The following is a 57671-nucleotide window of genomic DNA, read 5'->3' on the forward strand; positions in this document are numbered from 1 at the left end:
ACAAATGGCAGATGCACTAGTTACTTTTGATGAGACGAACCGTTCCATTGTAGAAAACTTACTGGGAAATGTACTGGTCGCAGCAAATCTAGAAGGGGCGAGTCAAATTGCTCGTCTGTGTGGCTTTAGATATCGTGTTGTTACATTAGAAGGCGATATCGTCAATGCAGGTGGATCTTTGACAGGTGGAGCGGCAAAGCAACAATCGTCATTGTTTACAAGAAAAGCTGAGTTAGACGGCTTAACAGCGAGTCTACAAGAGTTAGATGCATCGATTTATGCAGCAGAGCAATCTGTTGCAACTGAAAAAGAAAAGCTAGCAACGATGCGTGAAACACTAGAGAGCTTAAAGCTTGAAAGTGATGAACTAAGTAAAGCAGAATTGCAGCAAGCAAGTCGTCTGCGTGAGTTAGAAGTTACTGAGAAAAGCTTAGCAGCACGAGTATCATTTGCTTCAAATGAAACGCAGGATGTGAAAACACGTGAAGAAACACTTCTTGCGCAAAAAGAAGTGGCGGCAGCACGTTTAGTGACACTGGCTACAGAACTTTCATCTATCAACAATGTGGTAGAGCAACTTGGGAAAGTAAAGCTACAAAGTGAAACTGAAAAAGATGTGTTACGTGAGCAATCCGCGGAAAAACGTTCTCAGTTGGCAGTTATGCAAGAGCAAATGACGCAAGTGCAAATTGTAACAGCTGAAATTGCGCTAAATTTAGTCAAAGCTCGGCAAAAGGTCGACAATATTTCTCAGGAAATATTGTGGCTTCGAAGTGATGAATCGACAAAAGTACTGAGCGATGAAGAGATTGAACAGCAAATCTCCTCATGGAAAGAGAAGCGAGAAGCATTAAATGCGACAATTTCTCAGAAAAAAGACGAAAAATTAACACAGCAACAACAACTCGTTACGTTAGAAGAACAGCTTAAAGAATTGCAACGTATTCATAAAGGCTTTCTAGAAGCAATACGTGCGAATGAGTTAAAACAAAGCCGTATTGAGTTTGAAATGAATAATTTCAATGAGCAGCTCGAAGAAAATTATCAGCTGACGTATGAAGATGCTTTAGAAGAAGCCTGTGCGATTGAAGATGAAGAGCTTATGCGACGTCGTGTAAAACTATTGAAAAAATCGATTGAAGAGCTTGGTCCCGTTAATATAAGTGCGATTGAAGAGTATGAACGTGTGTTAGAACGTCATTCCTTCTTATCGGAGCAACGTAGTGATTTATTAGAAGCACAAGAAACATTACACGAAGCCATTAAAGAAATGGACGAGGAAATGACACTTCGTTTTAGTGAGACGTTCTATGCTATTCGTGAGCAATTTAAAAAGGTGTTCAGGGAATTGTTTGGTGGTGGCCAAGCAGATTTAGTGTTACTTAATCCTGAGAATATGCTTGAGACAGGTATCGAAATTGTGGCACAACCTCCTGGGAAAAAACTTCAAAATTTAAGTTTGCTTTCAGGTGGTGAACGTGCGCTTACTGCGATTGCCTTATTGTTCTCAATCTTAAATATTCGCCCTGTGCCATTCTGTATTCTCGATGAAGTAGAAGCAGCACTAGACGAGGCAAATGTTGTGCGCTATAGTGAATATTTAAAGAAATTTAGCCGTGATACACAGTTTATTGTCATTACACATCGTAAAGGGACAATGGAAGGTGCTGACGTCTTATATGGTATTACGATGCAGGAGTCAGGCGTTTCGAAACTTGTGTCAGTAAAATTAGAAGATGAACCCGTACTTGCGGACCAAAGGAGCGAACAAGCATGAGTTTTTTTAAACGTCTAAAAGATAAGTTAATGGGGAATCCCGCTGAAGAAGAAAAGGTAGTAGATGTCCAACAGGAAGAGTCTGCCGAAATAGAAGTAGCTGAACATGAAGCTGAGAAATTGCAAATTGAAACAGCTATTAAATCGGAAATGCAAGAAGAACCGGTCATCGAAGAACCGCAAGAATTATTAGCTGAGCAATCAAAACATGAAGAAGTTCAAGAAATTGCTATTATTGAAGAGCAAATTATCGAAGAGCCAGTAGAAGAAAAGAAACCTTCTGCTTGGTCGATTACACAAAAATTTAAAGCAGGTCTTGAAAAAACACGTAACTCATTTACTTCAAAAGTAAATGATCTAGTGGCACGTTATCGTAAAGTCGACGAGGACTTTTTCGAGGAGTTAGAAGATTTACTACTTCAAGCGGATGTTGGCTTTGAAACAGTAATGGAGTTAATGGATAAATTACGATTTGAAGTGCAACGCCAAAACATTAAAGATACACAAGGGATTCAAGCGATTATTTCAGAAAAACTTGTAGAAATTTATGAACAAGGTGAGGAAGATTTAATCCATTTAAACATCCAGCCACAAGGTGAACTAACGGTTATTTTATTTGTCGGAGTGAACGGCGTTGGGAAAACGACTACTATTGGGAAATTAGCACATCGTCTGAAATCAGAAGGTAAAACGGTTGTCTTAGCTGCAGGTGATACATTCCGTGCGGGTGCAATAGACCAATTACAAGTTTGGGGCGACCGTGTTGGTTGTGAAGTCATAAAACAATCAGAAGGGTCAGATCCAGCGGCGGTAATGTATGATGCGATTCGTGCGGCGAAAAATCGTGGCGCAGATGTCCTGATTTGTGATACAGCTGGTCGCTTACAAAATAAAGTAAACTTAATGAATGAGCTTGAAAAAGTACATCGTGTTATTTCACGTGAAGTACCAAATGCACCACATGAAGTGTTACTAGCATTGGATGCAACAACTGGTCAAAATGCACTTGTGCAAGCACAGACGTTTAAAGAAGTAACGAATGTTACGGGTATCGTGCTAACGAAACTAGACGGTACCGCTAAAGGTGGTATTGTGTTAGCTATTCGTAACAAACTTCACATTCCGGTGAAATTTGTCGGCTTAGGTGAAAAAATGGATGATTTACAACCGTTCGATGCAGAACGTTATGTTTATGGTTTATTTGCTGATGGTTTAGATAAGGAATTACAAAATAGCGAAGATTAATGATTAACAATAAGCGCTTGTCTGCTGTTTTAAAGGTTAAATCACATTGTTTAAAGGGAAATACTAGCGGAGGGCTAAAAACGCCTAAAATCAGCTAATAGAATGCTTTTAGACAAGGGGATTACCTTGACACAGACATGCGCTTTTCGTTATGATACAAATGACTAATGATAGGGGGAGAAACAATTCGATGCTACTTGAAAAAACAACACGCATGAATTTTCTCTTCGACTTTTATCAAGCACTATTAACAGATAAGCAAAGAAGTTATATGGAACTTTATTATTTAGACGATCACTCACTCGGGGAAATCGCTGAATCTTATGGGGTTTCACGCCAAGCTGTTTATGATAATATTCGTCGAACAGAAGCGATGCTTGAAGAGTATGAAAATAAATTATGTTTACTGGGGAAATTCCAACAACGTACGCAAATGCTCTCGCAGCTAACTGCAGGCATTACAGAAAACAGCATGTCAACAGAGGAGCAACTTGCGCTCATTGAACAATTGAAAGAATGGGATTAGGAGGCGAAAGCATTGGCTTTTGAAGGATTAGCGGAACGACTCCAAGGAACAATCCAAAAGATTAAAGGTAAAGGGAAAGTATCGGAACAAGACGTAAAAGAAATGATGCGTGAAGTCCGATTTGCTTTAATCGAGGCGGATGTTAACTTAAAAGTAGTAAAAGAATTTGTAAAAAAAGTTAGTGAACGTGCAGTTGGCGTAGACGTTATGCAAAGTTTAACGCCAGGTCAACAAGTTATTAAAATCGTTCAAGATGAGTTAACACAATTAATGGGTGGCGAACAAAGCCCTATTAAATTCAATACAAAACCACCAACGGTTATTATGATGGTCGGTTTGCAAGGTGCCGGTAAAACAACGACTACAGGGAAGCTTGCAAACGTTTTACGAAAAAAATATAATCGCAAACCACTTTTAGTTGCAGCAGACGTGTACCGACCTGCTGCTGTTCAGCAATTACAAACGCTAGGAAAGCAATTATCGCTACCTGTTTTTGCGCTTGGTACTGACATTTCGCCTGTAGAAATTGCGCGACAAGCACTAGAACATGCAAAAGAAGAGCATCACGATGTAGTGATTATCGATACAGCAGGTCGTTTGCATATTGATGAAACGTTAATGCAAGAGTTAAAAGATATTCGTGCATTAAAAGAGCCTGATGAAGTGTTCTTAGTTGTAGATGCTATGACAGGTCAAGATGCTGTCAATGTTGCAGACAGTTTCAATGAAGCTGTGGGTATTACAGGCGTTGTATTAACAAAGCTAGATGGTGATACGCGTGGTGGTGCTGCGCTATCTATCCGTTCTGTTACACAAAAACCGATTAAATTCGTCGGTATGGGTGAAAAAATGGATGCGTTAGAACCGTTCCATCCGGAGCGTATGGCATCTCGTATTTTAGGTATGGGGGATGTCCTTTCACTGATTGAAAAAGCACAAGCAAATGTCGATGAAGCGAAGGCAAAAGAATTAGAAGAAAAATTCAAAACGCAAAGTTTCACATTCGACGATTTTGTTGAGCAATTACAGCAAGTGAAAAAGATGGGTCCTCTCGATGAAATTTTAAAAATGCTACCAGGTGCTAACAAAATTAAAGGCTTAGACAATGTCAAAGTCGATGATAAGCAAATGGGGCGCGTTGAGGCCATTATTTATTCCATGACACCTGCTGAAAAGACAAATCCGGAAATCATTAATGGCAGTCGTAAAAAGCGCATAGCAAAAGGTTCTGGGACGTCTATTCAAGAGGTCAATCGCCTATTAAAGCAATTTGAAGACATGAAGAAAATGATGAAGCAAATGACAGGTATGACAACTGGTAAAGGTAAGAAGAAAATGAAATTACCTGGTTTAGATTCATTATTTAAATAATATTTTTTAGGTGTTAAGAAAAAACACTTTACAAACATCACAAACATTGATAATATACTATCTTGTGTGAAACTTATTCGGAGGTGCTATTAAAATGGCAGTAAAAATTCGCTTAAAACGTATGGGAGCTAAAAAATCTCCTTTCTATCGTATCGTAGTTGCAGACGCTCGTTCACCACGTGACGGTCGTCAAATCGAAACAGTTGGTACTTACAACCCACTAACTCAACCAGCTACTGTAAACATCGATGAAGAGAAAGCTCTTAAATGGTTAGCTGACGGTGCAAAACCATCAGATACAGTACGTAACTTGTTCTCAGAACAAGGTATCATGGAGAAATTCCATAACCAAAAATTCAGTAAATAATCGGGGGAGACGTCTTTGAAGCAGCTGATTGAAGCAATCGTTTTACCGTTAGTCGATTATCCAGAAGAAGTCCGTATTGAGACGGACGAAAATGCAAATCGAATTGTTTATAAACTTTTTGTTCATCCAGAGGATCGAGGGAAAGTCATAGGCAAACAAGGGCGGGTTGCTAAAGCGATTCGTACAATTGTTTATTCAGCGGCAGGTAGTCACTATCAAAAGAAGACTTACGTCGATATATTGGATTGATAAAGGAGGAGGGAGCTTGCTAGTTCCTTCCTTCCTTTTTTATATAGTAGAACATTGGATATACTAGCCGGTGTCTAGGCTAAAATGCCGATCTCTGATTATTCATCAATCTTTCGAGTGATTGTGGTAGCATGTCTACTTTCGCTTTAGGTTTATTGGCACTGATCAGGAATAGATGAGCATTTTTGCACTTTTCTAACATGAGGTGATCGGAATGGAATGGTTTAATGTAGGCCGCATTGTTAATACGCATGGTATTCGAGGTGAAGTGCGTATTTTATCAACGACAGATTTTGAAGAACAACGCTTTGCGGTGGGTAATAAGCTCGCGGCTTTTAAAAAGGGCGATAAAAAGCCAACGTGGGTAACGATTGATTCGGTACGTCGTCATAAGAACTTTATCTTATTAATGTTTGAAGGTATGAACAATATTAATTTAGTTGAGCCGTTTAAAGAGGGTATGCTAAAAGTAACGAAAGATCAAATGGAAGATGACTTGTTAGAAGAAAATGAATACTTCTACCATGATATCATCGGTTGCTCTATTGTCTCTGAAGAAGGAGAAACAATTGGAGAGATTAAAGATATTTTACAAACTGGTGCCAATGATGTATGGGTAGTAAAAGGTGCAAAAGGAAAAGAGCATTACATCCCATACATTGAAGATGTTGTTAAAGATATCAATATTGATGAAAAAGTCATTACAATTCATGTGATGGAAGGTTTATTATAATGAACATTCAAGTGCTGAGCCTGTTTCCAGATATGTTTACAGGTGTATTTGGGGCATCGATATTAAAGAAGGCGCAAGAAAAAGGTGCTGTACAGCTCTCTGTCACAGATATCCGAGCGTATTCGGGCAATAAGCATAAACAGGTAGATGATTATCCGTACGGTGGTGGCGCAGGGATGGTGTTAAAGCCTGAGCCAATGTTTAGTGCTGTTGAGGCGATTACAGAGGGGAAGAAGCCTCGTATCATCTTAATGTGCCCGCAAGGTGAGCGCTTCACACAGAAAAAGGCAGAAGAGCTTGCAAAAGAGGAAGAACTGGTCTTTTTATGTGGCCATTACGAGGGCTATGATGAACGTATTCGTGAGCACCTTGTGACAGATGAAATTTCTATTGGGGATTTCGTTTTAACAGGTGGAGAACTTGGCGCAATGACGGTAATTGATAGCGTTGTACGTCTTTTACCGGGCGTTTTAGGACAAGAAGACTCACATATTCAAGATTCATTTTCGACAGGTTTACTCGAGCATCCTCATTACACGCGTCCTGCGGAATTCCGAGGGATGAAAGTACCTGATGTATTAATGTCAGGCAATCATGCGAAAATTGATGAGTGGCGTGAACAGCAATCGCTGAAAAGAACATTCGAGCGTCGTCCGGATTTACTCGAGCATTATCCGTTAACAGAGAAGCAAAAAATGTATATTGAAAAATTAAGAAACGAACAATAAAGATGCTTGCTTGCATTCAATTTTTATGATAACATCAATTTTGTGCTTCTATGTGAAGTGCTGAATTACGGTGTTCCGCTGTGGCATAAATTGCGTGCAAGAGCATCTGTCTAAGGAGAGAAAAACAATGTCAAACATTATTACAGAGATCACTAAAGATCAACTTCGCACGGATCTACCAACTTTCCGCCCAGGTGACACAGTACGTGTACACGTGAAAGTAGTAGAGGGTACTCGTGAACGTATCCAAATGTACGAAGGTGTAGTTATTAAACGTCGTGGTGGCGGTATTAGCGAAACTTTCACAGTTCGTAAAATTTCTTACGGTGTAGGTGTTGAACGTACATTCCCTGTACACACACCAAAAATCGCTAACTTAGAAGTTGTACGTCGCGGTAAAGTACGTCGTGCTAAACTTTACTACCTACGTAACCTACGTGGTAAAGCTGCTCGTATTAAAGAACTTCGATAATTATGATTTAAAAGTGAGGGGCTTGTTTTTGCAAGCTCCTTTTCTTTTTGCTTGTCATCTAAAATAGATTTCCTCTAAAATGAGGATAGACGAGGAGGCAATTCATATGGAGAAACAAGTAAAAGAAAAAAATGAGTTATGGGAATGGACGAAAGCACTTCTTATTGCATTTGCGATTGCGGCAATTATTCGTTATTTTTTATTTACACCAATTGCAGTAGATGGTGAATCCATGATGCCAACCCTTGAAGATGGCGACCGTATGATTGTCAATAAAATTGGTTATAAAATTGGCGAGCCTAAGCGCTTCGATATTGTCGTATTCCACGCACCAGAGCAAAAAAATTACATTAAGCGTGTGATTGGCCTACCTGGTGATACGCTGGAATATAGAGATGACCAATTGTACATTAATGGGAAACCGATTGATGAACCTTATTTAGATGCTTACAAAGCACAAATTACGGAAGGTACTTTAACTGAGGATTTCACGTTAGAGGATCTTGGTGTCGAACATGGGGAAATCCCTGAAGGCTACGTCTTTGTGATGGGGGATAATCGCCGTTATAGTAAAGATAGTCGACATATCGGAATTATCGATCAAAAAGAAATTATCGGTAATACAAGCCTGATTTTTTGGCCATTTAGTGATATTAAAATTGTAAAATAGCGTTATTGAAGGGGAGGGAGACCACTCCCTTTTTCTTTTGATTAGGAGGTATATGTATGACAATTCAATGGTTTCCGGGGCATATGGCGAAAGCTCGCCGCCAAGTAACTGAAAATCTAAAGCTGGTAGATATTATTTTTGAATTAATCGATGCGCGTTTGCCACTATCATCACGCAATCCGATGATAGACGAGGTGATCAACCAAAAAACGCGTCTTCTTATTTTAAATAAGGCGGATATGGCGGATGAACAAGAAACGCGCAGATGGGTGCAGTATTTTGCAGATCGTGGGCATAAAGCAGTTGCTATTAATTCACTTGAAGGTAAAGGGTTACAACAGGTAACAAAGGCTGCACAGGAATTGTTACAAGAAAAGTTTGATCGCATGAAAGCGCGAGGCATGAAACCACGAGCGATTCGAGCGATGATTGTTGGAATACCAAACGTTGGTAAATCAACGTTAATTAATCGTTTGGCTAAGAAGAACATCGCTAAAACTGGTAACACACCAGGTGTTACAAAAGCTCAGCAATGGATTAAAGTAGGTAAAGAGTTAGAATTGCTCGATACACCAGGAATTTTATGGCCGAAATTCGAGGATCAAGAGGTTGGCTATAAGCTAGCGTTAACTGGTGCCATTAAAGATACGATTATGAATATGGAAGACTTAGCGGTATACGGTTTGCGTTTTCTATCGGACCATTATCCAACACGTATGGCAGAACGGTATGGCTTTGAGTCTATGCATGAAGATTTAATTGAAACATTCGATCACATCGGTAAGTTGCGCCGCGTATTTGGTGCGGGTGGTGAAATTGACTACGATCAGGTTTCACAGCTGATTGTTCGAGATATTCGTGGACAGCAATTAGGTAAATTAACGTTCGATTTTGTCAATGAACAGCTTGAAAAAGAAGTAGAAAACGAAGAGTAAAAAATAAAACTGCCGAAGTTACGCAAGGAATTGTGACTTTGGCAGTTTTTCTTTTAGAAACAAATATTATTGCCGATAAAAAGGTAGATTGAGATAAGGGAGCTTAAATGTCGTGAAAACTATCAAAGAGATTACAACAGCGCTAAAAGATACAGAGGAATGGCAAGAATGGATGACGGCAATCGCAGCAGATGAACGAGCAGGTGTACAAAAAGCATGGCAAAGTTGGCAAAAGCGTCAAGAGAAGAAAAAGCAGTTGTTACTAGAGCACCAAGCAAAAATAAATTTTGACCGTAGCTATGGGACGCCGGGAGCAATGATTGCTGGTGTAGATGAGGCAGGGCGAGGCCCACTAGCAGGCCCTGTTGTAACGGCAGCTGTTATTTTACCGGAAAACTGCGCAGCGCTTGTTGGTTTGAATGATTCTAAACAGCTTTCAAAAGAAAAACGTACTGCATTTGCAATGCTTGTAAAAAAATATGCGCTCAGTTATTCAGTGCATTTTCAGTCTGCGGAAATGATTGATACATTGAATATATACGAAGCAACGAAGCAATCGATGAAGTGCAGTGTAGAGGCATTAACGATTCAACCAGAATATGTGCTCGTAGATGCGATGACATTACCAATAGCCATTCCGCAAGATTCAATTATTAAAGGCGATGCAAAGAGTTTAGCGATCGCTGCGGCTTCTATTTTGGCGAAAACAGCACGTGATGAATATATGGAGGAGCTAGACAAAGAGTTTCCGATGTATGGATTTGCTAAGCATGCAGGATATGGTACGAAACAGCATTTAGAGGCGCTAGAAACATACGGAGCAACTGTTCACCACCGAAAATCGTTTGAACCAATAAAATCAATGTTTTAGAGGGAGGGAGAGTATGTATGACATCTACATCTTTTAATACAATACAAATGCAGCAAACAGCCGCAATGTCTTCAAATCAGCCACTTGCCTTAAAACAAGGGCAAGTATTCCATGGAACGATTAAACAATTGTATCCCGATCAAATGGCCGAAATACAAGTAGGTAATCAAAAAATGATTGCCAAGTTAGAAGTACCATTAAAAGCTGGAGACGCACATTTCTTTCAAGTTACAGGTACAAGCCCGCAAACTGAATTGAAAGTTGTCACAGGTCCGATGGCGCAATCTACATCTCCTACACAACAAATGAATCAGCTATTGGAATCTATGAATTTGCCGAAAACGGCTGAAATGCAACAAGTACTCTCGCATTTCATGAAGGCGCAAATACCGATTTCGAAAGAACAGCTTGTTCAGGCAGAGGCATGGTTGAAGGCGTTACCCGAAGGAATAACGAAAGTAGATGCCTTACAAGCAATGCAAAAGATGGTGGAACTGAAAATGCCTTTTACAAATGATGTATTTCAGGCACTAGTTAGTGGGCAAAAAACAGTGGGCATGTCTTCAACTATGAACAATTTCGCACAATTATTACTGCAGGACACAGCATTACCAGAAGGAATCAAGCAAAATTTGATGCAGCAGGTACAAGCAATTGCTCGACCGTTTGATGCTGAAACAGGTGGATTAGTACTAGCGAAATCAGTGCAAATACTCACTAATAACGCTGCCCCTATAAGTGACCGATTACAAGCACTGAATATGTTAAAAGAGGCAGGTGTACTGCCACAAAATGTGAATTTACAAAATTGGTCATCTATACAGTCAACGCAAATGCAACAAACGCAACCAGCTCAAACACAACAAGCAGGTCAAATTGTACAAACGATACTTACGACAAAGCCAGAAAACACGCAACAGCTAGTCGAACAATTAAAAGCTTGGACAACTGGCCAAAACTTACTGACAAATGAGCAAAAGCAACAATTGACACAATTAATTGAACGATTTAGTCAATTGCCACCAAGTAAGCAAACATTAGAAGTTTTTGCAAAGCAAGTACAAGAGCAAGTTATCAAAGCATTTACACAAAACATTCCTGAACGTTTATTTACACAGGATACGAACGGCTTATCAGCAAAAGATCATCTATTGTCACTATTAAAACCTGAAACGGCTACACTTGTTCAAAATGATGCGATGATGCGTAATCTCGTAAAAGTTGGAAGTGAGTCACCACAACCAGTCATCCAGCAAATGATGACGCAAGCAGATGCACAGGTGCAAAGTTCAATGGATAGTAAGGCGATGGAGCACGCATTAAAAACGGTGTTAAAGGGCTTAGGTATTAGCTATGAGGCAGCGCTTAATAATAAGTCAGCGGATATACAGGCCATCGCACATCAGTTAAAACCGCAACTTCACACATTGCTACAAGACGCACAAATAACACCGCAACTAAAAGAAGCAGCCGAGATGTTAATGTCGCGTATGAATGGTATGCAACTGTCATCCGGGGAAAATGGACATCAACACCAGCTTATAATGCAAGTGCCCCTAGAATTTTTCGGTAAGAAAATGGATGCAACATTGCAGTGGAATGGGCGTATGAAAGATGATGGGAAAATTGATGCGAACTATGCACGCGTTTTATTCTATTTACAAATGGAATCGATGAACGAAACGGTTATTGATATGCAGGTGCAGAATCGAGTGATCACGGTAACAGTATTTAATGAAAATCCAGATGTTGTCCCATTAGCGGAACCTTTGAAGGCCGCATTGAAAACAAGTTTAGCTGAAAAAGACTATCAGTTATCAGCTGTATTTATAAAACCGTTTGACAAGGTGTCACCAGAAAAAGAAGTAGTCAATACGGAGCCGCAAGAGGAGCATAACGGGGTGGACTTCCGCGTATGAATGAGGAGAAAATAATTCGAAAAGAGGCAATTGCTCTTACGTATAAGCCAGGACAATATAATAGTCCAACTGTTGTGGCGAAAGGAAAAGGGAAAATTGCAGAAAATATTTTGGCGCGTGCCAATGAACATGATGTGCCGATCCATGAAGATCCTAATTTAGTGCAATTACTTGGACAACTTGATTTAAATGAATCAATCCCGGAGGAACTATACCAAGCTGTAGCTGAAGTTTTTGCGTTTATTTATCATTTAGATCAGCAACATGGACAAAGAAACCGTTAAGAATTTTGCATCCCTAAATTTTCAAAAAGTTAGATTTTTTGCGCAATGTACAGAAGTATGTAATAAAAGATTGTTAAATTGTTACAAGGTAAGCGTAGTAGACTTTGTCAGAATGTTTGGTTAGAATAGATTATGTTAGTAAAACAATTCTATGTATATGTTTGATGGGAGGATTTATAATGAATATCCATGAATATCAAGGGAAAGAAATCCTTAGGAAATATGGAGTTGCAGTACCTAATGGAAAAGTAGCATTTTCCCCTGATGAGGCAGTAAAAGTAGCAAAGGAGATTGGCTCTAATGTTACTGTCGTAAAGGCGCAAATTCACGCAGGTGGACGCGGTAAAGCAGGTGGCGTTAAAATCGCAAAAAACCTTGATGAGGTTCGTACTTACGCAAAAGAATTATTAGGTAAAATTTTAGTTACACATCAAACAGGTCCTGAAGGAAAAGAAGTAAAGCGACTTTACATTGAAGAAGGCTCTGACATTCAAAAGGAATATTATTTAAGTCTAGTTTTAGACCGCACGACATCTCGTGTAACGGTGATGGGTTCAGAAGAAGGCGGCATGGACATTGAAGAAGTGGCAGAAACGCATCCCGAGAAAATCTTTAAAGAAATCGTAGATCCTGTAATAGGTTTAACAAGCTTCCAAGCACGACGTATGGCATTTAATATGAATATTCCAGCAAACCTTGTAGGGAAAGCTGTAAAATTAATGTTAGGCTTATATCAAGCATTTATCGACAAAGATGCTTCTATCGTTGAAATCAATCCACTTGTAGTTACTGGACAAGGAGAGGTAGTAGCGTTAGACGCAAAATTCAATTTCGATTCAAATGCATTATATCGACATAAAGATATCGTAGAATTACGTGACTTCGATGAAGAAGATCCAAAAGAAATTGAAGCATCAAAATATGACCTTAGCTATATTTCATTGGATGGTAATATTGGCTGTATGGTAAATGGTGCTGGTTTAGCGATGGCAACGATGGATACAATTAGTTACTATGGCGGCACTCCCGCTAACTTCCTAGACGTTGGGGGCGGCGCGACAGCTGAAAAAGTAACGGAAGCATTTAAAATTATTTTATCTGATCCTAAAGTAAAAGGGATTTTTGTCAACATTTTTGGTGGTATTATGAAATGCGATATTATTGCTGAAGGTGTAGTGACAGCAGCAAAAGAAATCGGTTTAGAAGTACCATTAGTTGTGCGCTTAGAAGGTACAAATGTAGACGTAGGAAAAGAGATTTTAAATGCATCTGGCTTAAATATTGTTGCGGCAGATTCAATGGCTGATGGCGCGCAAAAAATTGTGAAACTAGTAGGCTAAGGAAGGCAGGGAGTATAATGGCTGTATTTATTAACAAAGATACAAAAGTAATTGTACAAGGAATCACGGGTGAAACTGCACTATTCCATACAAAGCAAATGTTAGACTACGGTACACAAATCGTAGCGGGGGTAACTCCAGGTAAAGGTGGCCTTGAAATTGAAGGCGTACCAGTATTCAATACAGTAGCAGATGCAGTTGCGGCAACAGGTGCGACTGTGTCAGTTATCTACGTGCCTGCTCCATTTGCAGCAGATGCAATTTTAGAAGCTGTTGACGCGGAGTTAGAGTTAACAATTTGTATTACAGAGCATATCCCTGTCCTTGATATGGTGAAAGTAAAACGTTATATGGAAGGTAAGAAAACACGCCTAGTGGGACCAAACTGCCCAGGTGTGATTACTGCTGATGAATGTAAGATTGGTATTATGCCCGGTTATATTCATACAAAAGGCCATGTAGGCGTTATATCCCGTTCAGGGACACTTACGTACGAGGCTGTGCACCAATTAACACAAGAAGGTATTGGCCAAACAACAGCAGTTGGTATTGGTGGAGACCCAGTGAATGGTACAAACTTCATCGATGCACTAGAAGCATTTAATAATGACCCAGAAACATATGCAGTTGTCATGATTGGCGAAATCGGTGGTACAGCTGAAGAAGAAGCGGCTGAATGGATTAAAGAGAACATGACAAAGCCAGTAGTGGGCTTTATTGGCGGTCAAACAGCTCCTCCAGGAAAGCGTATGGGCCACGCAGGTGCCATCATTTCTGGTGGTAAAGGTACAGCAGCTGAAAAAATTAAAGCAATGAATGCTGCTGGGATAGAAGTGGCACCAACACCATCTGTTATTGGTGAAACATTAATTAAAGTTATTAAAGAAAAAGGGCTATACGAAAAATGTAAAACCCATTAAAATGGAAGATGTAGCACTTAGGTGCTACATCTTTTTTCTATTGTTGTCGTGAAATGAAAAATGCGGTCATTTAATTTCTTCTATTTAAAATAGGGAGGTTTTTAAATGATTTTTTCAGTTGATGTACACAAGCTATTAGCACTACATTATGTATATCCTTTGCCACTTCAAAAACTACAGCAATTACTATCCCCAGTTGATATCTTAAGTTATTTTGATCAAGCGCAACCCAGTGAAATCGCACAGGCTTTGCAAATCTCACTTCCAAAAGCTGTTCAACTTCAAAAAGGTTTTCAGCGTGCAAATTGTATGCCGCTAGAAGAAGCTTATTCCAGTGCGGATATTTTCCCCATTCCATTTAATCACGCTTTATACCCAGGGCATTTATTTGAATTACCAAGCCCACCTGCTGTATTGTATGTAAAAGGTCAGTATTCACTGCTAGGTAGCAAACATATCGCTATTATTGGCTCTAGGAAAGCGACAGGCTATACGAAGACGGCGATGGACTTACTTGTCCCTCCTCTCGTTGAACACCAGTATACGGTCGTAAGTGGGCTTGCGAGGGGTGCGGATACACTAGCGCATGAAGCAACGATGAAATATGGTGGCAAGACGATTGCCGTTCTGGGACATGGTTTTCATCATTTATATCCAAGAGAAAATCAGATGCTTGCCGAGAAAATGGCAGAAGAGCAATTGCTTATTACAGAGTATCCTCCATACATGAAACCGGAAAAATGGCATTTCCCCATGCGTAATCGCATCATAAGTGGCTTATCGAGTGCATTAGTTGTGACAGAGGCGACACTAAGAAGTGGCACACTGATTACGACAGAATGCGCGCTTGAACAAGGAAAAGATGTGTTTGTAGTACCAGGGCCAATCGATGCAGAGCAGTCAAAAGGAACTAATAAATTGCTCCTAGAAGGTGCGATTCCTGTATGTAATGGTTATCAAATCGTTGAAATGTTGGAACTATTTCCTAGTAAAAATTGAAAAAAAGTTGCATTATCTTAAAAACTGTTATACATTTTGCAACAGGTAACTTAAAAAAATTTAGCAATGAACCTCGCTAAGGGGGAGACATAGATGGCGGATTATTTAGTGATTGTAGAATCACCAGCAAAAGCAAAAACAATAGAACGTTATTTAGGAAAAAAATACAAAGTGAAAGCGTCTGTAGGACATGTTCGTGACTTACCACGCAGCCAAATGGGTATTGATACTGAAAATAACTATGAACCAAAATATATTACGATTCGCGGGAAAGGACCTGTATTACAGGAACTAAAGTCTGCGGCTAAAAAAGTGAAGAAAATTTATCTAGCGGCCGATCCAGACCGCGAGGGAGAGGCAATTGCCTGGCACCTTGCGACTGCGTTAAATATTGATATTGAATCAGATTGCCGTGTTGTATTTAATGAGATTACGAAAGATGCAATTTTAGAATCATTTAAACATCCTCGTTCTATTAATATGGATTTAGTAGATGCGCAACAAGCTCGTCGTATGCTAGACCGATTAGTGGGCTACAATATTAGCCCGATTCTTTGGAAAAAGGTGAAAAAGGGCTTGTCAGCCGGCCGTGTACAATCAGTTGCATTACGCATGATTATCGATCGCGAAAATGAAATCAAAAACTTCCAACCTGAAGAATATTGGACGATTGAAGGTTCATTTGAAAAAGGCAAAAAAACGTTCGACGCACTGTACTATGGTGATGGCAAAGAAAAAATTAAATTAACGAATGAAGACCAAGTAAAGGCGATATTAAAAAATGTAAAAGGTACAGAGTTTAATGTTGCGAATGTGACGAAGAAGGAACGTAAACGGAACGCAGCACCTGCATTTACAACCTCTTCACTTCAACAAGAAGCAGCGCGTAAATTAAACTTCCGTGCAAAGAAAACAATGATGCTTGCACAACAACTTTACGAAGGTATCGATATTGGTAAAAAAGAAGGTACTGTTGGGTTAATTACGTATATGCGTACGGATTCTACGCGTATTTCAGAAACAGCTAAAACAGAAGCGATTGCTTATATCGAAACGAAATATGGTAAAGAATACATTGCAACGGAAGTAAAACAAGCCAAAAAGGCTTCGAATGCACAAGATGCCCATGAAGCGATTCGTCCGACAAGCACAATGCGTACGCCAGATGAACTAAAAACGGTGTTAAGCCGTGATCAATTGCGCCTTTACCGTTTAATTTGGGAGCGATTTATTGCAAGTCAAATGGCACCAGCTGTATTAGATACAGTTGCAGTTGATTTACAAAATGGTGATGTATTATTCCGTGCGAATGGTTCGCAAGTGAAGTTTGCAGGGTTTATGAAATTGTATATCGAAGGTACCGATGACCAAACTGAGGAAACAACAAAGCTACTTCCTGAAATGGGAATTGGCGATAAAGTAAAATCACTTGATATTGAGCCGAAGCAACATTTCACGCAGCCACCCCCACGTTTTTCAGAAGCACGTTTAGTAAAAACGATGGAGGAGATTGGGATCGGTCGCCCATCAACATACGCACCGACGTTAGATACATTACAACGTCGTGGTTATGTAGTTTTAGATGCAAAACGTTTCATGCCGACTGAGCTAGGTGAAATTGTGCATCAACTTGTACTTGAATTTTTCCCTGATATTATCAATATTGAGTTTACTGCAAAAATGGAACAAGATCTTGATGATGTTGAAGAAGGTAGTCGTAAATGGGTAGAAGTAATCGATGAGTTCTATAAAGACTTCGAAGTACATGTGAAGCATGCTGATGCTGAAATGGAAAAAGTTGTGATAAAAGATGAACCAGCGGGCGAGGATTGCGAAAAATGTGGTTCTCCAATGGTCTATAAATTAGGCCGTTATGGGAAATTCATGGCTTGCTCAAACTTCCCAGACTGTCGAAATACAAAAGCGATCATGAAACCAATCGATGTAAAGTGTCCATCTTGTGAAGATGGTGAAATTGTAGAACGTAAAAGTAAAACAAAACGTTTATTTTATGGTTGTAACCAATATCCTGAGTGTGAATTTGTATCATGGGATAAACCTATAAGTAGACCATGTCCAAAATGTAGTGAATTATTAGTAGAGAAAAAACTGAAAAAAGGTGTTCAGATTCAGTGCACAAAATGTGACTATGAAGAAACACCAATTATAGTGTAGAAAGATGGTAAGAACATGACTGAACAAATAGTAAACGTAATTGGTGCAGGCCTTGCTGGAAGTGAAGCTGCATGGCAAATAGCAAAGCGTGGCGTGAAGGTTCGCTTATATGAAATGCGTCCAGTAAAGCAGACGCCTGCTCACCATACTGATAAATTTGCTGAGTTGGTATGCTCTAACTCACTTCGCGCAAATACATTAACAAATGCTGTTGGTGTCATTAAGGAAGAAATGCGTACATTAGACTCTGTTATTTTAAAGGCAGCAGATGCATGTTCAGTACCAGCAGGTGGTGCACTTGCGGTTGACCGACATGAGTTTGCTGGTTATGTAACAGAAGCGGTGAAAAATCATCCACTTGTAGAAGTAATTCATGAGGAAGTAACTGAAATTCCAGAAGGTATTACAGTAATCGCAACAGGTCCACTTACTTCTAAAGCATTAGCAGAAAAAATTCAAGTGTTAACAGGTCTTGATTATTTATACTTCTATGATGCAGCGGCGCCGATTATCGAAAAAGATAGTATCGATATGGACAAAGTGTATTTAAAATCCCGCTATGATAAAGGGGAAGCGGCATATCTAAACTGTCCGATGACAAAAGAAGAATTTGACCGTTTCCGCCAAGCATTAATTGAGGCTGAAGTTGTACCATTAAAAGAGTTCGAAAAAGAAATTTATTTCGAAGGTTGTATGCCAATTGAAGTGATGGCAGCTCGTGGCGAAAAAACAATGTTATTCGGTCCGATGAAGCCAGTCGGTCTTGAAGATCCGAAAACAGGTAAACGTCCATATGCAGTTGTTCAATTACGCCAAGATGATGCTGCTGGTACACTATATAATATCGTAGGTTTCCAAACGCATTTAAAATGGGGACCGCAAAAGGAAGTATTACAATTAATTCCCGGTTTAGAAAATGTAGAAATTGTACGATATGGCGTAATGCATCGTAATACGTTCATTAACTCACCGAAAGTGTTAGAAAAAACATATCAGTTACGTGAAAATAAAAATATTTTCTTTGCAGGCCAAATGACTGGTGTAGAAGGCTATGTGGAATCAGCAGGTAGTGGTTTAATTGCTGGAATTAACGCTGCACGTTTAGCACTTGGACAAGAATTATTAGTCTTCCCATTTGAAACGGCATTAGGAAGTATGGCGCGTTATATAACAGAAGCGCAATCGAAAAACTTCCAACCGATGAATGTAAACTTCGGTATTTTCCCAGAATTACCACCGGGACGTCGTTCAAAACCAGAGCGAGCAGAAATGCATGCAACACGTGCTTTAGAATCAATTCGAAATTTTGTGAATTCGCAGACAATTTAATTGCAAAAAGCCTCTTAAAGTTGATATACTTTTAGAGGCTTTTTGTTTTTGTAAATGCGTAAAATACTTACTTACACTGAATTTACTATTTTATATGATGTTTTTCTCAAATTACAATGTTTTTTACTTGCTATATTACGTATATAGGTATAGTGTCAATATGTATGTTTTTTGGCGAGTACTATAGAAAATATTATGGGAATTTTTCGTGAGTGACAGTCGTTATTCGTGGGAAAATCTTGATGCCATGTTTTACTTGAGTGAAGTTTTCGAATAATCACATTGGTGGTGAATGTTCCATGTTAGTTTCGTCCCAACAAGCACTAGAGCAATTTATGCTTTATATACAGGTTGAGAAAAACTTTTCTGTTCATACGGTGCGAGAATATGAATCGGACTTATTAGACTTTTTAGCGTTTTTGAAAGCAGAGAATGTAAATGATTTAGCAAGTGTTGAGTATATACATGGGCGTCTTTATGTAACGAAATTGTACGATGAAATGAAAGCAAGGTCTTCAGTTTCTAGGAAGATTTCATCGATTCGTTCTTTTTTTCGTTTTTTAAACAAACAGTATGGGTTGGATGACGCAGCATTTCGTTCCCTCTATCATCCTAAAAAGGAATCTCGGTTACCAAGCTTTTTCTATGAAGAGGAATTAACACAACTTTTTGAAGCGAATATAGGAAGAGACTTGAAATCACTACGTAATATGGCGATTTTAGAATTACTCTATGCAACAGGTATTCGTGTTAGTGAGTTAACAACAATTACAATGAATGATGTGGATTTTCATTATTCAATCGTTCGTGTAATGGGAAAAGGTCGAAAAGAGCGTATAATTCCGTTTGGGCAGTACGCTAGCGAAGCGATGATGGATTACATAGAGCAAGCGCGACCGATGCTTATGAAAAATACGAATCATCAACATCTATTTGTCAATATGCGTGGTGGGGAACTTACACCTCGAGGCGTGCGTTATATTTTAAATGAAATGATTGACAATGCATCACTTCATACGAAGATATATCCGCATATGTTACGTCATACATTTGCGACCCACTTACTTAATAATGGTGCGGATTTACGAACGGTGCAAGAGTTACTGGGGCATGCGCACTTATCTTCAACGCAAGTTTATACACATGTTACGAAGGAACATCTTCGCCAAACATATATGAATGCTCATCCAAGAGCATAGGAATAGAGGCTAAGGAGGACAAGACGAATGGGACAAATTCATGCGACTACGATATTCGCAATCCATCATAATGGTGGTTGTGCGATGGCAGGTGATGGGCAAGTGACTTTAGGAAATGCAGTTGTTATGAAGGGCACTGCTAGAAAGGTCAGACGTCTGTTTAATGGTCAGGTGCTAGCTGGCTTTGCAGGTTCAGTAGCCGATGCTTTCACACTTTTTGAAATGTTCGAAGCGAAACTCAATGAATATAACGGAAATTTACAACGAGCTGCAGTCGAGGTAGCAAAACAATGGCGAGGCGATAAGATGTTACGCCAACTCGAGGCTATGTTACTTGTTATGGATAAAAGTACACTGTTACTTGTGTCAGGAACAGGAGAAGTCATAGAACCTGATGATGGTATTATAGCGATTGGTTCAGGTGGAAACTATGCATTATCTGCCGGCCGTGCACTGAAGAAACATGCTGGTAATACAATGGGGGCTCATGAAATTGCGAAAGCGGCCCTTGAGACAGCAGCTGAAATTTGTGTGTTTACGAATCATAATATTATCGTGGAGGCGCTTGACTAATGACAAAACAAAATTTAACACCAAGACAAATTTCTGAGCATTTGGATCGTTATATTGTCGGACAAAATGAAGCGAAACGAGCTGTGGCAATTGCGCTCAGAAATCGTTATCGTCGTTCACTATTAAGTGATGAGATGAAAGCTGAAGTGAATCCGAAAAATATTTTAATGATTGGACCAACTGGTGTTGGGAAAACTGAAATTGCGAGAAGAATCGCGAAGCTAACGAATGCGCCATTTGTTAAAGTGGAAGCAACAAAGTTTACAGAAGTAGGTTATGTTGGTCGTGATGTTGAGTCAATGGTGCGTGATTTGGTTGAGTCATCTCATCGCCTTGTAAAAGAGGAAATGATGGAGTCTGTACAAGAACAAGCTGAAGAGTTAGCGAATGCTGCGATTGTAAAACTGCTTGTACCATCTTTACGGAAAAAACAAGCGATGCAAAATCCTTTTGAAATGCTATTTGGTGGCGGGAAAGAACAGCAAACATTTGAAGATTCTTCATCTGAAGAAACAGAAGTGCGTTCAAAACGTGCACAAATTGCTATTGATTTACGTAATGGTAAATTAGAAGAGGAATGGGTAACTGTTGAAGTAACAGAACAAACTCCTTCTATTTTTGACGCATTGCAAGGTACGGGGATGGATATGTCAGGGAATAATGGCATGCAAGATATGCTATCAAGCCTGATGCCGAAAAAACAAAAGAAACGCCGTGTGCAAGTAAAAGATGCACGACGTATTTTAACCATTGAAGAAGCAAATAAATTGATTGATTCGGATGAAGTAGCGCAAGAGGCGATTTCTCGTGCCGAACAGTCAGGTATTATTTTTATCGATGAGATCGATAAAGTTGCGAGCAAAAATGATCACTCTTCTGCAGGTGTTTCCCGTGAAGGTGTACAAAGAGATATTTTGCCAATTGTAGAAGGCTCTACGGTAACAACGAAGTATGGTGCAGTGAAAACGGATTATATGTTGTTTATCGCTGCTGGTGCATTCCATATGTCTAAACCGTCAGATTTGATACCCGAACTGCAAGGACGATTCCCTATCCGTGTGGAGCTTGAAAAATTAACAAAACAAGATTTTGTACGTATTTTACAAGAACCAGATCAATCACTCATTTTGCAATATCAAGCATTATTAGCAACTGAGGGTGTAGAAATTGAGTTTGCTCAAGATGCAATTGAACGCATTGCGGAAATTGCAACAGAAGTAAACCAAGAAACTGATAATATTGGTGCGCGTCGTTTGCATACGATTTTAGAACGCTTACTTGAGGAATTATCCTTTGAAGCATCTGAAATTTCACCAGCCCATATTGCGATTACAGCAGCATATGTCGATCGAAAATTAGCTGGAATCGTCAAGAATAAAGATTTATCACAGTTTATTTTGTAGATAAGTTTGATTAAGATCAATCAATTGTGGAAACCTTTAGAATATTAAGTGAATATTCTTCGGGCTATTTATAGGAGGAACATATAATGAATTTATTAGAAAAAACACGTAAAATTAACTCGATGCTTCAAGCATCTGCTGGTAAACCAGTTAACTTCAAAGAAATGGCAGATACTTTAGGCGATACTATTGATAGCAACGTATATATTGTTAGCCGTAAAGGTAAACTTTTGGGTATCTCTATTCATCAACAAATTGAAAATGAACGTATGAAAAAAATGTTTGAAGAACGTCAATTCCCAGAGGAATATACACATAATTTATTTACGATTACAGAAACATCGTCTAACTTAGACATTAACAACCCTCATACTGCATTCCCGGTAGAGAATAAAGAAATTTTCCAAAATGCTGTAACAACAATTGTACCAATCGTTGGTGGCGGTGAACGTTTAGGGACATTAATCCTTGCACGTGTATCTGCTCAATTTGAGGATGATGATTTAATTTTAGCTGAATACGGTGCAACTGTAGTTGGTATGGAAATTTTACGCGAAAAATCAGAAGAAATCGAAGAGGAAGCGCGTAGTAAAGCTGTCGTTCAAATGGCGATTAACTCACTTTCTTACAGTGAATTAGAAGCAATTGAACATATTTTCGAGGAGCTTGATGGTACTGAAGGACTGCTTGTAGCTTCTAAAATTGCCGATCGAGTTGGCATTACACGCTCAGTTATCGTAAATGCATTACGTAAACTAGAGTCAGCTGGTGTAATTGAATCACGCTCGTTAGGAATGAAAGGTACTTACATTAAAGTACTAAATGATAAATTTTTAAACGCATTAGCAGAAATTAAAATGAAGTAAGTAGTTGTAATTAGATGGTATAGATAGGTTCCGTTTCGGTGGAACCTATTTTTTTTTGACTGGAAATTGTGTCGAAATTAGTAACTGTAAAATATAGTGAAAGTTGTATGACTATTATAGTAAACACTCTAGATTCAGTGTTTACCTAGGGAAAAAGGATGAAATATAGCGAAAAACAGCATCAGTAAATGGTAAGAATGATTTGTCCCGGATTTTTTTTGTAAAAAATAGGGCGGAAAGACTATTAGAAAATGACAAAAGACAATAGACACTAGGTAGCATCTTAATTACAATTGTATTATTGAATAGACAACGTATTTAATAGATTGAAATAAAAAAAGAGGTGAATGGTTTTTGAATTTATTTGGAGGAACTATTAGTAGCCTGGAAAATGGACTTTCCTATGCAACACTAAATCACAAAACAATTGCAAATAATATTGCGAATGTCGATACGCCTAATTACAAGGCGAAAGATGTAAATTTTAAGAATATGTTGGAAGAAGAGAAACGGAATTCAATTTCCGCATATCGAACTGACGTAAGACATTATGATTTTTCTATAACACAATCTACACCAGGTGTTAGCAATATTGATAATTTACGATATCGAAACAATGGTAATGGTGTCGATATGGATGCTCAACAAGCGAAAATGGCAGAAAATCAGATTTACTATAATGCGCTGATTGATCGTATGAATGGAAAGCTTAATACATTAAATACAGTTATTAAGGGAGGTAAGTAATAAATGTCGATTTTTCACGGAATGAATACTACAGCTTCGGCACTAACAGCACAGCGCTTACGCATGGATGTTATTTCGTCAAATATGGCGCATGTAGACACAACTCGCGCGAAACAAGTTAATGGCGAGTGGGTTCCATACCAACGCAAATCAGTGACGCTATCTGCGCAAGAAGGGGGATTTTCAAAATTCCTAAATGTTGCGATGGGTTCAAATTCAAAAAGTGCTGTAGGGAACGGTGTTAAAGTAACGGAAATAAAAGATGATACAGAAACTCCTTTCAAACTTGTATATGATCCGACACATCCAGATGCAAATGAAGATGGCTATGTAAGTATGCCGAATGTAGACCCATTGAAAGAAATGGTCGACTTAATGTCTGCTACACGATCATATGAAGCAAATGTGACTGTGTTTAATGCAAATAAAGCAATGTTAACAAAAGCATTAGAAATCGGTAAATAATACAATTTAGAAAGGATGATACATAATGGCGATTTCGTCCGTTTCACTAATGACACCTACTCAGGTAGTAAATGAAACAAATAAGTTAAATCCGACACCTTATGAAGCGCAGCAAAGTTTTGCTAATTCATTAAAAGAGGCTATTGCGAAAGTGAATGATCAGCAAATAACTTCTGATAATCTTACTCAAAAGCTAATAAATGGTGGAGATGTAGAGTTGCATGAAGTGATGATTGCATCACAAAAAGCAAGTATTACGCTAAATGCAACAATTGAAGTTCGCAATAAGGTGATTGAAGCTTACCAAGAAATAATGCGTATGAGTGTCTAACTTTATTTAGCGGGTAAGTACACTGTTAGTGCGAATTATTGATTGCTAGGTTATTCACTATAACCGGAGGATTCATAATGAATGAACGACTGACGAGAATAAAAACCGACGCCAGCCAATTTTGGACAAGTCGGAGTAAAAAACAAAAGGGTGTAATGATTGGTGCTGTAGTAGTTGTTATTTTACTTGCTGCTCTCATTACAATGATGGTAACCCGTACTACATATGTAACTTTATACAAAGATTTATCGACGCGGGAAATTGGTCAAGTAAAAGAAGCTCTTGATGCCCAAGGCGTAAAATATGAAATTGCACCAGGTGGAACATCCATTTTAGTACCTGACAATCAAGTGGATTCATTACTTGTACAGCTAGCTTCAGAAGGATACCCACAAACAGGGTCGATTGATTACTCATTTGCCAATAGTTCAGGCTTTGGTATGACGGATAATGAATTTAATATCTTGAAGCTGGCTTCTACTCAAACGGAGTTAGAAAAATTAATTAAAAACCTTGAAGGTGTTAAAGACGCAAAGGTCATGATTACACAACCTGAAAAAGGTGTGTTCGTAACAGATGTTACCGAAGAGGCGAGTGCATCAATTGTACTTAACACGGATCCAGGTTATAAATTTACAGAGCAACAAATCTCAACAATGTATAATTTAGTGTCAAAAAGTATTCCAAACTTAAACACTGATAATATCGTGATTTCTAACCAATATTCTGAGTACTTTGATTTGAATGCTGCAACAGCTGATGCAACATCAACAACAACAGCAGCTGGTCAATTACAAATGAAGAAAATGGTAGAGCGTGATTTACAACGCCAAGTACAAAGTATGCTAGGCACATTAATGGGACAAGACAAAGTTCTAGTTTCTGTGACAACAGACATTGACTTTAAAAAAGAAAATCGTGAAGAAAATATCGTAACCCCTGTTGATGAAGAGAATGGGGAAGGGATTGCAATTAGCACCCAACGTATTTCGGAAACGTATTCAGGTACAGGTGCAGGAGCAGCTACAGGTACACCAGAAGCTGAAACAACAACAGATAATTTCACAACGTATAGCGAAGGTACGGCAGGTGACGGAGAATATGAACGTACGGAAGAGACAATCAATAACGACGTCAATCGTATTCGTAAAGATATTCAAGAAGCACCTTATAAAATCCAAGATATCGGAATTCAAGTAGTAGTTGAACCACCGACTGCAGGTGATGCAGCATCTTTACCAGATGGCGTGCGTGAAGATATCGAGAAAATTTTAAGTACAATCGTTCGCACAACGATTTCAAATGATGTAACTGGTGAATTAACACAAGAACAAATTGATGAAAAGGTAGCTGTTTCAATCCAACCGTTATACGGAAAATCTACGGAAGTGGCTAACGAAAAATCAGTTATTCCTTGGTGGATTTGGGTAGTTGGTGGTATTTTATTAGCTGTAATACTATTATTAGCATTCTTCATTGTCCGTTCACGTAAGCGAGCAAAAGAAGAAGAAGAACTAAGTATTCTTGAAGAACAAGAAGAGCTTATTGTTGATGACATTAATGAGGAAATTGAAACGGAAGCTACAGTACGCCGTAAGCAACTTGAAAAAATGGCTAAAGATAAGCCAGATGATTTTGCGAAGTTACTGCGTAGTTGGATTGCTGAAGACTAACTAGGAGGTTCGGCTGTGTCCAAGAAAGATAAGGAATTAACCGGAAAACAGAAGGCCGCACTCTTGTTAATTTCACTAGGGCCTGAGGTTTCTGCTTCTGTCTATAAACATTTATCTGAAGAAGAAATCGAACGTTTAACGTTAGAGATTTCGGGTGTTAAAAAGGTAGAAGCAAATGTAAAAGAAGAAATTATCGAAGAATTCCACAATATTGCTCTTGCGCAAGATTATATTACGCAGGGTGGTATTGGTTATGCGAAAACAGTTTTAGAAAAAGCGTTAGGGGTAGAGCAAGCACAAACGATTATTAACCGTTTAACATCTTCTCTACAAGTACGACCTTTTGATTTTGCAAGAAGAGCAGACCCATCACAAATTTTTAACTTTATTCAAAATGAGCATCCTCAAACAATTGCGTTGATTCTATCTTATTTAGAAGCAGGGCAAGCGGGTGTTATCTTGTCCTCCTTACCACAAGAAGTACAAGCTGATATTGCAAAGCGTATTGCGATGATGGAATCGACTTCTCCAGAAGTAATTAGTGAAATCGAATCTGTGTTAGAACGTAAACTATCATCTACTGTAACGCAAGATTACACAGAAACTGGTGGCATTGATGCAGTGGTAGAAGTGTTAAATGGTGTAGACCGTCAAACAGAAAAAACAATTCTCGATGCACTCGAAATCCAAGATCCAGAGCTTGCAGAAGAAATTAAGAAACGTATGTTCGTGTTCGAAGATATCGTTACTCTCGACAATCGTTCGATTCAGCGCGTAATTCGTGATTGTGAAAATGAAGATCTACTTCTTTCTATGAAGGTGTCAAGTGAAGAAGTAAAAGATATTATTTTCCGTAATATGTCACAACGTATGGCTGAAACGTTTAGAGAAGAGATGGAAATTATGGGACCTGTACGTTTACGTGATGTAGAGGAAGCCCAATCTCGAATTGTTGCCGTTATTAGACGTTTAGAGGACGCTGGTGAGATTATCATCGCTCGTGGTGGAGGAGATGACGTAATTGTCTAGAATTATTCGTTCCATCTATACACAGTCTATTGACGATAACGTTAAAGAGATAAAAATCCGTGATATGTTTGAAATACCCGAAACAGAGGATGATGAAACCTCTGAAATCCAAATTACTTTAGACGATGTACTTGCAGAGCGTGACCGTATACTCACAGAGACTAGGGCAATGTTACAAGCAGAACGCGAATCATTTGAACAGGACAAGCAACAACATTTTCAAGAGATTGAGCAATTGAAACTTTCCTGGGAAGAAGAGCGCCCTATACGTGTCCAAGAGGCTTATGATGAGGGGTTTGGTCAAGGCTATGAAGATGGCAATAACAAGGCTACAGAGTCTATGTCTGCGTCATTAAAAACAGCAAACGATGTTATTGTACAGGCGCAAGAAAATGCAAGAAAATACATCGAAGATCAAGAGGCAGTTATTTTAGAACTAGGGTTAACAGCGGCGGAACGTATTATAGGTACTTCTTTAGAGCGAAGTGATGAATTATTCGTTTCAATCGTGAGAAGAGGATTAAAAGAGGCACGTGAGATGAAGGCAATTAAAATCTATGTGTCGCCAACTTATCATGCACTCATTACAGCAAATCGTGATGAGCTAGCAGAAATGTTCCCAACAGATGTTCCGTTCATGATTTTTGTTGATGAAGATTTAGACCATGAGACAGATTGCTTTATTGAAACAAACCATGGGCGCATTGTTGTTAGCATCGATGAGCAACTTAATGAACTTAGATTGAAATTAAGTGAAATATTAGAAAGTAAGGAATGATCTTGATGAAAACGGCTCAATTAATCGAACAAATTCCTAATATATCAACTTTTAAAAAGTTTGGTAGAGTAACGAGAGTTGTCGGCTTGATGATTGAGTCGCAAGGTCCAGATAGTTCAATTGGTGATGTTTGTAAGATTCATGTGGATACTGTGAAAAATGGACAGCAAATTATTTTAGCGGAGGTAGTGGGCTTTAAAGATGAAATTGTAGTATTAATGCCTTTTACCTCATTGCGTGAAATATCAATTGGCTGTTTAGTGGAAGGTACTGGTGCTCCACTTGAAGTAAAAGTAGGACCTGAATTAATTGGGAAAGTACTTGATTCAATGGGCAATCCAATTGATGGAACGATTTTACCAAAAGGATTAATGACAGTACCAACAGAACAGGATCCACCCAACCCGTTAACACGACCACCTATTAACGAAAGGTTAGAAGTAGGTGTAAAAGCTATAGACGGAATGTTAACAGTTGGCAACGGTCAACGTGTTGGTATCTTTGCCGGCTCAGGGGTCGGTAAAAGTACCTTGCTCGGCATGATTGCCCGCAATACACAAGCAGATTTAAACGTTATTGCCCTAGTCGGAGAGCGTGGGCGTGAGGTACGGGAATTTATCGAACGAGATTTAGGACCGGAGGGTTTAAGTCGTTCGATTGTTGTAGCAGCTACTTCAGATCAGCCCGCGTTAATGCGGATTAAAGGAGCATTCACAGCTACAGCAATTGCAGAGTATTTTAGAAATCGTGGACTTAACGTCATGCTCATGATGGATTCCGTAACACGTGTTGCAATGGCTCAACGAGAAATTGGACTCGCTACAGGTGAACCACCTGCACAAAAAGGGTATACACCATCTGTATTTGCCATCCTACCTAAACTTCTAGAGCGTACGGGTACGAACGAAAAAGGTTCAATCACCGCGTTTTATACAGTATTAGTAGATGGTGATGATATGAATGAACCAATTGCCGATACAGTACGAGGAATTTTAGATGGACATATTGTACTCGACCGTAATCTAGCAAATAAAGGGCAGTATCCGGCTATAAACGTTTTGAAAAGTGTCAGCCGTTTAATGAATCATGTAGCAGAGTCAGAGCATAAACAAGCTGCGGAGCGCTTACGTGAGTTGTATTACACGTATGACAAATCCGAAGATCTAATAAACATTGGTGCATATAAACGTGGTACATCAAAAGAAATTGATGAAGCCATTTATTATGAGCCACTCATTACTTCTTATTTGAAACAAGGGTATTTGGATAAAGTAACACTTGAAGAAAGTAAGAACGAGTTAATTACACTATCGAACGGTGGTGGCAAGTAGATGGTCCTATACCAATACCGATTTGAAAAAGTACTAACAATTCGTGAGCAAGAAAAGAATGAAACGGAAATTGCGTATAAAGAGTCTGTTCGTTCATTCGAAGAAGTGGCAAATAAACTTTATGAATTGCTTAAAAAGAAAGAGAACTTAACAGAGTATCGACAAGAGCGATTAGCTATTGGCTCATCGATTGAAGAGATTAATCATTACGCTCGTTTCATTGACAGCTTGGAAAAAACGATAGCTGATGTACAGCAAAAAGTCGTGCAAGCTCGTTCGAAAATGAACTGGCATGAAGAAAAATTATTAGAAAAAAACTTGGAAGTACGTAAATTTGAAAAAATGCGTGAAAAAGATTTTATAGCATATCAACAAGAGGAAGACCGTGTTGAAAACATTTTTTTAGACGAGATTTCATCACTTACGTATTACAAGAAAGAAATCAGGTGATTTCATGGCAAAAAGTGAAAATCGTATTGCGAAAAAAGATAATCGAATTGCAAAAGAATTAGTGGAACAACAACCGAAACGCAAGTCAGGTATTTTTCTAAAACTGTTTGCGTGGGTATTAATACCAATTATGTTTGTCGTAGCAATTCTACTTGTTGTTTCAACACTATTAAATACAAATGTCTTCGATTTAGGACAAAAAGCTGTGGAAAGCTTACCGTTCGTAGAGTCGGAAAAAGATAAGGCAATTGAAGCGGTAGCTAGTAACGATTCAAAAGTTGTAGGGTTACAAGCTGAAATTCAAGAAAAAGAAGCTGAAATTTCCCAACTACAAAAAAAGTTGGATTCAACAGCTACTGAAAAAGAACAGCTAATCATAGAGCAAGAGAAATTACTCTTTGAAATTGAAAAATTAAAAAGAGAACAAGATGATGTGAAGCGAGATTTCAGTGATATTTTATCAACATTTGACAAAATGTCTGCTAAAGCGTCATCGAAAGTACTGATTAAGATGAGTGATGCGGAAGCACTTCGTATATTAACAAATCTTAAGCCAGATAAGTTAGCGGCAATATTAGAGAAAATGGAACCACAAGATGCGGCAAAATATACAGAACTGATGTCTAAACAATAAAAAGTTTCGTATGAAAAGGAGGTGAAAAACATGAATATTGGAATGATGCAAATGATGTCAGCAAAAACGGTGGCGCCTAAACCATCAGCTCCTGTGGCAACGTCAAGCACGAATAAAAGTACTAATACACAAGTAGATGCTACTTCTTCGAAAGAAAGTATGTCGAAATTTGGTTCTGTATTTGATAAGGTCATTTCGTCCACGAATCAGGCTAACCAAAATATACAGCAAACGGAAGTGCCAGATGAAGCGGGATTAGCGGAGTTAGCAGAACTATTAAATGCAGAGTCTCTCGAGGAATTACTTGATTTACTAAATATTCCGCATGATGATGGATTATTAATGTTACAAGTAGGAGAAGACGGTGAGGTAATTGCAATTGATGAAATGTTAAATTTGGAAGATTTAATGGCTGCACTCAATATCAATGCTGAGCAATTGCTACAAGTTGTTCAACAATTATTAGGTGAAGATCAACAGGCTAGTGATGTTTGGGAATTACTTGCACTAGTAGGTGAACAAGCTCCATTATTACAGACACAAATTGTTTCTGCATTACAAGGAGAAGAACAAGTAACGCCTAAAGAAGTGAATCAATTACTACAGTTGTTGAAATTAGCTGAATTAGTGAGCCAAAAAACGGATCTAACAGCACCACAAGAAAATTTACTTACAACGGCAAAAAACTTCCTGACGACAATGCAAACACAAGTCGAAACGATTTTAACTGCGCAGCAAGTGACAACAAAAACAACTGTGACGTTACCGCTACAAGGCTTCCAACAAGTAGCCACACAAGTAGTGCAAACAACACAACAAACTGATACATCTGCAAACGAAGTGGTTACGGCAAATACTGTGCAAACAAAGCCAGATACATTCCAAGTAACGTTGCCAGCAGCAAAGCCGGCACAACCTGAAGCTTTACTAAAAGAGATGCAAGCGATCATTAATAAAGCACAAATCTCAAATGCACAGGGTATTACTCGCTTAACATTAAAACTATATCCTGAAAACCTTGGGACAATTCGAATCGAGCTTGTACAAAACGATGGCGTATTAACAGCACGATTACTTGCGTCAACATCGCACGGCCGAGAGTTACTTGATAGTCAATCACAACAGTTGAAATTAGCTTTTGCACAACAAAATATCCAACTTGACCGACTTGATATTGCTCAATCATTACAAGACGCAGATCGCCAACAACGTGATCAAAATTTCTTCAATAACTTCTTTAAGCAACAACAGCAAGAAGAACAAGAAAATAAGCGTGATGATGAAGAAGAAACAATGTCATTTAGTGATTATTTAATTAATGAGGAGGTGTAAATATGCCGCAACAATTAAAGCCGTTAGAATCGGGAGCGGTTACAGAGAGTCTTTATCTGTCGAACTATCAAAAACCAACAAAACAAACGGGGAATAGTGAACTTGGTAAAGACGCATTTTTAAAATTATTAATTACACAATTACAAAATCAAGACCCGACAAATCCAATGGATGACCGTGAGTTTATTGCGCAGATGGCACAGTTTTCTTCTTTAGAACAAATGCAAAATATGACAAAAGCGATGGAGTCTTTACTAGCTTCTCAACAGCAAACGCAGTTAATGAACTATTCAACTTTTGTTGGCAAAGAAGTGAAATGGCATGAGTTAACAGCGGAAAAGGATGAAGCAGGAAAATTCATCACTAAAGAGGGTACAGGGATTATTGAGTCACTTAAATTTGTAGATGGTTTAGCTGTATTTATTTTAGAAGATGGGAAGGAAATATCTCCTGGTAATATTTCAGCTATCCTGAGTAGTACAGGAAATAATACAGATGGTGGTACAACTGTTGATAAAGAGCCACCACTAGTTCAAGCGAGTATGCTTATTGGGAAAAATGTAACATATAAAGATGGTGAGCAGGAAGTACAAGGCCGAATCGTTTCGGTTTCGGAAAAAGACGGTATTATACATTATGAACTTGATAATGGGAATAAGTTAACGGGTAAGGACTTTACTGTAGTTAGTGAATAGAGGCGGATGATTAAGATGGACAAATTTGCAATTCATCGTGTGCCATTGCAGCCACTTATCCGTCAATCACAACCGACGCCTATTAAGTCTCAACAATCGTTTTTAACGCATTTACAAGAAGCTACAAAGCAGCAAGAGTTGAAGGTGAGCAAACATGCGAATGAACGTATAGTCGAGCGCAATATTGCAATTTCTGAGCAAGAGTGGCAAGTTGTCTCAGAAAAAGTGTTTGAGGCACGTCAAAAAGGTGTGAACCAACCATTAGTCTTGATGGATCAAGCGGCTTTAATTGTCAGTGCAAAAAATGCGACTGTCATTACAGCGATGGACCGCACGGAAGCAAAACAACAACTATTTACAAATATTGATGGCACGATTGTGCTATAAGGCTGGACCTTCTGATGTAAGGAAGCCTAAGTGTTGCTGATTGATTGAAGCACACGTATTTAAAAATCGAAGGGAGAACAATAACTTATGTTACGTTCTATGTATTCAGGAATTTCAGGAATGAAAAACTTCCAAACAAAGCTTGACGTTATCGGTAACAATATTGCTAATGTCAATACACATGGATTTAAAAAAGGTCGTGTTATGTTCAAAGATTTAATTTCTCAATCGCAATCGGGTGCCTCTTCACCGACAGCTACTCGAGGCGGTGTAAATGCAAAGCAGGTTGGACTTGGCTCGCAACTTGCAGCAATTGACACGATTCACACTGGTGGTTCAATGCAATCGACCGGAAGTGTACTTGACTTAGCTATTAACGGCGATGGTTACTTCATGCTTGGTGACGCGACTGGGCTGCCAGATCCTGATACGGGTTTCATTGACTCTGATGATCCAGCTTTCAATAATATTCTTTTCTCTCGTGCAGGAAACTTTTATATGGATAAAAACGGTTATTTAGTAAACGCAGATGGGAAATATTTAGTCGGTGTTAGTGCTGGAGAAGATATTGTGATAGGGAAAGATGATACTGGTGTTCATCCTGAAGACGACGCACCAATCGCCTCTGGAGAAGAGGGTGCAAACTTATTTGATGAAGATGGCGTATTAGCACCTGAGGATGGCGAAGTGGGACCAATCCGTATTCCGACCACTGCAAAAGAAATGCAGATTGGTCAAGATGGTACTGTAACGTACACAGATTTAAACGGTCAATTACAATGGGCTGGTCAACTAATAATGGCGAAATTCCCGAATGCCGGTGGTCTTCAGAAAGTTGGTAGTAACTACTTCCAACAAACATCGAACTCTGGTGATGCTTACGCACAAGTTGGTACTGTAGCTGGTATGGGGTCAATAAATTCTGGTTACTTGGAAATGTCTAACGTTGACCTTTCTGAAGAGTTCACAGAAATGATCGTTGCGCAACGTGGCTTCCAATCAAATACACGTATTATCACAACATCAGATGAAATTCTTCAAGAATTAGTAAACTTAAAACGATAATTTCTTTAGTGTAACATAGTACATCAAATTCAATATATGAGGGAGGGTCGGGCCGGCTCTCAAGCATAGACCCGGCCCTATTTCAATGATTGAACTAACACGTTTAAATGGCAAAGCATTCACTTTGAATGCTTTATACATAGAAACCGTCGAGTCTTTTCCAGATACAACAATTACGTTGACGACGGGAACAAAAATCATTGTTTTACAGAGTGAAGATGAGGTGCGACAAAAGGTATCAGCCTTTTATAAAAATATACAAGTACTATCAAACCCGCATCTACGAGGTGATGAAGATGAAGAATAATAAACTGTTAACGATTTTGCTTATTGTACTAGTGTTGATTACACTAGTAGGGGTAGTCCTTTTTGTTTTGTTCACGCAATTCAACAAACCGACATCACTTGAACCATCTATTGATAAAGTTTTAGAGGCTTCAGTTGATGTTCCGGAAATTACGACAAACCTTTCCGATAATAAAGTTGTGCGTTTTTCGCTGAAAATCACAACATCGAGTAAGGAAGCAGCGGAGGAGTTAACAAAACGTAACTTCCAAACGAACAACATCGTTATTGAAGAACTTTCAGAAATGACGCAAGAGGATTTAGAGGGTAAGCAAGGAAAGCAAATGTTTAAAAAGACATTAAAAACAAAATTAAATGAATTGATGCAAGAGGGAGAAGTTCAGGAGATTTATTATAACACCTTTGTTAATTCATAAAAACAGAAACAGCTTGAAATGGAGGTGGGCAAATGGCAGGAGATGTGTTATCCCAATCCGAGATAGATGCGCTTCTTTCCGCAATATCGACTGGAGAAATGTCAGCGGATGACATTAAAAAAGAAGACGAAGTTCGCAAGGTTAAAGTATATGACTTTAAACGAGCACTTCGCTTCTCAAAAGATCAAATCCGAAGTTTGACCCGAATACACGAAAACTTTGCACGATTACTGACTACTTTTTTCTCAGCGCAGCTAAGAAGTTATGTACAAATTACTGTAGCATCAGTAGACCAAATACCATTTGAAGAGTTTGTACGTTCGATTCCGAATATGACACTCATCAATGTGTTTGAAGTACCACCACTTGATGGTAATATATTAATGGAAATTAATCCAAATATCGCGTACTCAATGCTAGACCGTTTAATGGGCGGTAGTGGGGCGAGTCATAGTAATGTTGATAACTTAACAGAAATCGAAACGAAGATTATGACAAACCTTTTTGAACGCTCATTCGATAACTTACGCGAGGCATGGGAAAATGTTGCTGAGATCGATCCGATTTTAGTTGAACTTGAGGTTAATCCTCAGTTCTTACAAATGATTTCTCCGAATGAAACTGTTGTCGTTATTTCACTAAATACGATAATTGGAGAGACAAGTGGTATGATCAATATTTGTATACCGCATGTTGTTTTGGAGCCAATTGTACCAAATCTTTCAGTGCGTTACTGGATGCAAACTAATACAAAAGAAATGTCTCCAGAACAAACGAAAATGCTTGAAAAACGTGTTAAACAAGCACAATTACCGTTGTCGGTGGAACTTGGGATTACAGATATTACGATTGAAGATTTCCTCTTAATGCAAATTGGGGATGTCATACAGTTAGATCAAAAAATTGCAGATCCACTTATGTTAAGAGTAGGTACTTTGCCGAAATTCACAGTTCAACCAGGTAAACAAGGTAAAAAATTAGCAATCCAGATTATCGACCCTTTGAAAGGAGGAGACGAAGATGAGTGATGAAATGCTCTCCCAAGAAGAAATTGAGGCTTTATTAAGGGGCGAGACGTTGGAAGATAAAAATGACACCAATGAAGCTTCTTCAAACGATGAAAATGATGATATAAGAGTGGAGGACTACCTAGATTCGTTCGCACAAGATGCGTTGGGTGAGGTAGGGAATATTTCTTTTGGTAGCTCAGCTACGGCACTTTCTGCGTTGTTAGGTCAGAAAGTAGATATTACAACTCCCAGTATCTCAATGATTAACCGCAACAAATTAGAGGAAGAATTTCCTCATCCATATGTAGCTGTACAAGTGGAATATACGATTGGATTAACGGGAATGAATTTACTCGTTATTAAACAATCAGATGCTGCAATTATTGCAGATTTAATGTTAGGTGGGGATGGATTAAATCCAAAGCCAGACCTAGGTGAAATTCAGTTAAGTGCTGTACAAGAGGCAATGAATCAAATGATGGGCTCTGCGGCCACTTCAATGTCAACAGTATTTAATAAAAAAGTAGATATTTCTCCACCTTCAATCGATTTAATGAATATTTCTAAAAATGAAGGTCGAGACAATATTCCAGAAGATGATTTACTTGTAAAAGTATCATTCCGCTTAAGAATTGGTAGTTTAATTGATTCTAATTTAATGCAATTATTACCGCTGAAGTTCAGTCAAAATATTGTAAAAGCGCTTTTAGGCGAAGCAGAGGCTATTGAAGAGCCAGTAGCTGCTACTATGTTAGCTACACCTGTGACATCACCGCCACCTGTGGCTCAGCCAGCAGCTCCGGTACAACCTACTTACCAGCAGCAGCCAGCACCACCGGTACAGCAACCGGTATATCAAGAACAACAAACAATCCAGACATCACAGAGAGCAGCACAACCTGTAAATGTTCAACAAGCGCAATTTGCTAGTTTTGATACGAATGTTATTACCGAACCAGAAGCTAGAAATTTAAATATGCTACTTGATATTCCATTACAAGTTACTGTAGAGTTAGGACGTACGAAACGTTCTGTAAAAGAAATTTTAGACCTTTCTAGTGGCTCGATTATTGAATTAGATAAGTTAGCAGGGGAACCTGTTGATATATTAGTTAATAGTAGACTCATTGCAAAGGGTGAAGTTGTTGTAATTGATGAAAACTTTGGTGTGCGTATTACAGATGTTTTAAGTCAAGCAGAACGTTTAAATAATTTAAGATAGTTTCAATTGGAGGAGTTAACCATGTCTAAAAGAATTTTGATTGTAGACGATGCAGCTTTTATGCGCATGATGATCAAGGATATTTTATCGAAGAATGGATTTGAAGTTGTAGGAGAGGCTGCAGATGGTGTACAAGCAGTTGAAAAATACAATGAATTAAAGCCAGACTTAGTAACAATGGATATTACTATGCCTGAAATGGATGGTATCGCTGCATTGAAAGCAATTAAAGGCACTGATCCAAATGCTACTGTTATTATGTGTTCAGCTATGGGGCAACAAGCTATGGTAATCGATGCAATACAAGCTGGAGCAAAAGATTTTATCGTAAAACCTTTCCAAGCGGACCGCGTAATTGAAGCGATTCAAAAAGCACTAGGTTGATAGAATGCAAATGTATAAATCATTTCAATTTGCGATGATTTTTGCATTTCTTGTAACATTTTTGTTTTTATCCCCAATGCAACCTTCTGTTTATGCGAACTCAAATACGAATAGTATCGAGGATTGTTGGGAAAATCCAGAAGCTTGTAAGGATGACACAGAACCAGCTGCTGAGAAAGATCAAGTCGTCTCAGCAGCTGGAGACGTGTCCGCTTGGGAGTACATAAAAATGATTTTGGCACTTATTTTTGTTGTGGCGTTATTTTATGCTTTGATGAAGTTTTTAAATAAGAAAAACTTAAAATATCAGCATAATCAAATGGTACAAAACTTAGGTGGCATATCATTGGGGGCACAAAAATCAGTACAACTTCTACAAGTAGGTAAATCGCTATACATAGTTGGAGTCGGTGAAGATGTCCAGCTATTACGTGAAATCACTGATCCAGAAGAAGTCGAACAGCTATTAGCGCTTTACAATGAACGACAAGAATATGCAGCATCATCACCATATATTGCCGAATTACTATCCAAATTCAAAAAAAATCCTCAAAGTACTTCATCGAATGTTGAAAAAAATCAAGATACATTTGGCGAGTTATTCGAGAAAAATATTACAGCAATTAAACATGAGCGTAGTGAAGAATTAGAGAAATGGAAAAAAAAGGAGAATGATGATTAATGAATGATTTCCTCAACTCTTTTTCGGCTAGTGATCCGACCAATGTCTCTACTTCCGTTAAGCTCGTACTATTATTAACGGTTTTGTCTTTAGCTCCAAGTATATTAATTCTAATGACATCGTTTGCACGTATTGTCATCGTGCTGTCATTTGTGCGAACTGCACTTGCAACACAACAAATGCCGCCTAACCAGGTCATTGTCGGACTTGCATTATTTTTAACATTTTTCATAATGGCCCCTACTTTCCAACAAGTGAATAAAGAAGCTTTACAGCCTTTATTTGCCGAGGAAATCGGTCTTGAGGAAGCTTATGACCGTGCTAGTATGCCATTTAAAGAATTTATGAGTAAGCACACAAGGCAAAAAGATTTAGATTTATTTTTAAAGTATAACCAAGCAGAAAGACCCGCATCTGTGGAAGAGATTCCGCTGACAATGCTTGTACCTGCGTTTGCGTTAAGTGAAATTAAAACAGCGTTCCAAATTGGTTTTATGATTTTCATTCCGTTTTTAGTAATCGATATGATTGTAGCAAGTACATTAATGTCGATGGGGATGATGATGTTACCGCCTGTTATGATTTCATTACCGTTTAAAATTTTACTATTTGTACTTGTAGATGGTTGGTATCTCGTGATGAAATCATTACTACAAAGTTTTTAGGGGATGAGACAATATGACAGGTGAAATGGTTATTTCAATTGCAGAGCGTGCCATAATGATTATCCTTCTAACTAGCGGACCGTTATTATTAGTTGCTTTAATTTCAGGTCTTGCGGTTAGTATTTTCCAAGCGACAACCTCAATCCAAGAGCAAACACTAGCGTTTGTCCCAAAAATTGTAGCTGTTTTAGTCGCTATTGTATTTTTTGGCCCTTGGATGTTATCACAAGTAACGAGCTATGCGAGAGATATTTTTGAGAATTTAACGCGTTATATAGGGTGAATAGATGAATGAATTAATCCCACAAATAACGGTTTTCTTATTAGTACTTGTACGTGTAACAGCCTTTTTTGTCACTGTACCTTTTTTCTCGTACAGAACAATTCCACAGCAAGTACGAATAACTCTCGCATTCGTTTTAGCTTGGATGATGTACTACACGATTGATATTGAACCATTTATTTTTAATGGCGATTACATACTTTTAATCTTAAAAGAAGCACTTATTGGGCTTTTGCTAGGGCTGATTGGTTATATTATTATGTCCGCGATACAAATTGCAGGTAGCTTTATCGATTTCCAAATGGGTTTTGCGATTGCAAACATTATTGACCCTCAAACAGGGGCTCAAAGTCCATTAATTGGTCAATTTTTCAACACATTATCCCTATTGTTTTTACTAGCAATTGATGGCCATCATATGATTTTAGATGGAATTTATTATAGTTATCAGTTTTTGCCGATGAATCAAGGTTTTCCTAATTTCGCAAATGACGATTATATTCAATTTGTTATAACCACATTTACAGCTGTTTTTGCCATCGCATTTCAAATGGCAGCTCCTGTAGTAGCCACTTTGTTTTTAGTGGATCTAGCTTTGGGAATTACCGCAAAAACGGTACCGCAATTAAATATTTTTGTTGTCGGTTTTCCAATTAAAATAAGTGTTAGTTTTTTAATATTGTTTACGATGATGGCTGTCATGATACAAGTAATACAAAAGCTTATAACTATAATGATTTATGCTATGCGGGATTTAATGGCAATTTTAGGTGGTGGATAAGATGTTGCTACTACTAGATTTAGATTTGCAATTCTTTGCTGGTGAAAAAACTGAAAAAGCGACTCCCAAAAAACGTCAGGATGCTCGAAAAAAGGGACAAGTCATTAAGAGTCAGGACATCTCGAGTGCAATTGTCATGCTCATGGTTTTTATCTTTTTATTGTTTTTCGCTAGCACATTCAGTGACAATTTATTGTCTTTCTTTAAAGAAACATTTATTCATAATATGCATGTTGAGACAATCACGATTGATAGTGTGATGAAATTATTTACTGAAATGCTTGTGGAGATGGCGTTTATTATTATACCGATAATGGCGATTGCCTTTGTAGGTGCACTAGCCGCTAACTATTTGCAGTTTGGTTTCCTATTCACAACGGAACCAATGAAGTTTGATTTAAAGAAAATGGATCCGATTAAAGGGTTAAAAAAAATATTTTCAGTGAAAGCCATAGTGGAGCTTTTGAAATCCACATTAAAAATCACCTTTATAGGTGGCGTTACGACCATCATTATTTGGACAAACCTTCATGAAGTGTTAGCTTTATCATTTAAAAGTCCATTGGAGACACTTGTAACTGTAGGGAAATTGGTAGCTATTATGGGTATCGCTGCTTCGCTCGTGTTATTATGTGTGTCGTTATTAGACTGGATCTATCAAAAATATGATTATGAAAAAAATCTTAAAATGTCAAAACAAGACATTAAAGATGAATATAAAAATAGTGAAGGGGATCCGCTGATTAAATCCAAAATCAAACAGCGTCAGCGTGAAATGGCAATGCGCCGTATGATGTCGGAGATACCGAATGCGGACGTTGTCATTACGAACCCGACTCACTATGCGATTGCGCTTAAATATGATGAAGACAGTATGGAAGCACCTCGCATTGTTGCAAAAGGTACAGACTTTGTCGCTCAGAAAATTAAGCTAATCGCAAAAGAGCATGATGTGATAATGGTTGAAAATAGACCATTAGCGCGTGCGATGTATGACCAAGTGGAAATTGGTGATCAAGTGCCAGATGAATTTTTCAAAGCAGTAGCCGAAATACTCGCTTATGTATATCGTATTAAGCGAAAAATTTAAAACCTTTAAGTAGGAGGGACACAAATGAAAGTTCGCGATATAGGGGTTTTAGGTGCGGTTATTTTAATCGTAGCGATGCTCATCATCCCTCTTCCTACGTGGATGTTAAGTTTCCTCATTGTTATCAATATTACACTAGCGTTGATCGTATTGTTAACCACAATGAGTATGAAGGAAGCATTAGATTTTTCTATTTTCCCATCAGTAATTTTACTGTTAACATTGTTCCGACTCGGACTGAGTGTTTCAACTACCCGTGCCATTTTAGCAAATGGTGACGCAGGTTCAGTTGTAGAAACCTTTGGCGATTTCGTAGTAGGAGGGAATATTCTTGTTGGTCTGGTTGTATTCTTAATTCTTGTCTTAATCCAGTTTATCGTTATTACAAAAGGTGCGGAACGTGTCGCTGAGGTAGCAGCGCGTTTTACACTCGATGCAATGCCAGGTAAACAAATGAGTATCGATGCAGATCTAAATGCAGGGGTAATATCAGAACGTGAAGCTCGTGAGCGTCGCGAAAAGGTTTCCGGGGAAGCGGACTTTTATGGCGCGATGGATGGTGCAACCAAGTTTGTAAAAGGTGACGCCATCGCTTCTATGGTCATGGTTATTATCAACTTATTATTTGGGATTATTATAGGGGTTGTGCAAATGGGTCTACCGTTCGGTGAAGCGGCGACACATTTCTCTAAACTAACCGTTGGAGATGGGATTGTATCACAAATACCTGCACTACTAATTTCAACGGCAACAGGTATTGTTGTAACACGTGCATCTTCTAAAGGTAGTCTTGGCGAAGATATTATGGGGCAACTCTTTGCACAAGCAAAGTTACTCTATGTTGCAGGTGGTACAATTATTTTACTTGGTTTATTTACACCAATTCCGAATTGGATTACGCTACCGATTGGTTTAACGTTAATCGCTGGTGCGTATAGAATGGAACGTAAGAAGCCGGAGGATGAAGAAGAATTACTTGAAATTGAGGAAGAAGTGGCAACAGACGGTATGAAGAGCCCTGAAAATGTCGTGAATTTATTAAATGTAGACCCGATTGAATTTGAATTTGGTTATGGTTTAATTCCTTTAGTAGATGCTGCACAAGGTGGGGATTTACTTGACCGTGTTGTTATGATTCGTCGTCAATTAGCACTAGAGTTAGGAATCGTTATACCTGTTGTGAGAATTCGCGATAATATTCAGCTTCAACCAAATGAATATCGTATAAAAATTAAAGGAAATGAATTAGCAAGAGGCGAGCTTTTACTTGATCACTATTTAGCGATGAGTCCAGGAGACGATGATTCGATTGAAGGGATCGATACTGTCGAACCATCATTTGGCTTACCGGCAAAATGGATTACAGAGCAGGTTAAAGAAGACGCAGAAATGCTTGGTTATACTGTAGTAGATCCACCAAGTGTTGTTTCAACACACTTAACTGAAATGATTCGCGCAAATGCGTACGAATTATTAGGTCGTCAAGAAACAAAGCAATTAATCGATCATTTACGAGAGTCACATCCGATTTTAGTCGAAGAGTTAACACCAACTCCGTTAACAACTGGTGAAATTCAAAAAGTATTGGCAAAATTATTACGAGAAAGTGTATCAGTACGTAACTTACCAATTATCTTTGAAACATTAGCCGACTATGCAAAACTGACGAGTGATACAGATATTTTGACTGAGTATGTGCGTCAAGCGTTAGCACGCCAAATTACAGCGCAGTATAATGGAGACAGCTCTTCGTTGAAAGTAATTACAGTTTCAGGTAAAGTTGAGAAAACAATTGCTGATAGTATTCAACAAACTGACCATGGTAATTATTTAGCAATGGATCCTCAAGATTCACAAATGATTTTAGAGTCGATTGCTGCTGAAGTGGAACGAGTATCATTTATGGAACAGTCTGCCATCGTACTTTGTTCACCAGCTGTACGTATGTATTTACGTCAGTTGATAGAACGTTATTTCCCACAAATACCAGTGTTATCTTATAATGAATTGGATGCTGCAATTGAAATTCAAAGTGTCGGAGTGGTGAACGTAGATTGAAGACAAAAAAATATAATGCATCTTCCATACCTGAAGCAATGAAGCTTGTACGTGCAGATTTAGGCGAGGACGCAGTTATTTTAAATTCAAAAGTGGTTGTAACAAAGAAGTTTTTCGGACTTATTAAACAGAAAAGCTTTGAAGTTATAGCAGGGATTGATCGCATGGAGCCTAGCTTTTCGGCTCCAGTGGCAGCCCCACCTGCATTTAAAGTGAAAGATAATGCGCAATTACAAGAAATCACGAATGCAATGCAAGCAAAAATTCAGCAGAACCATAGTGAGCAAGAGCAAGTAAAGCTAGATAACACAGGAATTTCTAACGAATTGAAAAAAGAAATTGCAGATTTAAAATCTTTAATGCAATCAATGCATAAAAAGACTACTCAAGCTCAATACCCGGATGAACTCTTACCCTTCATTGAATATTTGAAGAAACAAGAGCTAAGTGAGGAGCTCATCACAACGATTGGTGATGAGCTTTTTGTGCATTTTAAAGAAGCCTCAGAGATAAATTTCTCACAATGTAAGCTCATTTCGAAAAATGTATTGCGTAAAAAGTTCGAGTCATTACCGATTAGTGGATTATCGTATGAGCGTAAATATATTAATGTCTTAGGTCCAACAGGTGTTGGGAAAACGACAACAATCGCAAAAATGGCTGCTAGAGCTGTGCTAGAAAAAAAGAAAAAAATAGGTTTTATTACGACAGATACTTATCGTATTGCAGCAATTGAGCAATTAAAAACATATGCAGGATTACTACAAGCACCTGTTGAAATAGTTTATAACGCAACAGACTATGAAAATGCCATTCAAAAACTATCACATTTAGATTTAGTATTTATTGATACTGCAGGTCGAAACTACAAAGAAGTGAAGTATGTCGATGATTTGCAGCGTCTTATAAAGTTCGATGAAGATGCAGAGTCTTTTTTAGTGCTTTCCATGACTGCTAAAGAGAAAGACATGTCAACTATTATCGATCAATTTGAGCAATTACCAATTGAAAAGTTCATTTTCACTAAAATTGATGAAACAAATTCTATTGGCGCAATGATTAATTTAATGATTAAATATAATAAAGGACTTGCTTACTATACGAATGGTCAAGAAGTACCAGAAGATATTGAAGAAGCTGATTTAGAAGCAGTACTTAATTTGTTTTTCCAAGGTGAAGAAAAATGAGAGACCAAGCAGAATCATTGCGCTTGAAGATGTTGAAAAACCAAGGCAGTTTAGGGAAATCGATTGCGGTTGTAAGCGGTAAAGGTGGTGTCGGAAAAAGTAATTTTTCTATTAATTTTGCAACGATGTTAGCAAGAAAAGGAAAAAAAGTTGTCCTTGTAGATATGGATATTGGTATGGGCAATATACATATTTTAATTGGAAAAAGTGTTTCTTATAGTTTGAGGGATTACTTACAAGGCAATAGATTACTAGATGAAGTGATATTCGAGGGTCCATCAGGTTTACAGTACATATCTGGAGGGTCAGGTATGTCAACCTTATTGGAATGGTCGGATGAAATGTTCGAACGCCTTATTTATGCTTTTGAAGAGCTCCAAAAAAACTTTGATTATATTTTATTTGATATGGGTGCTGGAATAGCAAATTGGTCGTTAGATTTACTAGTATCAGTAGATGAAATTGTTGTCATTTCTACAGCAGAACCGACGTCCATTACGGATGCTTATTCTATGATGAAATATATTCATCTAAAGGACCCAGATAAACAATTTTACATTTTATGTAATAGGTCTTTTTCAAAAGAAGAAGGTCTTGAAACACTTAATCGTCTAAAGTTAACGATGAAAAGTTTCCTAGGTAAAGATGTGATTGTATTAGGTTCTTTACCAGAGGATCCAGTTGTTCGAAAAGCTGTTCGTGAACAGGTGCCATTTTCGATTTCTTATCCAGATGCATTAATAACGAAGACACTACAGCTAATTGTAGCTCGCTTTCTTGAGCAGCATGTAGAAGAGATTCATGCACATGAGCAAGCATCGAGTAAGTTCTTATCTAAACTTAAAAGTATTTTTTCGAAAGGGCGTGATTAATTGGAATTCTCATGTAAAAGCAAGCTTTTAGTTGTGGATGATTCTGCTTTTATGAGAAAGCTAATTAGTGACTTTTTTGTTGGAAACTCGAAGGTTGAAGTAGTTGGTACGGCTCGAAATGGTAAAGATGCTTTGATGAAAATTCAAAAATTACAACCAAATGTCGTAACAATGGATATTGAAATGCCAGAATTGAATGGACTAGAGGCATTAAACGAAATTATGTCAATTTGTCCAGTGCCTGTCGTAATGCTTTCAAGTACAACGCAGAGCGGGGCTGAAAATGCGATAAAGGCAATTGAATATGGGGCAGTTGATTTTGTCACAAAACCTAGCGGAACGATTTCTCTCGATTTGTATAAAATCCAAGAGGAACTTGTTCGTAAAGTTGAGCAGGCAGCATTAGTGCCTATCTCTAAATTGAAAAAACCTTCTGAAAAAAGACAACAAGAACCGATACTTATTAGTAATAATAATAGAAAAAAAGAATTCTTCACCGAAGCGAGAAGTACGCCTATTGTTGAAGTGAAGAAGCAAAAAGTTGATTGGAACCGTACAAGTAAAAAACTTGTACTTATTGGTACATCAACAGGGGGGCCTCGTGCTTTACAAACAGTGATTACGAAGATTCCTCGAAATATTCAAGCACCGATATTAATTGTGCAACATATGCCTGCTGGTTTTACAAAGTCATTAGCTATTCGATTAGATCAGTTGAGTGAAATTGATGTTAAAGAAGCTGAGCAAGGGGATATTTTACAAAACGGTGTTGCGTATATTGCACCTGGAGGGTACCATTTGAAGTTGAAAAAAATAGGTACTTCTTATGGAATTGTTCTTGATAATAAAGAGTTGCCGAGGTCAGGGCATCGTCCATCAGTAGATGTGATGTTCGAAGAGGCAAGCCAGTTTAAAGATTTTGATAAAATAGCTGTCATTATGACTGGTATGGGTAATGACGGTTCAAAAGGGTTAAAAGCTTTAAAAAGGTCTGGAAATGTAATGGCTATTGCAGAATCAGCTGAAACTTGCATAGTGTATGGTATGCCGAAAGCTGCGGTGGAAACGCAACTTGTCGATGAAGTAGCTGATATAGAAGATATTGCACAAACTATAATGAAATATTTGCCTTAAAAGGGGTGTCCTCTTATGGAAGTCAATCAATATTTAGAGATGTTTATCGAAGAGAGTAAAGAGCATTTGCAAGCTTGTAGTGAACATTTATTAGAATTAGAAAAAAATCCTGATGATTTAACAATTGTCGGAGAGATTTTCCGATCAGCACATACACTAAAAGGCATGTCGGCAACAATGGGCTTTGAGGATACAGCTGATTTAACACATAAAATGGAGAATGTGTTAGATGCAATCCGTAATGAAAAAATTCATGTAACACCAGAGATTCTAGATGTTGTATTTGAATCTGTAGATCATTTAGAAGAAATGGTGATGGATATTGCAAGTGGTGGTGACGGGAAGCGAGATGTTTCTGCTACTGTTGCAAAATTAAAACTTATTGAATCTGGAGAGTCTGTAGTTGCTGAGGTTGCTGCTACAGCAGAAAAAGAAGTATTTGTTGCAAGTACGCTTGAATACGATAGCTTTGAACAAACTGTTATTACACAATCTTTTGAACAAGATTTTAATGCGCTCGAAATTACTGTCCGCTTACGAGAAGATTGTTTATTAAAAGCTGCGCGTGTATTCATGGTCTTTGAAATTCTAGAGAAGGACGGAGATGTCATTAAATCTTCTCCGACCGTTGAAAAATTAGAGGATGAACAATTCGATCAACAGTTCCATGTAGCGTATGTAACGAAAGAATCTGCAGAAGATATGCAGAAAAAACTTCTGAAAGTATCTGAAGTCGAAGAAGTAATAGTAGTACCGTTAACGGCTGAACAATTTAAATATTCAGAGCGCGAAGAGGCGACAGTAGAAGCTGAAGTTGTTGATGTAAAAGAAGAAAGTTCGGTAGTCCCATCTGCACCTACGCCTAAGCCTGCTAAAACACCTGAGAAAGCTCCAACTGCTAAAACGGCAGCTGTTGGTAATAAAACTATCCGTGTAAATATTGAACGTCTTGATATTTTAATGAACTTATTTGAAGAACTTGTAATTGATCGTGGGCGTTTACAATCGATTGCCACAGAAGTTAATCACAATGAGCTGAATGAAACAGTTGAACGAATGAGCCGTGTAATGGGTGATTTACAAACTATTATTTTAACAATGCGCATGGTACCGGTGGAAACAGTATTCAATCGATTCCCGAAAATGATTCGTCAGCTGTCTCGTGATTTAAATAAAAAAATCAATTTGGAGATTATTGGGGCTGAAACAGAGCTCGATCGTACAGTTATCGATGAAATTGGTGATCCGCTTGTTCACTTAATCCGAAATTCTGTTGACCATGGTATTGAAAATCCTGCAGCACGTTTAGCTAAAGGTAAGCCGGAAGATGGGACAGTTGTTCTTCGTGCCTACCATAGTGGGAACTACGTCTTTATTGAAATTGAAGATGATGGCGCAGGTATTAATCGAGATAGAGTACTAGCAAAAGCGATTTCAAAAGGTGTTGTGACACAAGAACAATCGCTAGTTATGTCGGATAAACAAATTAATGAGCTGATTTTAGCTTCTGGCTTCTCGACGGCTGACGTTATATCCGATGTATCGGGCCGTGGTGTTGGTCTAGACGTTGTGAAAACAACAATTGAATCATTGGGTGGTAATATCTCAATTGAATCTACTCAAGATGTAGGCTCTATTTTCTCTATTCAATTACCTTTAACACTATCGATTATTTCTGTCATGTTAGTAGAAATTGAAAAAGAAATTTACGCAATTCCATTATCATCAATTATTGAAACATCAATCATTCGCTCTTCAGAAATTATGAATGCTCATAACCAAAAAGTAATTGATTTCCGTGGTAAAGTTGTACCACTTGTATTTTTGGAGGAAATCTTTGAGGTGCCGAGAAAACAGGAGCAGGATGAAGAATTCCGCTCTGTGGTCATTGTTCGTAAAGGCGAAAAGCTTGCTGGTTTAGTTGTCGATTCATTCATTGGCCAACAAGAAATTGTATTGAAATCATTAGGGAATTATTTAACAAATATCTTTGCAATTTCAGGTGCGACAATTTTAGGTAATGGGAAGGTAGCATTAATCGTAGATTGCAATGCACTGATAAAATAAGGTGAATGAATAAGAGAGGTGTTAACCATGACAAACGTAATTGAACAAGAAAGTATTAAAGTAATTGTGTTTCAATTAGCAGATAAGGAATATGCGATTCCAGTGTCACATGTACAAGGAATTGAAAAGTTAATGCATATTACACGCGTACCGAAAACTGAGAAGTATGTAAAAGGTGTTATTAACCTGCGTGGTGTTGTTACTCCGATTGTTGATTTACGAGAACGTTTTGAACTACCGATCTCTGAAAACGAAGAAACAACGCGTATCATTATTATTTCTTTAGAAGATATGGAAGTTGGCTTTGTTGTAGATTCAGCGAATGATGTGTTAGACATTACAGCAAATTCTATTGAGCCACAACCAGAAGTAGTCGGCTCACTAGGTGAAGAATTTATTTCAGGTGTGGCGAAATTAGATAATCGATTATTGATTTTACTGCATTTAGAGAAAGTATTAAATCCACTAAAGTAGGGATGATATATGGCATATAATCAGAAGATTACATCGCTACATTTAGACGTATTAAAAGAAATCGGAAATATTGGTGCTGCACATGCTGCAACAGCACTTTCCGATTTACTCGGTAAGAAAATCGATATGCGTGTCCCTAAGGTAGAAATGGTGTCGTTTAATGACATGATGGAACTTGCTGGGGGATCTGAAAACGTCGTTGTCGGTATTTTCTTGCGTATCGAGGGTGATGCGGAAGGTAGTATGTTCTTTATTTTACCAATCGAACAAGCAAATCGTTTTATTCGGCGTCTAATTCAAGATGAGTCGTTTGACTTTAAAAAACCACCAGTTTCTGAATTAGGTTTATCGGCGATGCAAGAAATGGGTAATATTTTGTCAGGTTCATATTTATCAGCGTTGTCGGATTTTACAAATTTAAAAATCTACCCAACAGTGCCAGGTTTAAGTGTAGATATGTTTGGTGCAATTATTAGTATTGGCTTAATCGAATTATCACATGTAAGTGATAATGTCATCGTAATTAACACATCCATTTTAGAAGACGGGGTTGAGGATCATGAGACAGTAAGGGGGCACTTTTTCTTATTGCCTGATCCGGACTCATTTGAAGCTATTTTTAAAGCATTAGGAGTTTCATAGTGATATGTTAAATAGCGGACAAGTTATAAAGGTTGGAATTGCACAAATGGATGTAGCAAAATTGCCGAACACGATCCGGACGTCTGGTCTTGGATCCTGTGTAGGTGTTATTTTATACGATGAGTCAAAAAAAATTGCAGGTTTAATACATGTCATGCTACCAGATTCTAAACTAGGAAGAGCAGAGTCAATTAATGTTGCAAAATTTGCTGATACAGGTATTTCCGCAATGATCGATTTATTGAAACTTGAAGGTGTTCAAAAATTTAAACTGAAGGCAAAGATTGCTGGAGGTGCACAAATGTTTCAATTTACATCAGATAAGAATTCAATGCGGATTGGTCCTCGCAATGTTGAGGCAGTCAAACAAGAATTGAAGAGAAATGCTATTCCTTTAATTGCTGAAGATACGGGTGGCAGCAGTGGTAGAACAATTGAATTTGATCCTATGACATCGAAATTACATATTCGAACGGTCAACCAAGGAGTGAGTGAAATATAATGTTTGGTTCTATTTTTTACAACCTATGGGCGGCACTTTTGGCATTTTCAGTTTATTTTTTTATGACTTTTCAAAGTTCCTATTCGCCAGTTCGAATTTTAATAGGCTCGTTTGTATCGGCTATTCTTGTATTTTTAGTTATGTTTCTTGTACGTTATCTTGTGTCGTATATTCTATATACACCTGATAGAGAAGAGAATCTAATTGAAAATGAACTTGATGAAGCAGTACAAGATGAGGATAGTCTTGAAAATAATCAAGAAAAGAAAGCTGCGAATTCAACAGTTGAATTCCAAGATGAAAACACAGAAGAGATAGCGCAAGTTGTTCGCACAATGATGCATCGCGATGAAGAACAAGTGAATTCATGAAAATTTTGGGTTGTCTCAATTACCTTTTGAGACGACCTGTTTTTATGTGGACACATTTGATGGTAATTCCTAAATATTCTCTATGGTAAGTTATGAAATTACCATCGAATTTTGGTACAATATAGGGAAGAATAGCATCGGTTTATAAGAGAGGTGGATTTCATGACACAATTAATTCTAAACGATGAACAAAAACTCTGGAGTAAGTGGATTAATGACCGTGATCCAGATGCAGGTGACTTACTCATTAAAAAGTATACTTCTCTTGTGTCTTATCACGTACAAAGAATTGGTGCTGGGTTACCTAAGAATGTTTCGAGAGATGATTTAATGAGCTTAGGCATGCTAGGTTTATTTGATGCGCTCAATAAATTTGATATTAATCGTGATTTGAAATTTGATACGTATGCATCTTTTCGAGTAAGAGGTGCAATTATTGATGGTCTACGGAAAGAGGATTGGCTTCCGCGGTCTGCAAGGGAAAAGGCCAAAAAACTAGATGCTCAAATTGAACATTTGGAACAAAAATATATGCGTCATGTGACACCTGAAGAACTTGCTGAACATATGGAATTGCCAGTTGATGAAGTCTATCAAACTGTACAGGAACATTTTTTTTCAAATGTACTTTCTATCAATGAGCAACAGGATCAAGAGGAAGCTGAAGGAAAGGCATTTGTCATTCGAGATGATGCTACAAAGACACCTGAACATGTTGTTATGAAGTCTGAGCTACTCGGCGATTTAGCTGCCAATATTCAAAAATTAAATGATAAAGAGCAACTCGTATTAAGCTTATTTTATACAGAAGAAATGACACTAACTGAAATAGGGGAATTGTTAGAACTGTCAACTTCTCGTATCTCTCAAATTCACTCAAAGGCGTTATTAAAGTTACGAAAGCTATTAGCCACTGAAATGATTAATAGTTAAGTTTTGAATCAGTCAGTGCACTAGGGGAGGGATTTTTGTGAGTTTAAAGGGTGTAGAGTTACAAATTGCTATTCCAAAAACGTTTGAAGCAGGTAAGATGGCTGATCAGGCCCAGCAACAAGCTTTAGCTCAACAGGCAAATGCGAATGAGGCATTGAAAAAGGAAATAGAGCGTAAGCAGAAAATTGTGAATACCTCAGAAGCTACGGATGAAATTAGTGAAGAAGAAGAAGCGGGTACTGAGTATATAAATGGTACTCGGAAAAAGAAAAAGAATAGTGACGAAAAACCAGAGAAGCAAGCTCAGCATCCGTTTAAAGGGAATTTCGTGGACTTTAGTGGATAGGAGTGCAACATGACAACCATATTAATCGTAGTGCTATTTGTATTACAACTTCTGTCATTTTATGCCATTGTTATTTTGAATACAAAGCTTGCTAAGTTCCAAGATTTAGAGAAAAAGCAAGAGCGTTTAATGCGTGAAATGGATGACACAATCAGTCTATATTTGACGGAGATGAAGGATGAAAATAATCGTCTCATTAGCGAATTGCAGACGGTGCCCAAACCTCAGTCTATTGTTGCGGCACATCCTATCATGCAAGAAGAACAGCATATAGAATTAGAGGCACAACAAGCAACAGTTGAAAGATCCTCTAAAGAGGAAAGTAAGACTAATTTTGAAGTAGAACAGCGCGTCTTTGTTCCGAAAAATATCGCGGTAAATGCCTATAGTCGCCAACAAAATGCATCCAATAATACAGTAAATCAAAGCGCTCCTGTAGCGATTCAAGAGGCAGTGATTGAAGAAACTCAAAAAGAGCTTACATTAGAGGAGCAAGTGATAAAGTTGTCGAAACAAGGGCAAACTATAGAGGAAATTGCTAAGCAACTTCAAAAAGGAAAGACGGAAATCGAGCTTTTATTGAAATTTCATAGCTAAAATAGTTGCGGATATGCATGTCCTATGTTATATTTGCAAATGGTGTTATCAATACACACGTATTTTGATGTAGTAAGTGGTGCTCTGATAGTCAGGGTAGCTTGTTGCAGATGATAAATACGGAGGAAAAAAACCAAACATTCTAGGAGGAAATTCACATGTCAGTAATTTCTATGAAACAATTACTTGAAGCTGGTGTACACTTCGGTCACCAAACTCGTCGTTGGAACCCAAAAATGAAGAAATTTATCTTCGTTGAGCGTAACGGGATCTACATCATCGACTTACAAAAAACTGTTAAAAAATTAGAGGAAGCTTACGACTTCATGCGTCAAGTTGGTCAAGACGGTGGTAAAGTTCTTTTCGTTGGTACGAAAAAACAAGCACAAGAAGCGATCAAAGACGAAGCTGAACGTTCAGGCAACTACTACATCAACCAACGTTGGTTAGGTGGTACTCTAACAAACTTCGGTACTATTCAAAAACGTGTAGCACGTATGAAAGCTATCGAAAAAATGGAAGAAGAAGGAACTTTCGAAGTTCTTCCTAAAAAAGAAGTAATCCAACTTAAAAAAGAACACGAACGTCTAGTTAAATTCTTAGGCGGTATCCGTGATATGCACAATCTTCCAGACGTTATGTTCGTGGTTGACCCACGTAAAGAACGTATCGCTGTTGCTGAAGCTCGCAAATTAAACATCCCTCTAGTAGGTATTGTTGATACAAACTGTGATCCAGATGAAATCGACTACGTAATCCCTGCAAATGACGATGCTATCCGCGCTGTTAAACTTTTAACTGCTAAAATGGCTGACGCATTAATTGAGTCAAAACAAGGTGAAGAAGAAGCTCCTGCAACTGAAGCAGCTGCTGAGTAATTCACGTTTACAAAAAGGTGATAAGTGGATCAAACCCCTTATCACCTTTTTTAGAACTTATATCTAACAATTTAATTTATTTTCAACCAACTAAGGAGGAAACACTAAATGGCAAACATTACTGCACAATTAGTAAAAGAATTACGTGAAAAAACTGGCGCTGGTATGATGGATTGTAAAAAAGCGTTAGTACAAACAGAAGGTGACATCGAAGCTGCAATCGACTTCTTACGTGAAAAGGGTCTTTCATCAGCTGCTAAGAAATCTGACCGTATCGCTGCTGAAGGTACAACTTACATTTTAGCTCAAGGTAACGAAGCAATTTTACTTGAAGTAAATGCTGAAACTGACTTCGTAGCAAAAAACGATAAATTCGTAGTATTAGTTGAAGAACTTGCTGCACAATTACTAGCTGCTAAACCAGCAACTGTTGAAGCGGCTCTTGAGCTTGAAAATGCAGAAGGCGTAAAAATCGTTGACCAAATCTCAACTGCTGTTGCGACAATTGGTGAAAAAATCAGCCTACGTCGTTTTGAAATAAAAACAAAAACTGATGCAGACGCATTCGGTTCTTACCTACACATGGGTGGACGTATTGGTGTATTAGTAGTTCTTGAAGGTTCTACTGATGAAGCTGCTGCAAAAGACGTAGCTATGCACATCGCTGCTATTAACCCAACTTACGTTTCTCGTGACGAAGTTTCTGCTGATGAAGTTGAAAAAGAGCGCAAAGTGTTAACTGAACAAGCTCTTAACGAGGGCAAACCAGAAAACATCGTAGCGAAAATGGTAGAAGGCCGTCTTGGTAAATACTTCGAAGACGTTTGCTTACTTGACCAAACTTTCGTTAAAAACCCAGATCAAAAAGTACGTACTTTCGTAGAAGCTACTGGTGGTAAAGTAACTGGATTCGTACGTTACGCTGTTGGTGAAGGTATCGAAAAACGTGAAGATAACTTCGCTGAAGAAGTTATGAACCAAGTTAAAGGTAACTAATACGCCTAATCAAATAATTTCTAGATAAAAATGGGGAACACAACATAGCGTGTTCCCTATTTTTCAGGAAAAGAATATAGTTGTGCTCGAATTGTCTATACTAGCAATTATTGGATTTTCACCAAAAGGTGGAGTTTGCTTTTAAATAAAGCGTTTGTTGATTGGAGTGGAGCTAGCGTGACTCCTTGAGGATCAGCGTAACAGGTAAGACCCTGGATCGAGTGAATCCCCCCTCGGAAAGCACGCTGGCGCAACGGAAATCAACCACTAGTTTCGGTGATGAACCCAATTGTTGTTATATAGAATATAAATATAGAGTAGTAATGCTTTTAAATAAATGTCTGACGGAGGTTTGCAATGAGTGTGCCACAATATAAACGAGTAGTCATAAAATTAAGTGGTGAAGCGTTGGCTGGTGAGGCTGGCTTTGGTTTATCACCAAAAATTATCAAGTCTGTTGCAGAAGAAGTGAAAGAAGTAGTGGATCTTGATGTAGAAGTTGCTGTTGTTGTAGGTGGCGGTAACATTTGGCGTGGAAAAATCGGTAGTGAAATGGGCATGGACCGTGCGGCAGCGGACTATATGGGCATGCTAGCAACAGTTATGAATTCTCTAGCATTACAAGATGCTCTTGAAAAATTAGGGATTGAAACAAGAGTTCAATCTTCTATCGTGATGACGCAAGTTGCAGAACCATATATTCGCCGTAAAGCAGTGCGTCATTTAGAGAAAAAACGTGTTGTGATTTTTGCAGCAGGGACAGGTAACCCATTCTTCTCTACAGATACAACTGCGGCATTACGTGCAGCTGAAATCGATGCAGACGCTATTTTAATGGCAAAAAATAATGTGGATGGTGTCTATTCTGCAGACCCACGAGTGGATGCAGCTGCTGTGAAGTATGACACACTCACATACTTAGACGTTATTCAACAAGGTTTGCAAGTAATGGATTCAACAGCTTCAACTTTATGTATGGATAATGATATTCCGTTAATTGTTTTCTCTATTACAGAGGAAGGTAATATTAAACGTGCCGTTCAAGGCGAAAAAATTGGAACCGTTGTTAGGAGGAACTTATAATGGCTAAACAAGTAATTGAACAAGCTAAGGATAAAATGAATAAATCAATTGCTGCTTTTTCTCGTGAATTAGCATCAATCCGTGCAGGCCGTGCAAACGCGTCTCTTTTAGATCGTATCACTGTAGATTATTATGGTGCACCAACTCCAATTAACCAACTTGGAGGCGTTTCTGTACCAGAAGCACGTCTTCTTGTTATTACACCTTATGACAAAACAATTCTAGGTGAGATCGAAAAAGCAATTATGAAGTCAGATATCGGCATTACGCCAACAAATGACGGTAGTGTAATTCGTTTAATGATTCCTGCTTTGACAGAAGAACGTCGTAAAGACCTTGTTAAACAAGTGAAAAAAGAAGCGGAAGATGCAAAAATCGCTGTACGTAATGTACGTCGTGATGCAAATGACGATCTAAAGAAACTTGAAAAAGCTGGCGAAATCACAGAAGATGGTTTACGTGGGTATAATGAAGATATTCAAAAGTTAACAGATGAGTTCATCGTGAAAGTAGATCAAGTAACGAAAGAGAAAGAAAAAGAAATTTTAGACGTGTAAGCTGACGCTCTACAATTCTATGATGGAACTTTTTGATGAGATGAAGGCGTCCTATATATTACAGGACGTCTTTTCTTTTTTTATACTACTTGTTTGTTCTAATTGACAGGGTAAACACATAGTCAATTTAAAGGGAAAAAAAAGACAAGAAGGCATTATGTTTGTTATTATAAGTAAGTATACGTCCGATTAGTTGTAGTGGGGGAGTTAGTATGTTTAAAAAGCTATTAGGAAAACAAATAAATATAGAAACACTATCATTGGAGGAACGCGTTGCTCTTTCTAAAAGCGAGCCAATTCCTGCCCATGTAGCGATTATAATGGACGGAAACGGACGTTGGGCAAAAAAACGTGCGATGCCACGTGTTGCTGGGCATCACGAAGGTATGAAGACAGTACGCAAGGTGACAAGATTTGCATCTGACCTTGGCATTAAAGTGCTAACGGTTTATGCGTTCTCGACAGAAAACTGGAAACGACCAAAAGCGGAGGTCGATTTTTTAATGCGTCTGCCGGGGGAGTTTTTAGGCTCGTTCTTACCGGAAATGATGGAACGCAATGTACGGGTTGAAATGATTGGTGATCCAACACTGCTTCCAAAGCATACACAAACTGCATTATTCGAGGCAATGGAAGAAACAAAACATAATACAGGTCTCATTTTAAATTTCGCTTTAAATTACGGTAGTCGTTCCGAAATGGTGAGTGCCATGAAAAAAATTATACAAAAAGTACAGGATGGACAGTTGCTAATTGATGAAATTGATGAAGCGTGTATGACTTCACATCTAATGACTGCTCATTTACCTGAACCAGACTTATTAATTCGTACAAGCGGTGAAGTTAGACTGAGTAACTTTATGTTATGGCAACTTGCCTATACTGAATTTTGGTTTACAGACACGTTGTGGCCAGATTTTAGTGAGGTAACTTTATTGACAGCGATTGAAAACTATCAAAAACGTAATCGTCGTTATGGTGGGTTGAAGGGAGAAGAAACAACTTGAAACAACGAATCATTACAGCCATTGTTGCAGCAGCACTTTTTATCCCGTTTGTTATTTACGGGGAAGTGCCATTTACATTATTAGTAGTGGCTATGGCTGTAGTAGGCTTTTATGAAATATTGAAAATGAAGGGTATTTCGATTTTTTCTATACCTGGTGTGATTGGGTTACTGACATTAGGGTTACTTGTAATCCCGAAAGATTGGGCAGATGAAGTAGTAAAAGTTATTGGTTATTCTTCGGGCTTAATGGTCGTATATGGCTTGATGATTTTATTGCTGATATATGTCGTGCTCGTAAAGAATAAAATTACCTTTGATGAAGTAGGCTTTATATTACTAGGTGCTTTTTACGTTGGTATGGGCTTCCATTACTTAATTGAGACACGTAATAATGGTTTAGAGTATGTTGTCTATTGCTTATTAGTCGTGTGGACAACGGATTCTGGTGCTTATTTTGTTGGTCGTAAATTTGGAAAGAACAAGCTATGGCCTGAAATTTCACCAAAGAAAACGGTGGAAGGTTTTGTCGGTGGAATTGTGATTGCTGTGATTTTCGCAGTTGGTATGCAAATGATTTATCCATTTATGAACAGTTATGTTTCACTGATTTTCATTACGATATTTGCTTCAGTCATTGGACAAATGGGCGATTTAGTTGAATCGGCGATTAAACGTCATTATGGAGTGAAAGATTCAGGAACTATTTTACCAGGGCATGGCGGGATATTAGATCGCTTCGATAGTTTATTATTCGTTGTGCCATTGCTACATTTTTTACATCTTTTCGGTAATTAAGAAAAGTGCTAAAGCGTCAGCTTACGAGGACTGCGTTTTAGTCTAGACATAAAAGGGGACAAATCGTTGTGAAAAAAATAAGTTTATTAGGAGCAACAGGCTCTATTGGATGGCAAACTTACGATATTTTAAAAGAGCAGTCAGAAGAGTTTCAGTTGGTTGCCTTTTCTTCTGGTAGAAATATTGAAAAAACACGTGAGATGATTGAGGCGCTGAAGCCGGAGCTTGTGTCTGTACAGTTTGAGGAAGATGCACGTGCCTTACAAAAGGATTATCCGAACATTCACTTCACTTTTGGCGCGAAAGGGCTTATAGAGGTCGCTACGCATCCAGATTCAACAGTACTCGTAAATGCTGTGCTTGGAAGTGTTGGCTTAGAATCGACACTTGCTGCGATTCGTATGGGCAAAACAATTGCTATTGCAAATAAAGAGACACTTGTTACTGCCGGTCATTTAGTAATG

The 57671-nt window shown here is 38.2% G+C and carries 65 protein-coding genes (2 of these 65 cut by a window edge); all 65 read left to right on the forward strand.

Going from position 1 to position 57671, the window contains the following annotated elements:
- Window positions 1-1777, forward strand: the 3' end of a protein-coding gene (gene smc, locus ACIQZG_RS03095) for a chromosome segregation protein SMC (protein WP_402753702.1). 1805 nt of this gene lie to the left of the window's left edge; the window shows 1777 of its 3582 coding nt (coding positions 1806-3582); its start codon lies beyond the left edge, outside the window; its stop codon occupies window positions 1775-1777.
- Complete coding sequence (gene ftsY / locus ACIQZG_RS03100; RefSeq protein WP_402753703.1) at window positions 1774-3021, forward strand: signal recognition particle-docking protein FtsY; 1248 nt, start codon at window positions 1774-1776, stop codon at window positions 3019-3021. The genes smc and ftsY overlap by 4 nt, the downstream gene beginning before the upstream one ends.
- Before the next feature lie 190 nt (window positions 3022-3211).
- Window positions 3212-3547, forward strand: a complete 336-nt coding sequence (locus ACIQZG_RS03105) for a putative DNA-binding protein (RefSeq protein WP_402753704.1) — start codon at window positions 3212-3214, stop codon at window positions 3545-3547.
- Between the two features lie 12 nt (window positions 3548-3559).
- Window positions 3560-4918, forward strand: a complete 1359-nt coding sequence (ffh, locus tag ACIQZG_RS03110) for a signal recognition particle protein (protein WP_402753705.1) — start codon at window positions 3560-3562, stop codon at window positions 4916-4918.
- Window positions 4919-5012: 94 nt separating this feature from the next.
- Window positions 5013-5285, forward strand: coding sequence for a 30S ribosomal protein S16 (gene rpsP / locus ACIQZG_RS03115; RefSeq protein ID WP_004269411.1), 273 nt, complete (start codon window positions 5013-5015; stop codon window positions 5283-5285).
- Window positions 5286-5300: 15 nt separating this feature from the next.
- Window positions 5301-5534: a KH domain-containing protein gene (locus ACIQZG_RS03120; RefSeq protein WP_402753706.1), complete on the forward strand. Its 234-nt coding sequence runs from the start codon at window positions 5301-5303 to the stop codon at window positions 5532-5534.
- A 214-nt stretch (window positions 5535-5748) separates the two neighbouring features.
- The gene (rimM, locus tag ACIQZG_RS03125) at window positions 5749-6267 is read left to right on the forward strand and encodes a ribosome maturation factor RimM (protein ID WP_402753707.1); all 519 of its coding nucleotides are present in this window, start codon (window positions 5749-5751) and stop codon (window positions 6265-6267) included.
- Entirely contained in the window at window positions 6267-6995 is a 729-nt protein-coding gene (gene trmD, locus ACIQZG_RS03130) for a tRNA (guanosine(37)-N1)-methyltransferase TrmD (protein WP_402753708.1), read from the forward strand. Before rimM ends, trmD begins: the two co-directional genes overlap by 1 nt.
- A gap of 127 nt (window positions 6996-7122) precedes the next feature.
- Window positions 7123-7467, forward strand: a complete 345-nt coding sequence (gene rplS, locus ACIQZG_RS03135; RefSeq protein ID WP_402753709.1) for a 50S ribosomal protein L19 — start codon at window positions 7123-7125, stop codon at window positions 7465-7467.
- A 106-nt stretch (window positions 7468-7573) separates the two neighbouring features.
- The gene (gene lepB / locus ACIQZG_RS03140) at window positions 7574-8137 is read left to right on the forward strand and encodes a signal peptidase I (RefSeq protein WP_402753710.1); all 564 of its coding nucleotides are present in this window, start codon (window positions 7574-7576) and stop codon (window positions 8135-8137) included.
- Window positions 8138-8193: 56 nt separating this feature from the next.
- Window positions 8194-9072 carry a ribosome biogenesis GTPase YlqF gene (gene ylqF, locus ACIQZG_RS03145; RefSeq protein ID WP_402753711.1) on the forward strand — a complete coding sequence of 293 codons (879 nt, stop codon included), beginning with the start codon at window positions 8194-8196 and terminating at the stop codon, window positions 9070-9072.
- A gap of 112 nt (window positions 9073-9184) precedes the next feature.
- Window positions 9185-9943 carry a ribonuclease HII gene (locus tag ACIQZG_RS03150; RefSeq protein WP_402753712.1) on the forward strand — a complete coding sequence of 253 codons (759 nt, stop codon included), beginning with the start codon at window positions 9185-9187 and terminating at the stop codon, window positions 9941-9943.
- A 17-nt stretch (window positions 9944-9960) separates the two neighbouring features.
- Complete coding sequence (locus tag ACIQZG_RS03155) at window positions 9961-11862, forward strand: hypothetical protein (protein WP_402753713.1); 1902 nt, start codon at window positions 9961-9963, stop codon at window positions 11860-11862.
- Window positions 11859-12146 (forward strand): EscU/YscU/HrcU family type III secretion system export apparatus switch protein, encoded by a 288-nt coding sequence (locus ACIQZG_RS03160; RefSeq protein WP_402753714.1) that lies wholly within the window; start codon window positions 11859-11861, stop codon window positions 12144-12146. Before ACIQZG_RS03155 ends, ACIQZG_RS03160 begins: the two co-directional genes overlap by 4 nt.
- Window positions 12147-12325: 179 nt before the next feature.
- Window positions 12326-13486, forward strand: coding sequence for an ADP-forming succinate--CoA ligase subunit beta (gene sucC, locus ACIQZG_RS03165; protein WP_402753715.1), 1161 nt, complete (start codon window positions 12326-12328; stop codon window positions 13484-13486).
- Window positions 13487-13503: 17 nt separating this feature from the next.
- Entirely contained in the window at window positions 13504-14406 is a 903-nt protein-coding gene (sucD, locus tag ACIQZG_RS03170) for a succinate--CoA ligase subunit alpha (protein WP_402753716.1), read from the forward strand.
- A gap of 105 nt (window positions 14407-14511) precedes the next feature.
- Window positions 14512-15405 carry a DNA-processing protein DprA gene (gene dprA / locus ACIQZG_RS03175; protein ID WP_402753717.1) on the forward strand — a complete coding sequence of 298 codons (894 nt, stop codon included), beginning with the start codon at window positions 14512-14514 and terminating at the stop codon, window positions 15403-15405.
- Between the two features lie 93 nt (window positions 15406-15498).
- The gene (topA, locus tag ACIQZG_RS03180; protein WP_402753718.1) at window positions 15499-17580 is read left to right on the forward strand and encodes a type I DNA topoisomerase; all 2082 of its coding nucleotides are present in this window, start codon (window positions 15499-15501) and stop codon (window positions 17578-17580) included.
- 15 nt (window positions 17581-17595) lie between these two features.
- Window positions 17596-18909: an FADH(2)-oxidizing methylenetetrahydrofolate--tRNA-(uracil(54)-C(5))-methyltransferase TrmFO gene (trmFO, locus tag ACIQZG_RS03185; protein ID WP_402753719.1), complete on the forward strand. Its 1314-nt coding sequence runs from the start codon at window positions 17596-17598 to the stop codon at window positions 18907-18909.
- A gap of 299 nt (window positions 18910-19208) precedes the next feature.
- Complete coding sequence (gene xerC / locus ACIQZG_RS03190; protein WP_402753720.1) at window positions 19209-20108, forward strand: tyrosine recombinase XerC; 900 nt, start codon at window positions 19209-19211, stop codon at window positions 20106-20108.
- 27 nt (window positions 20109-20135) lie between these two features.
- Complete coding sequence (gene hslV, locus ACIQZG_RS03195) at window positions 20136-20681, forward strand: ATP-dependent protease subunit HslV (RefSeq protein ID WP_402753721.1); 546 nt, start codon at window positions 20136-20138, stop codon at window positions 20679-20681.
- Window positions 20681-22084: an ATP-dependent protease ATPase subunit HslU gene (gene hslU, locus ACIQZG_RS03200; protein WP_402753722.1), complete on the forward strand. Its 1404-nt coding sequence runs from the start codon at window positions 20681-20683 to the stop codon at window positions 22082-22084. Before hslV ends, hslU begins: the two co-directional genes overlap by 1 nt.
- Before the next feature lie 86 nt (window positions 22085-22170).
- Window positions 22171-22950: a GTP-sensing pleiotropic transcriptional regulator CodY gene (gene codY / locus ACIQZG_RS03205; RefSeq protein ID WP_402753723.1), complete on the forward strand. Its 780-nt coding sequence runs from the start codon at window positions 22171-22173 to the stop codon at window positions 22948-22950.
- 354 nt (window positions 22951-23304) lie between these two features.
- Window positions 23305-23697, forward strand: coding sequence for a flagellar basal body rod protein FlgB (gene flgB / locus ACIQZG_RS03210; protein ID WP_402753724.1), 393 nt, complete (start codon window positions 23305-23307; stop codon window positions 23695-23697).
- Between the two features lie 3 nt (window positions 23698-23700).
- Entirely contained in the window at window positions 23701-24162 is a 462-nt protein-coding gene (gene flgC / locus ACIQZG_RS03215; RefSeq protein ID WP_402753725.1) for a flagellar basal body rod protein FlgC, read from the forward strand.
- A 25-nt stretch (window positions 24163-24187) separates the two neighbouring features.
- The gene (gene fliE, locus ACIQZG_RS03220) at window positions 24188-24493 is read left to right on the forward strand and encodes a flagellar hook-basal body complex protein FliE (protein ID WP_402753726.1); all 306 of its coding nucleotides are present in this window, start codon (window positions 24188-24190) and stop codon (window positions 24491-24493) included.
- A gap of 77 nt (window positions 24494-24570) precedes the next feature.
- Entirely contained in the window at window positions 24571-26166 is a 1596-nt protein-coding gene (fliF, locus tag ACIQZG_RS03225) for a flagellar basal-body MS-ring/collar protein FliF (RefSeq protein ID WP_402753727.1), read from the forward strand.
- Window positions 26167-26181: 15 nt separating this feature from the next.
- Complete coding sequence (fliG, locus tag ACIQZG_RS03230; protein WP_402753728.1) at window positions 26182-27195, forward strand: flagellar motor switch protein FliG; 1014 nt, start codon at window positions 26182-26184, stop codon at window positions 27193-27195.
- On the forward strand, window positions 27188-27973 hold the full coding sequence (fliH, locus tag ACIQZG_RS03235) for a flagellar assembly protein FliH (RefSeq protein ID WP_402753729.1): 786 nt from the start codon (window positions 27188-27190) through the stop codon (window positions 27971-27973). The genes fliG and fliH overlap by 8 nt, the downstream gene beginning before the upstream one ends.
- 5 nt (window positions 27974-27978) lie before the next feature.
- Window positions 27979-29304, forward strand: coding sequence for a flagellar protein export ATPase FliI (gene fliI / locus ACIQZG_RS03240; protein WP_402753730.1), 1326 nt, complete (start codon window positions 27979-27981; stop codon window positions 29302-29304).
- Complete coding sequence (fliJ, locus tag ACIQZG_RS03245) at window positions 29305-29754, forward strand: flagellar export protein FliJ (protein ID WP_402753731.1); 450 nt, start codon at window positions 29305-29307, stop codon at window positions 29752-29754. It begins immediately after the preceding gene.
- A 25-nt stretch (window positions 29755-29779) separates the two neighbouring features.
- Window positions 29780-30388 (forward strand): MotE family protein, encoded by a 609-nt coding sequence (locus ACIQZG_RS03250; protein WP_483869780.1) that lies wholly within the window; start codon window positions 29780-29782, stop codon window positions 30386-30388.
- A gap of 30 nt (window positions 30389-30418) precedes the next feature.
- Window positions 30419-31720, forward strand: coding sequence for a flagellar hook-length control protein FliK (locus tag ACIQZG_RS03255; protein WP_402753733.1), 1302 nt, complete (start codon window positions 30419-30421; stop codon window positions 31718-31720).
- Between the two features lie 2 nt (window positions 31721-31722).
- Window positions 31723-32415 (forward strand): flagellar hook assembly protein FlgD, encoded by a 693-nt coding sequence (flgD, locus tag ACIQZG_RS03260; RefSeq protein ID WP_402753734.1) that lies wholly within the window; start codon window positions 31723-31725, stop codon window positions 32413-32415.
- A gap of 15 nt (window positions 32416-32430) precedes the next feature.
- Window positions 32431-32802 carry a TIGR02530 family flagellar biosynthesis protein gene (locus tag ACIQZG_RS03265; protein ID WP_402753735.1) on the forward strand — a complete coding sequence of 124 codons (372 nt, stop codon included), beginning with the start codon at window positions 32431-32433 and terminating at the stop codon, window positions 32800-32802.
- Window positions 32803-32889: 87 nt separating this feature from the next.
- Window positions 32890-33867, forward strand: a complete 978-nt coding sequence (gene flgG, locus ACIQZG_RS03270; RefSeq protein ID WP_402753736.1) for a flagellar basal body rod protein FlgG — start codon at window positions 32890-32892, stop codon at window positions 33865-33867.
- Between the two features lie 85 nt (window positions 33868-33952).
- The gene (locus tag ACIQZG_RS03275; RefSeq protein WP_053584333.1) at window positions 33953-34174 is read left to right on the forward strand and encodes a flagellar FlbD family protein; all 222 of its coding nucleotides are present in this window, start codon (window positions 33953-33955) and stop codon (window positions 34172-34174) included.
- Window positions 34164-34589, forward strand: a complete 426-nt coding sequence (gene fliL, locus ACIQZG_RS03280; RefSeq protein WP_402753737.1) for a flagellar basal body-associated protein FliL — start codon at window positions 34164-34166, stop codon at window positions 34587-34589. Before ACIQZG_RS03275 ends, fliL begins: the two co-directional genes overlap by 11 nt.
- A 32-nt stretch (window positions 34590-34621) precedes the next feature.
- The gene (gene fliM / locus ACIQZG_RS03285; protein WP_402753738.1) at window positions 34622-35617 is read left to right on the forward strand and encodes a flagellar motor switch protein FliM; all 996 of its coding nucleotides are present in this window, start codon (window positions 34622-34624) and stop codon (window positions 35615-35617) included.
- Window positions 35610-36821, forward strand: a complete 1212-nt coding sequence (gene fliY / locus ACIQZG_RS03290; protein WP_402753739.1) for a flagellar motor switch phosphatase FliY — start codon at window positions 35610-35612, stop codon at window positions 36819-36821. Before fliM ends, fliY begins: the two co-directional genes overlap by 8 nt.
- Window positions 36822-36842: 21 nt before the next feature.
- Entirely contained in the window at window positions 36843-37205 is a 363-nt protein-coding gene (locus tag ACIQZG_RS03295) for a response regulator (RefSeq protein ID WP_402753740.1), read from the forward strand.
- 10 nt (window positions 37206-37215) lie between these two features.
- Window positions 37216-37887 carry a flagellar biosynthetic protein FliO gene (locus ACIQZG_RS03300; protein ID WP_402753741.1) on the forward strand — a complete coding sequence of 224 codons (672 nt, stop codon included), beginning with the start codon at window positions 37216-37218 and terminating at the stop codon, window positions 37885-37887.
- The gene (gene fliP / locus ACIQZG_RS03305) at window positions 37887-38552 is read left to right on the forward strand and encodes a flagellar type III secretion system pore protein FliP (protein ID WP_402753742.1); all 666 of its coding nucleotides are present in this window, start codon (window positions 37887-37889) and stop codon (window positions 38550-38552) included. Before ACIQZG_RS03300 ends, fliP begins: the two co-directional genes overlap by 1 nt.
- Window positions 38553-38565: 13 nt before the next feature.
- On the forward strand, window positions 38566-38835 hold the full coding sequence (gene fliQ / locus ACIQZG_RS03310) for a flagellar biosynthesis protein FliQ (protein ID WP_024362021.1): 270 nt from the start codon (window positions 38566-38568) through the stop codon (window positions 38833-38835).
- 4 nt (window positions 38836-38839) lie between these two features.
- On the forward strand, window positions 38840-39616 hold the full coding sequence (gene fliR / locus ACIQZG_RS03315; protein WP_402753743.1) for a flagellar biosynthetic protein FliR: 777 nt from the start codon (window positions 38840-38842) through the stop codon (window positions 39614-39616).
- Window position 39617: 1 nt separating this feature from the next.
- A complete protein-coding gene (flhB, locus tag ACIQZG_RS03320; protein ID WP_402753744.1) occupies window positions 39618-40706 on the forward strand; it encodes a flagellar biosynthesis protein FlhB in 1089 nt (362 codons plus the stop codon).
- A gap of 24 nt (window positions 40707-40730) precedes the next feature.
- Window positions 40731-42764 carry a flagellar biosynthesis protein FlhA gene (gene flhA, locus ACIQZG_RS03325; protein WP_402753745.1) on the forward strand — a complete coding sequence of 678 codons (2034 nt, stop codon included), beginning with the start codon at window positions 40731-40733 and terminating at the stop codon, window positions 42762-42764.
- On the forward strand, window positions 42761-43951 hold the full coding sequence (flhF, locus tag ACIQZG_RS03330; RefSeq protein ID WP_402753746.1) for a flagellar biosynthesis GTPase FlhF: 1191 nt from the start codon (window positions 42761-42763) through the stop codon (window positions 43949-43951). Before flhA ends, flhF begins: the two co-directional genes overlap by 4 nt.
- Window positions 43948-44823: a MinD/ParA family protein gene (locus tag ACIQZG_RS03335; RefSeq protein WP_402753747.1), complete on the forward strand. Its 876-nt coding sequence runs from the start codon at window positions 43948-43950 to the stop codon at window positions 44821-44823. The genes flhF and ACIQZG_RS03335 overlap by 4 nt, the downstream gene beginning before the upstream one ends.
- Window positions 44824-45957 (forward strand): protein-glutamate methylesterase/protein-glutamine glutaminase, encoded by a 1134-nt coding sequence (locus ACIQZG_RS03340; protein ID WP_402753748.1) that lies wholly within the window; start codon window positions 44824-44826, stop codon window positions 45955-45957. It begins immediately after the preceding gene.
- Between the two features lie 15 nt (window positions 45958-45972).
- The gene (locus ACIQZG_RS03345) at window positions 45973-48024 is read left to right on the forward strand and encodes a chemotaxis protein CheW (RefSeq protein WP_402753749.1); all 2052 of its coding nucleotides are present in this window, start codon (window positions 45973-45975) and stop codon (window positions 48022-48024) included.
- A 27-nt stretch (window positions 48025-48051) separates the two neighbouring features.
- The gene (locus tag ACIQZG_RS03350) at window positions 48052-48498 is read left to right on the forward strand and encodes a chemotaxis protein CheW (RefSeq protein WP_402753750.1); all 447 of its coding nucleotides are present in this window, start codon (window positions 48052-48054) and stop codon (window positions 48496-48498) included.
- A 9-nt stretch (window positions 48499-48507) separates the two neighbouring features.
- Complete coding sequence (locus ACIQZG_RS03355; protein WP_402753751.1) at window positions 48508-49140, forward strand: chemotaxis protein CheC; 633 nt, start codon at window positions 48508-48510, stop codon at window positions 49138-49140.
- Between the two features lie 4 nt (window positions 49141-49144).
- A complete protein-coding gene (locus ACIQZG_RS03360) occupies window positions 49145-49642 on the forward strand; it encodes a chemotaxis protein CheD (RefSeq protein ID WP_402753752.1) in 498 nt (165 codons plus the stop codon).
- 62 nt (window positions 49643-49704) lie between these two features.
- Window positions 49705-50013 (forward strand): hypothetical protein, encoded by a 309-nt coding sequence (locus ACIQZG_RS03365; RefSeq protein WP_402753753.1) that lies wholly within the window; start codon window positions 49705-49707, stop codon window positions 50011-50013.
- A gap of 162 nt (window positions 50014-50175) precedes the next feature.
- Window positions 50176-50946: a FliA/WhiG family RNA polymerase sigma factor gene (locus ACIQZG_RS03370; RefSeq protein ID WP_402753754.1), complete on the forward strand. Its 771-nt coding sequence runs from the start codon at window positions 50176-50178 to the stop codon at window positions 50944-50946.
- Window positions 50947-50983: 37 nt separating this feature from the next.
- Window positions 50984-51292: an RNA polymerase subunit sigma gene (locus ACIQZG_RS03375; RefSeq protein ID WP_402753755.1), complete on the forward strand. Its 309-nt coding sequence runs from the start codon at window positions 50984-50986 to the stop codon at window positions 51290-51292.
- Window positions 51293-51301: 9 nt separating this feature from the next.
- The gene (locus ACIQZG_RS03380; protein WP_402753756.1) at window positions 51302-51889 is read left to right on the forward strand and encodes a hypothetical protein; all 588 of its coding nucleotides are present in this window, start codon (window positions 51302-51304) and stop codon (window positions 51887-51889) included.
- Between the two features lie 158 nt (window positions 51890-52047).
- On the forward strand, window positions 52048-52767 hold the full coding sequence (gene rpsB / locus ACIQZG_RS03385; protein WP_053584313.1) for a 30S ribosomal protein S2: 720 nt from the start codon (window positions 52048-52050) through the stop codon (window positions 52765-52767).
- Between the two features lie 108 nt (window positions 52768-52875).
- Window positions 52876-53763 carry a translation elongation factor Ts gene (gene tsf / locus ACIQZG_RS03390; protein WP_402753757.1) on the forward strand — a complete coding sequence of 296 codons (888 nt, stop codon included), beginning with the start codon at window positions 52876-52878 and terminating at the stop codon, window positions 53761-53763.
- Window positions 53764-54120: 357 nt separating this feature from the next.
- On the forward strand, window positions 54121-54846 hold the full coding sequence (gene pyrH, locus ACIQZG_RS03395; protein ID WP_402753758.1) for a UMP kinase: 726 nt from the start codon (window positions 54121-54123) through the stop codon (window positions 54844-54846).
- On the forward strand, window positions 54846-55403 hold the full coding sequence (gene frr, locus ACIQZG_RS03400) for a ribosome recycling factor (RefSeq protein WP_402753759.1): 558 nt from the start codon (window positions 54846-54848) through the stop codon (window positions 55401-55403). The genes pyrH and frr overlap by 1 nt, the downstream gene beginning before the upstream one ends.
- A gap of 212 nt (window positions 55404-55615) precedes the next feature.
- The gene (locus ACIQZG_RS03405) at window positions 55616-56410 is read left to right on the forward strand and encodes an undecaprenyl pyrophosphate synthase (RefSeq protein WP_402753760.1); all 795 of its coding nucleotides are present in this window, start codon (window positions 55616-55618) and stop codon (window positions 56408-56410) included.
- A complete protein-coding gene (locus ACIQZG_RS03410) occupies window positions 56407-57207 on the forward strand; it encodes a phosphatidate cytidylyltransferase (protein WP_402753761.1) in 801 nt (266 codons plus the stop codon). Before ACIQZG_RS03405 ends, ACIQZG_RS03410 begins: the two co-directional genes overlap by 4 nt.
- Window positions 57208-57275: 68 nt before the next feature.
- A protein-coding gene (dxr, locus tag ACIQZG_RS03415) for a 1-deoxy-D-xylulose-5-phosphate reductoisomerase (protein WP_402753762.1) crosses the window boundary here: on the forward strand, window positions 57276-57671 show its 5' portion. Its footprint extends 750 nt past the window's final position; only the first 396 of its 1146 coding nucleotides appear in the window; its start codon is at window positions 57276-57278; its stop codon lies beyond the right edge, outside the window.

It is taken from the genome of Lysinibacillus sp. NPDC096418, from assembly GCF_044762775.1.
Taxonomy (GTDB): domain Bacteria; phylum Bacillota; class Bacilli; order Bacillales_A; family Planococcaceae; genus Lysinibacillus.

What these genes read in the sequence shown, in the direction of transcription:
- sucC (WP_402753715.1), top strand. Translation starts at nt 12,326, where the DNA reads ATGAATATCCATGAATATCAAGGGAAAGAAATCCTTAGGAAATATGGA.
- tsf (WP_402753757.1), top strand. Translation starts at nt 52,876, where the DNA reads ATGGCAAACATTACTGCACAATTAGTAAAAGAATTACGTGAAAAAACT.
- ACIQZG_RS03300 (WP_402753741.1), top strand. Translation starts at nt 37,216, where the DNA reads ATGTATAAATCATTTCAATTTGCGATGATTTTTGCATTTCTTGTAACA.
- ylqF (WP_402753711.1), top strand. Translation starts at nt 8,194, where the DNA reads ATGACAATTCAATGGTTTCCGGGGCATATGGCGAAAGCTCGCCGCCAA.
- ACIQZG_RS03105 (WP_402753704.1), top strand. Translation starts at nt 3,212, where the DNA reads ATGCTACTTGAAAAAACAACACGCATGAATTTTCTCTTCGACTTTTAT.
- flgD (WP_402753734.1), top strand. Translation starts at nt 31,723, where the DNA reads ATGCCGCAACAATTAAAGCCGTTAGAATCGGGAGCGGTTACAGAGAGT.
- fliF (WP_402753727.1), top strand. Translation starts at nt 24,571, where the DNA reads ATGAATGAACGACTGACGAGAATAAAAACCGACGCCAGCCAATTTTGG.
- rimM (WP_402753707.1), top strand. Translation starts at nt 5,749, where the DNA reads ATGGAATGGTTTAATGTAGGCCGCATTGTTAATACGCATGGTATTCGA.
- rpsP (WP_004269411.1), top strand. Translation starts at nt 5,013, where the DNA reads ATGGCAGTAAAAATTCGCTTAAAACGTATGGGAGCTAAAAAATCTCCT.
- xerC (WP_402753720.1), top strand. Translation starts at nt 19,209, where the DNA reads ATGTTAGTTTCGTCCCAACAAGCACTAGAGCAATTTATGCTTTATATA.
- ACIQZG_RS03295 (WP_402753740.1), top strand. Translation starts at nt 36,843, where the DNA reads ATGTCTAAAAGAATTTTGATTGTAGACGATGCAGCTTTTATGCGCATG.
- fliM (WP_402753738.1), top strand. Translation starts at nt 34,622, where the DNA reads ATGGCAGGAGATGTGTTATCCCAATCCGAGATAGATGCGCTTCTTTCC.
- frr (WP_402753759.1), top strand. Translation starts at nt 54,846, where the DNA reads ATGGCTAAACAAGTAATTGAACAAGCTAAGGATAAAATGAATAAATCA.
- fliP (WP_402753742.1), top strand. Translation starts at nt 37,887, where the DNA reads ATGAATGATTTCCTCAACTCTTTTTCGGCTAGTGATCCGACCAATGTC.
- ftsY (WP_402753703.1), top strand. Translation starts at nt 1,774, where the DNA reads ATGAGTTTTTTTAAACGTCTAAAAGATAAGTTAATGGGGAATCCCGCT.
- fliJ (WP_402753731.1), top strand. Translation starts at nt 29,305, where the DNA reads ATGGTCCTATACCAATACCGATTTGAAAAAGTACTAACAATTCGTGAG.
- ACIQZG_RS03345 (WP_402753749.1), top strand. Translation starts at nt 45,973, where the DNA reads ATGGAAGTCAATCAATATTTAGAGATGTTTATCGAAGAGAGTAAAGAG.
- ACIQZG_RS03335 (WP_402753747.1), top strand. Translation starts at nt 43,948, where the DNA reads ATGAGAGACCAAGCAGAATCATTGCGCTTGAAGATGTTGAAAAACCAA.
- fliQ (WP_024362021.1), top strand. Translation starts at nt 38,566, where the DNA reads ATGACAGGTGAAATGGTTATTTCAATTGCAGAGCGTGCCATAATGATT.
- ACIQZG_RS03370 (WP_402753754.1), top strand. Translation starts at nt 50,176, where the DNA reads ATGACACAATTAATTCTAAACGATGAACAAAAACTCTGGAGTAAGTGG.
- rpsB (WP_053584313.1), top strand. Translation starts at nt 52,048, where the DNA reads ATGTCAGTAATTTCTATGAAACAATTACTTGAAGCTGGTGTACACTTC.
- rplS (WP_402753709.1), top strand. Translation starts at nt 7,123, where the DNA reads ATGTCAAACATTATTACAGAGATCACTAAAGATCAACTTCGCACGGAT.
- ACIQZG_RS03275 (WP_053584333.1), top strand. Translation starts at nt 33,953, where the DNA reads ATGATTGAACTAACACGTTTAAATGGCAAAGCATTCACTTTGAATGCT.
- ACIQZG_RS03380 (WP_402753756.1), top strand. Translation starts at nt 51,302, where the DNA reads ATGACAACCATATTAATCGTAGTGCTATTTGTATTACAACTTCTGTCA.
- topA (WP_402753718.1), top strand. Translation starts at nt 15,499, where the DNA reads ATGGCGGATTATTTAGTGATTGTAGAATCACCAGCAAAAGCAAAAACA.
- ACIQZG_RS03255 (WP_402753733.1), top strand. Translation starts at nt 30,419, where the DNA reads ATGAATATTGGAATGATGCAAATGATGTCAGCAAAAACGGTGGCGCCT.
- hslU (WP_402753722.1), top strand. Translation starts at nt 20,681, where the DNA reads ATGACAAAACAAAATTTAACACCAAGACAAATTTCTGAGCATTTGGAT.
- ACIQZG_RS03355 (WP_402753751.1), top strand. Translation starts at nt 48,508, where the DNA reads ATGGCATATAATCAGAAGATTACATCGCTACATTTAGACGTATTAAAA.
- fliL (WP_402753737.1), top strand. Translation starts at nt 34,164, where the DNA reads ATGAAGAATAATAAACTGTTAACGATTTTGCTTATTGTACTAGTGTTG.
- flgC (WP_402753725.1), top strand. Translation starts at nt 23,701, where the DNA reads ATGTCGATTTTTCACGGAATGAATACTACAGCTTCGGCACTAACAGCA.
- ACIQZG_RS03360 (WP_402753752.1), top strand. Translation starts at nt 49,145, where the DNA reads ATGTTAAATAGCGGACAAGTTATAAAGGTTGGAATTGCACAAATGGAT.
- ACIQZG_RS03155 (WP_402753713.1), top strand. Translation starts at nt 9,961, where the DNA reads ATGACATCTACATCTTTTAATACAATACAAATGCAGCAAACAGCCGCA.
- hslV (WP_402753721.1), top strand. Translation starts at nt 20,136, where the DNA reads ATGGGACAAATTCATGCGACTACGATATTCGCAATCCATCATAATGGT.
- fliR (WP_402753743.1), top strand. Translation starts at nt 38,840, where the DNA reads ATGAATGAATTAATCCCACAAATAACGGTTTTCTTATTAGTACTTGTA.
- trmD (WP_402753708.1), top strand. Translation starts at nt 6,267, where the DNA reads ATGAACATTCAAGTGCTGAGCCTGTTTCCAGATATGTTTACAGGTGTA.
- sucD (WP_402753716.1), top strand. Translation starts at nt 13,504, where the DNA reads ATGGCTGTATTTATTAACAAAGATACAAAAGTAATTGTACAAGGAATC.
- fliY (WP_402753739.1), top strand. Translation starts at nt 35,610, where the DNA reads ATGAGTGATGAAATGCTCTCCCAAGAAGAAATTGAGGCTTTATTAAGG.
- flhA (WP_402753745.1), top strand. Translation starts at nt 40,731, where the DNA reads ATGAAAGTTCGCGATATAGGGGTTTTAGGTGCGGTTATTTTAATCGTA.
- ACIQZG_RS03350 (WP_402753750.1), top strand. Translation starts at nt 48,052, where the DNA reads ATGACAAACGTAATTGAACAAGAAAGTATTAAAGTAATTGTGTTTCAA.
- pyrH (WP_402753758.1), top strand. Translation starts at nt 54,121, where the DNA reads ATGAGTGTGCCACAATATAAACGAGTAGTCATAAAATTAAGTGGTGAA.
- ACIQZG_RS03265 (WP_402753735.1), top strand. Translation starts at nt 32,431, where the DNA reads ATGGACAAATTTGCAATTCATCGTGTGCCATTGCAGCCACTTATCCGT.
- codY (WP_402753723.1), top strand. Translation starts at nt 22,171, where the DNA reads ATGAATTTATTAGAAAAAACACGTAAAATTAACTCGATGCTTCAAGCA.
- flgG (WP_402753736.1), top strand. Translation starts at nt 32,890, where the DNA reads ATGTTACGTTCTATGTATTCAGGAATTTCAGGAATGAAAAACTTCCAA.
- ACIQZG_RS03405 (WP_402753760.1), top strand. Translation starts at nt 55,616, where the DNA reads ATGTTTAAAAAGCTATTAGGAAAACAAATAAATATAGAAACACTATCA.
- ACIQZG_RS03365 (WP_402753753.1), top strand. Translation starts at nt 49,705, where the DNA reads ATGACTTTTCAAAGTTCCTATTCGCCAGTTCGAATTTTAATAGGCTCG.
- trmFO (WP_402753719.1), top strand. Translation starts at nt 17,596, where the DNA reads ATGACTGAACAAATAGTAAACGTAATTGGTGCAGGCCTTGCTGGAAGT.
- fliE (WP_402753726.1), top strand. Translation starts at nt 24,188, where the DNA reads ATGGCGATTTCGTCCGTTTCACTAATGACACCTACTCAGGTAGTAAAT.
- lepB (WP_402753710.1), top strand. Translation starts at nt 7,574, where the DNA reads ATGGAGAAACAAGTAAAAGAAAAAAATGAGTTATGGGAATGGACGAAA.
- ACIQZG_RS03160 (WP_402753714.1), top strand. Translation starts at nt 11,859, where the DNA reads ATGAATGAGGAGAAAATAATTCGAAAAGAGGCAATTGCTCTTACGTAT.
- flhB (WP_402753744.1), top strand. Translation starts at nt 39,618, where the DNA reads ATGTTGCTACTACTAGATTTAGATTTGCAATTCTTTGCTGGTGAAAAA.
- dprA (WP_402753717.1), top strand. Translation starts at nt 14,512, where the DNA reads ATGATTTTTTCAGTTGATGTACACAAGCTATTAGCACTACATTATGTA.
- fliI (WP_402753730.1), top strand. Translation starts at nt 27,979, where the DNA reads ATGAAAACGGCTCAATTAATCGAACAAATTCCTAATATATCAACTTTT.